This window comes from Salmonella sp. 741265050_HSA, from assembly GCF_046569445.1.
GTDB classification, from domain to species: Bacteria; Pseudomonadota; Gammaproteobacteria; order Enterobacterales; family Enterobacteriaceae; genus Salmonella; species Salmonella enterica.
Window position 1 is genome coordinate 172,893 of record NZ_JBKFSV010000003.1, and the last position, 57,671, is coordinate 230,563.

The window sequence follows — 57,671 nt, forward strand, 5'->3', positions numbered from 1 at the left end:
CTTATTATACGCGTGCTGAAAGAGACCAATGGCGTAGTGGCTGGACCAAAAGGCGCGGCGCAGCGTCTGGGGCTTAAACGAACCACCCTGCTGTCGCGTATGAAGCGATTGGGTATTGATAAAGACGCGTTAGCGTAACGGGTTGCCGGATCTGATCCGGCCTGGAGATGATGCGCGCCGTAGGCCTGGCGCTTCCCCTTCACTTCTTGCGCTGATATTTTTCCGGCAATTCCGGAACGGGGCGCTTATCGTCGATAAGGTGCCGCACGGTCAGGACAGGGTGTCGCCAAAGCATTCGCGGACCTGCCCAACGCATAATCTGCTTCATCTCCTCGCGTTTAGCCGGCTGATAGCAGTGCACCGGGCACTGCTTACAGGCGGGTTTTTCCTCGCCAAATACGCATTTATCAAGACGTTTTTGCGCGTAGGCGAATAGCGCCTCGTAATGCCCCTGCACCGCTGACGCCTGTGGGCACTGGCTTTCATACAGCGCGATCATTTTTTTGATCGTCAGTTTTTCACGAGCGATACGTTTACCAGGCATCGTGCTCTCTCCGAACATTAAGGTGTATTTATTTTACACCTTATCCCTCTTTAGCACTATCACTGCATATCGTCGCCATTTCGCAAATAAGAATTATTTTCATTTATTCATGCCTTGTGCTATATAACATAGCAAAGGCTATATTCGATGATTAATTAACCACATTGTTGCGAGGGATACTATGACGAATCTACATCGTCTGAAAACACTCCTGATTGCCGGTATTGTCGCGATACTCGCGCTATCGCCAGCCTATGCAAAAGAGAAATTTAAAGTCATCACCACGTTTACCGTTATTGCCGACATGGCGAAAAACGTGGCGGGCGACGCAGCGGAAGTCAGCTCGATTACCAAACCCGGCGCTGAAATCCATGAGTATCAGCCAACGCCCGGCGATATTAAACGAGCGCAGGGGGCGCAGCTTATCCTCGCGAATGGTCTGAACCTGGAGCGATGGTTCGCCCGCTTTTATCAGCACCTTTCCGGCGTGCCGGAAGTCGTCGTCTCCACCGGTGTCAAACCGATGGGCATTACCGAAGGCCCGTATAACGGTAAACCGAACCCGCACGCCTGGATGTCGGCAGAAAACGCGCTGATTTATGTCGATAACATTCGCGACGCCCTGGTGAAGTACGATCCGGATAATGCGCAGATCTATAAGCAAAATGCCGAACGCTATAAAGCGAAAATTCGCCAGATGGCCGATCCGTTGCGTGCCGAGCTGGAAAAAATTCCCGCCGATCAGCGCTGGCTGGTCACCAGTGAAGGCGCGTTCTCTTACCTGGCGCGCGATAATGACATGAAAGAGCTTTATCTCTGGCCAATTAACGCCGATCAACAGGGGACGCCAAAACAGGTGCGTAAAGTGATTGATACCATTAAAAAGCACCATATTCCCGCCATCTTTAGCGAGAGTACGGTTTCCGATAAACCCGCCCGCCAGGTCGCGCGTGAATCCGGCGCGCATTATGGCGGCGTGCTGTATGTCGATTCTCTGAGCGCCGCTGACGGCCCTGTGCCAACCTATCTGGATCTGCTGCGCGTCACGACCGAAACCATCGTCAACGGCATTAACGACGGACTGAGGAGTCAACAATGAGTCAATCTGCGATTACCGTTGATCAAGTCACGGTGACGTATCGCAACGGTCATACCGCCCTACGGGACGCCACTTTTCAGGTGCCTGGCGGTTCAATCGCCGCGCTGGTAGGCGTAAATGGTTCCGGTAAGTCTACGTTATTTAAAGCGTTAATGGGCTTTGTGCATCTTGCGCAGGGCGATATCACTATCCTGCAACAGTCAGTCAACAAGGCACTGAAAAAAAACCTCATTGCTTATGTTCCGCAATCAGAAGAAGTGGACTGGTCATTTCCGGTGCTGGTAGAAGATGTGGTGATGATGGGACGCTACGGCCATATGGGCTGGCTACGCCGTCCCACTGCGCATGATCACGCCTGTGTTGACGCCGCGCTGGCGCGGGTAGATATGCAGGAGTATCGTCACAGGCAGATTGGCGAGCTGTCCGGCGGGCAGAAAAAACGTGTGTTTCTTGCCAGGGCCATCGCTCAGGATGGACAGGTAATCCTGCTGGATGAACCTTTTACCGGCGTGGATGTAAAAACCGAAGCGCGAATCATCGATCTACTACGGGAACTGCGCGATGAAGGCCGCACGATGCTGGTCTCAACGCATAATCTCGGCTCCGTCACCGAGTTTTGCGACTATACGGTAATGATTAAAGGAACCGTACTGGCCAGCGGCCCTACCGAAACCACGTTTACCGCCGCGAATCTGGAACAGGCGTTTAGCGGCGTTCTACGTCATATCGCGCTAAGCGGAGGCGAAGAGCACATCATCACCGATGACGAGCGCCCCTTTATTTCCCGGCGCGTGGCCAGCGGAGGAAAATCGTCATGAACTGGCTTGTTGAGCCGTTTGGCTACCAGTATATGCTCAACGCGATGTGGGTCTCCGCGATGGTGGGCGGTCTGTGCGCGTTTCTCTCCTGCTATTTGATGCTCAAAGGCTGGTCGCTCATTGGCGATGCGCTATCTCACTCTATTGTGCCTGGCGTCGCTGGCGCCTGGATGTTAGGGCTGCCCTTCTCGCTCGGCGCGTTTCTTTCCGGCGGACTGGCGGCAGGCAGTATGCTCTTTCTTAACCAACGCTCACGCCTGAAAGAAGACGCGATTATCGGGCTTATTTTCTCCTCTTTTTTTGGCGTCGGCCTTTTTATGGTGTCGCTCAATCCGATGTCGGTGAATATCCAGACGATTATTCTCGGCAACGTGCTGGCGATCGCGCCAGCGGATATTGCGCAACTGGCGATTATCGGCGCAGTCTCGCTGACGATTCTGCTGTTAAAGTGGAAAGATCTGATGGTCGTCTTTTTCGATGAAACCCATGCGCGCTCTATCGGGCTTAATCCGGGTCGACTAAAGCTGTTGTTTTTCACTCTATTGTCCGTCTCTACCGTGGCGGCCCTGCAAACCGTTGGGGCGTTCCTGGTGATCTGTCTCGTCGTCACGCCGGGCGCGACGGCCTGGTTACTCACCGACCGTTTTCCACGTCTGCTCATGATTGCCGTCGTGATTGGCAGCCTGACCAGTTTTCTGGGCGCATGGCTTAGCTACTGGCTGGATGGCGCCACTGGCGGAATTATTGTCGTCATGCAAACCTTACTGTTCATCACGGCCTTTATTTTCGCCCCGAAACACGGTCTGTTAGCCAACCGTCGACGCGCCCGCCTGCAGAAGGAGCCGACATGTTCTTAACAACGTTACTGGAACCCTTTCAGTTTGATTTTATGGTGAACGCCCTTATGGTTTCAGTCATTGTGGCGATTCCCTGCGCCTTGCTGTCCGTGTTTTTAGTGTTAAAAGGCTGGGCGTTAATGGGAGACGCAATGAGTCATGCGGTATTCCCCGGGGTCGTGCTGGCATATATTGTGGGGCTCCCCCTGGCGATTGGCGCTTTCATTGCCGGATTATTTTGCGCTATCGCGACCGGCTATCTGGACGATAACAGCCGCATCAAACGTGATACGGTGATGGGCATCGTCTTTTCCGGGATGTTTGGCGCAGGTCTGGTGCTCTATGTTTCTATTCAATCGGAAGTGCATCTGGATCACATCCTGTTTGGGGATATGCTGGGCGTATCGCTGGGGGATATCGTACAAACGTCAGTTATTGCACTGGGTATTGCGTTAATCATTGGGCTGAAATGGAAAGATCTCCTGCTACACGCTTTTGACCCGCACCAGGCGAAAGCCAGCGGGCTGAATACCACGCTACTGCATTATGGCCTGCTATGTATGATTGCGCTGACTATCGTCGCCACGCTGAAATCGGTGGGTATTATTCTGTCGATTTCATTGCTTATCGCCCCCGGCGCAATTGCCATTTTGCTGACGCGACGCTTTGCGCGCGCGCTGGGATTAGCGGTGAGTCTGTCAGTTATTACCGCTTTTACGGGCGTCTATCTGTCTTTTTATCTTGATAGTGCGCCAGCGCCGACCATCGTGGTATTATTTGCCATCGTGTTTATTGCGGCATTTATTTACGCAACATGGCGCGACAGGCGTAATGAAATCGTACCAGAGGCGCAAGGTTAACACTTTTTGCCTGCTATTCAGGAAACATACGGTCATAATATAGAGTACTTTTATGGCGCTGGAAGGATTTCCTCTGGCAGGCAACCTCATAATTTCATTACGGTTTAAGTAAAGACTTATATTCAGCTATCCTTTTTTTATGAGCGGATATAGAGAGTTTTTTATCGTTTAGCATAACGGCATTGTTATCGAATCGCTCATAAAGCGTTTCATTCTTTTTGTTTACTATACTGCTTCCCTCCGCCGGATTGGCCTGCACATATTCATTTAATCGTTGTACGCCTTGAGTATGTTTGTAAAAACTCACCGGCAGATAGCGGTCTGCTTTATCGGACGGGAGAAAAGGTTCTTCACCACACAGACGTTCACAAATATTATCTTCATGAATTTTTACTAAGTTCATAAATTCAAGCTGAAGTTTTTTGGCGAGCGCCAGGCTAAAAATACCACATTCAGAAGAGCTTCGTTGAATGTCCAGCTCGACCATAGCAAAATAACAATCAGGCAGTTGTTCACGTTCAAGAGCTGCTTTGGTCCTCAACGCCAGTAAAGCAGGTCCAAAAGCGCTACACGCTGCTGGTTCGAACAAAATCACCGATGTCTTTCCGTCCATAACTCTAAAATCGACGACTGAAATATGGATACCTGAACTTCCCATATTTACGAGAAATCGGGCAGATTCAACGCCTTCCATTCTGGTCTCCTTTATAGAGGAAACAAGCTCATGGACTGACATAACAAATTTAAGATTTAACTCTGGATACTTCTTATTGGCCTGTGCAACAAGAAAAGGCATCATTTCGAGATCGGTTTCCTCGTAACTGATATGAATCCAGCTGCCATCTATAATTTCACTTTCCAGACGCTCAACAATACAGGTCAATGCTTCGGTGTTTAGCTCCCCGCTGACGTCAGGCTGAGGCGATAAACTCGCCCCCATATTACGAGCCGTAGGACTTAGCATACTTTTCCCTCCACATGATAGCTCCTGCACCGAAAATATCATCTTTAACTTTTCAGATTCAATATATTGCCCGCAAAAATATGCCTCAATGATTGAGCCAGGCAACCAATCACCTCCAGATGATTATATATAAGAATTACTACTCAAAAAATCTTTTTTATAATAAAAGCTCAACACATGGTCATAAATGATAAAAAATATTTTAATTCATTCCTACCGCAATCGGTAACGCGCAATTATCGTCAAGTACACCAGGGTTATGTGCAAAAGCAGTGCGCTGTAAATGCGCGTCTAGTTTCAGTCCCCGGAACAGCGATAGCGGTGAAGAGTCCATCCCCAAACGATACATAACCTTCTTACGATAAATACTGACGGTTTTTGTTCCCAGACCAAATTTTTTCGCCAGTTCAATTGCCGGATGTCCGGAGGATAATAATATCAGCAGCGCATATTTCGCCTGAGTGACGCCGGGAGGTAGATTCCACCAGGCGTATTGATTGATATTAAACAATACCTCTTCCGGCGTCTCGCCGGCATTAAAAGCATACGTAGTAGCCACGGTTTTCTTTTGTGGCCTGTGGCAGAAACGCAGCCAGGCTTCCGGAAGACGGAGCTTCTCTCGATCCGAGCGGATAGCGCAGGATAGTTCGTCTTTTAAAACATAATCCATAACGCCAAAATATTGCAGCACACAGCGATCGATATAATACAAGCGATCTGCCACTACCAAAACTTTACGGTTCTGCAACCGCGTCTGCAACGCATGAAAAAGATAAACATGCTCATGCGGGTTCAAAGCTAAAATCAGCCCGGCGTCCGGCATATCGGATAGAGAATGCAAAAGTGCGGTTAATGAGTTACACGTTTTAACGCACTTTTCCGGATATTTTTGCTTAAAAATAGACTGAAGGGCATAACAATTAGTCCAGTTAATACCGTATATAATTACATTTCTCATTTATTTATCCTTTTTTGAAAACTGACCACAGCTTCGGTAATAATTTTTCTTCCTGGGCGACTACTGCGCAAGTAGATAACGCCTTCTTACTACAAAGGTAATAAGACCAGATACGTTATTACATGCGCAATGTCGTTACCGAAATGAATTCCTTTTACAAATCTGATAATGATTAAATTTGCTGTTTTACTTTACTGTAATCTCTTAGAGTACAACGATTGCCCGACGCCTGGTGGCCATGTATGTCTGACAATGAACGCTTTCGATTCCCTTTCATTAACTATATATCACTGGTGTAGCGATACTGAAATATACACTACGATTAAAGAAATATTTGGTATCTGTAACGCAAACAGATAGTAACGTTTAAAATAATTTCACAAATCAATGGTTCATCGTACGCATAAAGCTAAGCGGTGTAATCTTAAAATGCCGTTTAAAAATAGCGATAAAATAAGAAGGCGTATCATAGCCACACATCGTCGCGACTTGTGAAATATTTCCAGCCCCCATACGTAATAATTTTATAGCCTGATTCATACGAGCATCCAGGTATATTTTGCTAAAACTCACCTCTTCAGCGGCCAGTTTTCGCTTCAGACTTGATACGCTCATAAACAGCTTTCCTGCCACCTCAGCCTGTGACCATTTGCGGGTGAGATCGCTGATAATAATGTTATAAACTTTCTCTTTTGTCGTAATTTTTATTGCTCGCTCAAGGAAATCAAACCCACCGGGCTTACGTACAAATGCCGATATAAGATACATCAATGAGAAATATGAATAATCATGATCATCAATACTCACATTACTACAAACCCGTGGACATGCCACACCATGCAAAATAGAGTCAAAAGTATCACTCATCCCTGGCAACAAGTCCGCATGGAAAAAATGCTTTGGTTTCGTTTTTAATGATAGCTCTCGATCATTATAGTTTCTTGTACTGTAAAAAACTTTGTAGAATTTTTGCATTAAATCATAGGAAACTTCCAGTGAAGAAAAATCAATATGCCCTTCTATTTCGCTCATACTAAGCGTGATTGTTTGATCTTTTTCCAATAAAAATAAACACGGTGCAGATTGTTCGATGAACGCTCCAAATTCGTTTTCAATTCGCAAACTGCCTTTATTAAGTTTAATCAATAAGCAGTTTGCGACATAATAGTCTCTTACGTCAGCTAATCCATTTATTAATGGAAATTTTTTCGGCGGTTGAAGGTGATTATTGCTAATGGCCTCAACTGATTTATTCATTGAAGGCAATACCATATTTTATCCTGTGTGCTATAAGGAACTTAAAATCGTTATATTCTTATAAACAAATAATTAAAACTCACAGAGATGATTTAAATCCGATTTTCTTATTATTATAGCCAATAATTACATTCCAAAGCGCGTTCATTTCGTCACAAAAAGATACTCTTACAAACTTTATGCACAATTTTGTAATGAAATCTTACAATATTAATATAATCCTTTCAGGATAAAACGCCTGGTAGATATCTTAATAACCCATATGTATCAATAAGATAGATACACTGGCATGGTGCATTTTCTGCATTATTTGCTGATATATACACCATACCTTATCACAAATCGCCAGCAATGGGGGTTCACCAGTCAATTGCCTCTTTGTTTTCCCCGCCAGATAAAATAATCTCCTGCATCCAGGAGGTCATTTGTGACTGTGCATTCATTGTACCAACTAATACCCCGTTTAAAGCCTCATATAAATGGGTGCCCGGTTCAACTTTTGCTAACATGTTTTGTAGCATAGCCGTTTGCTGCTCAAAAGAAACAAAAGCCGAATCACCACTTTTAGGATCTTTGAAGGCATTCATCTCTTGATAAATGCTATCTTTAAGCGTTTCAGAAGAGGCTGACTCAGGGAGCGCCAAAAGTCGTTGGTAGAATGCATCATAAAGATCAACGTCGCCGCCATTGCTTAAAGGCGCGCTATCCACATTATTCAGCATAGCGGCCCTGGCACTCAACGAAACCACACCCGTCGCTTCAGTGTCCGCTGTCGGGACCAAATAAGAAGTCGGAATCGTACCCGGTATCACCTTATAACCTCCATTTTACAATGCTTGCGTTTTTGTCTTCCATTCATCAATAAGTGCGTTAATGGCGTTATCAGAAATCGTCCGGCAGTCTTGTGGAAGTTCATCAAGATGATGCTTAATGACGCCTACTGCCGTTTCAACAAATTGTTCAGGTGAAAATTCTGCGATCTGATCGCCGCAACTCATGATAAAGCGCTGTTCCTGATGATATTTAAGATTAAAAGTGCCAGGCCAGTTCTCCATAAGCAACACCATCAGTTTTTGGTGATCTTTTTTCGCATTAACTGGCAGTGTTAAAAAAAGTTGCCCCTCCGGCTTATCGAAATCCCTCAGCCACTCATCCAGGACGGTTAAAAGCGTTTCGGGATGGTCGACCGCAGCTGAAAATAACTCGCGGGCATAAATCTGTATTTTTTCCATCCACTTCCAGGCCATTGTCTGATTATCAGTAAGATAAGCGGCGACCTGCTGTAACGCGTCTATCATTCCCTGCTCGTAACCTTCCTGATAGGCGTACATCCGCAAGGTCTTTGCCTCTTCTTCCGCCTCTCGCAAAATACGCTTAGCCCGTTGATGCGCCTGCTGTTCTAATCTTTCAATAGAGAAATAACGTTCCAGCGTTTTACGCTTTATCAGTATCCCCTCAACAGGCGAAAGCGGGGACGGAATTGGGATATTTTTGAGCATATTGTAAGGCCAGTAGCAAAATTGACATTTCTACAGCATCCTGCTTCGATGCCTCCTCAATAAATGGAGGAAAAAGCAAAGGAAAACGCTGTGCTAAAGATTCAGGTAAAAATTCATTCAGGGCATTTAACTGTGCATACCCGACGCTAAGTAAAAACCGGTGATTCGGCGCCTTATTGCAGACAGATAAACTTGTTCCCTGATGCATTGCCAAAAATGCTTGCGCCCAATCCGGCAGGCCAAGCAAGGCTCCCTGCCTTGCCAGATCGGCTCTCAGTTTATGGCAACCGAGTAAATACGCTACTTGCGGCAGTCGGCGCCACTGACGCAGCCACAGCTGCGTCAGTGAGTTTTGAATACACTCCTTTTCTCCGTTCTTAAGCCGCCATGCCGCCAGTATTAACTCATTTGCCGCCGCCCTGGCGGCGGGTCTGACAATCATTTCCGGCGCTATCTGCAACCGCTGAGGATGGATATACGATAACGGATCAAAAATGATTCTTTGCCAGATAATGGGTAATGGCTGCCTATTCATTTGACGATTTCGCCTTATCATCAGCCGTTATGCCTTTCTTATTGCGGGCATAATGGTTTTTGTAATACCAGACGCCAAAGCCTGCTGACATCACGGATAACAAAATAATCAACACAATCCAACTGGTTGCAAAAGAATTACGTTTTACTGGTGTGCCGGGAGCCTGTAATTGGGCATCAGAACGTTCTGACAACACAACAGAAATGTTGTCATAATCCACATCGGCAAAACTATTCTTTAAGAAACGCTTGATATCGCTGATCTGATGCGCAAGCGGCGAACCTCGTTCATATACGGCTAATGCCGACAGATGAACAGGTTTTGGCGGACGGCCATTTTCACCAGCATCAATATCATAACTAATATGGACCCTGGCGGAGAGCACGCCCTCCATCGTCTGTAATGACTGTTCCAGTCGCTGTTCAATAGCCGAATATAACCTGGCCTTTTCAGCTCGCGGAGACGATACCAGCGAATCCGCCGGGAACATCTGCGCTATTTCCACCCGTGGCCGGGGAGGAAGCTGATAAGTTTTAATCCAGTACACCGCAGCGGTAAAATCAGGCTCAGCAACGGTAATGCTATAGCCCAATTTTCCGCTATCAATTTTATTCGCCTCTATATTGTGCATTTGCAGAACGGCAATGACCTCATTAGCCTGTTCCTGGTCCAGTCCTTTTAAAAGGTCCTTATCCTTACAGCCGGCAAGGGTCATTACCAGCAGAAAAGTATATAGATATCGACGAATCATGAGCGTAATAGCGTTTCAACAGCCCCGACTCCTTTACGAGTAAGGGTACTGACCATAGAAACATACAGGTTATAATCTGAAATCATCTCTTGCGAAATAGCCAGCTCTTTAGGATCCGTCACCAGATTAGGGTCCTCAATCCTGTTGGTAATCGTCTGTTTATCCACAGCCGTGGCAATCGCCGAACCAGAAAAAGCCTGGAGTAGCCGGTCATCCAGCGAGACAATGTCCGTCTCCATAGACCTGATATTGACCGCCTGCCCTATCACGGCATTCTCAGGGACAATAGTTGCAATCGACATAATCCACCTTATAACTGATTAACGGAAGTTCTGAATAATGGCAGCATCAATATCCTTAAAGACTTTTACCGTGTTCGATTGCGCGTTACGGTACAAGTTATATTCCGAGAGCTTACTCTGATACGCCGCCAGTAGCGCCGGATCGGAGGGTTTTGCTGCTAATTTATCCAGCGCCTCTGTTACCTGCGTTTGTAGATTATCAACGCCTGTATCAAATTTTGCTGAAACTTCATCCAGATAGCCTGACCAAGGTGTTGGCATAATGACTTCCTTATTTGCGTTAAATTAAAGTGGGCTTGGGAAATACCAATGGCCTGGGCTCATTTTGATATAACCTTCCGCCCCGTACTGAAATGAGCGCCCCTTGAGCCAGTCATCTTTTAATTCGATCGCAAACTGCACATAGCGTCCTCCCCATGTGCGGTAATAGCTATCGACAAATTGACGGGCTCTGAGTATTTCTACATCATCGAGCGCCCCCTGAATAACAAACGTTACGCCCCCCTTATGATTCCTGCGGGAATAAGGTAACGCCTGCTGTTTTAGCCCCGCTTCCGCCTGGCCTGCTGCGGTAACATCGTCCATCAACGTGATGTTGACCGAATCCGCGTAGGGCATTAGCGCTCTCAGCTTTTGACTTAACACCTCGAGCTCTTTCTTGCTCATCGTGTTTCGCTGGCGGCTTAGCCAGAAAACGGGTTTACGCGGCTCATCGAAATGAAGCCGATAATAAGCCAGCTGCGGATAATAGGTATCCAGCCAGGTAGAGATACGCTTATTTTCTTCGTTTTCGTTAATCACTCGCGCATTTTTATCATAATCGCCCCTCGCTAAAACCTGACGAGCCCACAGCGTATCTCTTTCATTTTGCGCAGCGACATAGAGCATTTTGTCCCGTCCTGGCAACACCTGAAAGCGCTCCTTCTCCTGCCCCAATAACGAATCGAGCTCTGCGGCCTGCCGCTGCGGCGAGTTAAGTATCCATAACGTCCCCACCGTCCCAATTCCCAATATAAAAAACCCGGCCAGTGCTGCTACAATTCCGTTTTTAAAACGCGGCTCGTTCTTTTTTGCAGACGTTTCTAACTTCTCAGGCTGCTCGGGCACCCACGGCTCGCTTTCCGGGCGAATCAGGATAAGCAATTCACCGACCTGTATTGGCGTATTTAATTGCACCGAACGAGATTCAGAATTTCCTTCTTTCAGCTCATGGAGTATAATTTCGGTCGCATCCGTATCCACCTGGATTTCAAAATTTACTCCGCCATGGTCCAGCGGGATAAAAAAGCTATCGGCAGGTATATCAGGGAGTTGGCCTGAAGCAGTGAGCGCATCACTCTGACCTACCACAAAGAGTGTTCGGCCTGTCAGCAATGGAAACTCACAGCCGTTCAGTGAGCTGTTAAGTAATCGAACTATGTATGGCCCTGGGCTTGTTATTGTCTTCTCTTTTGATGTTTCCATATATACTGTTAGCGATGTCTGTCGTTCTCGATAGCAGCAGATTACCGCACAGGACACAGGGATTCCTGATGAAAATAGAATGAAAAGTGAGAAATAAAATCAATTTATTCTGTATAATGCGTCTCAACACATATTAAAAGAACCATCATCCCCATTGGGGCTTAAACTACTGTAGATAAATTACCCAAATTTGGGTTCTTTTGGTGTAACAATCAGACCATTGCCAACACACGCTAATAAAGAGCATTTACAACTCAGATTTTTTCAGTAGGATACCAGTAAGGAACATTAAAATAACATCAACAAAGGGATAATATGGAAAATGTAACCTTTGTAAGTAATAGTCATCAGCGTCCTGCCGCAGATAACTTACAGAAATTAAAATCACTTTTGACAAATACCCGGCAGCAAATTAAAAGTCAGACTCAGCAGGTTACCATCAAAAATCTTTATGTAAGCAGTTTCACTTTAGTTTGCTTTCGGAGCGGTAAACTGACGATTAGCAATAATCACGATACGATTTACTGTGACGAACCTGGGATGTTGGTGCTCAAAAAAGAGCAGGTAGTTAACGTGACGCTTGAAGAGGTCAATGGCCACATGGATTTCGATATACTCGAGATACCGACGCAACGACTTGGCGCTCTCTATGCACTTATCCCAAACGAGCAGCAAACCAAAATGGCGGTACCCACAGAGAAAGCGCAGAAGATCTTCTATACGCCTGACTTTCCTGCCAGAAGAGAGGTATTTGAACATCTGAGAACGGCGTTCTCCTGTACGAAGGATACAAGCAAAGGTTGCAGTAACTGTAACAACAAAAGTTGTATTGAAAATGAAGAGTTAATTCCTTATTTTCTGCTGTTCCTGCTTACTGCTTTTCTCCGACTCCCGGAGAGTTATGAGATCATCCTTAGCTCGGCTCAGATAACGTTAAAGGAGCGCGTTTACAACATTATATCTTCGTCACCCAGTAGACAGTGGAAGCTTACGGATGTTGCCGATCATATATTTATGAGTACGTCAACGCTCAAACGGAAACTTGCAGAAGAAGGTACCAGCTTTAGCGACATCTACTTATCGGCAAGAATGAATCAGGCAGCAAAACTTTTACGCATAGGCAACCATAATGTTAATGCTGTAGCATTAAAATGTGGTTATGACAGCACGTCCTACTTCATTCAATGTTTCAAAAAATATTTTAAAACTACGCCATCGACATTCATAAAAATGGCGAACCATTAACATTTTTTGTATCTGTCACTCAAGTAAAGATTTTTATTAAAATTGTAATAATTTAAAATTCAGACTGCGCATTAACACGCTCTATCAGGATGGGAGGCTATTCAATATCATTGTTCTGTCCGGAAGACAGCTTATACTGATATCTCTGGTAATTTAAAGTAAGGCTGATTATATAACACGATTTTTGTGAACCTGTCATCGCTATGATGACTGGTAAACCGATATTGCCTTATTCACAGCGTAAGAATCCGTCCACTCCTTCCGGCTTTAACCCTGTGGATTAAGGCCGGCATTTTATTCATATTTATACATCATCCGTTCTCACTGAGAACTATTTGCCTGAACGGTCTACACCGAAACAGTCACGCTTGTTAGCTTTCTGCCAGGCATACCTCTTCTCTTCCTCCTGATATCGATATAATGCCTGGGGGCCAGCCTGAGGATGATACTGCTCATAACCCCCCTGCCTTTTTGACGCTATAGCTGAAGGGAGTAAAGAAAAGACGATATCATTATTTTGCAAAAAAATATAAAAATAAGCGCACCATTAAAAACAGTCTTTCATTTATATTTTGACACCTAAGACAAATTACACTCTTAAACTTTCAACGAATGGTCATTTAGTGGAAATCTTCGAGAAAAATGGTTCTGATGGTGTAATTATCAGACCATTAACCATGAAGATATAATAAGCAGCATTTACACTCAAAAAAAATGCAGTAAGATAGCTACAAAACTAATCTCTATTGCAATGAGGCCAAGTTAAATATGTAAATATTTAGATGCCCGGCGCTGACTCTCTGCACCAGGATATACGACGGCGTCCATTCGATAATCACGGTTAGTTATAACAATATTATTACCAACATGTCAGTTATTTAAAGCACAGGCATAAGCTAAATAATCAAATGTTAAAAATATATAAACCCGAGCCCGTACAATATGAAATTAAGCTCATAATAAAAGCTCAACCTGACCGTTAGTACTAACAGCAGAATTACTGAAACCGTAGATTCTATCCTAACGACTTGTATTAGCTATTATAACTTTTCACCCTGTAAGAGAATACACTATTATCATGCCACATTTTAATCCTGTTCCTGTATCGAATAAAAAATTCGTCTTTGATGATTTCATACTCAACATGGACGGCTCCCTGCTACGCTCAGAAAAGAAAGTCAATATTCCGCCAAAAGAATATGCCGTTCTGGTCATCCTGCTCGAAGCCGCCGGCGAGATTGTGAGTAAAAACACCTTACTGGACCAGGTATGGGGCGACGCGGAAGTTAACGAAGAATCTCTTACCCGCTGTATTTATGCCTTACGACGTATTCTGTCGGAAGATAAAGAGCATCGTTACATTGAAACACTGTACGGACAGGGCTATCGGTTTAATCGTCCGGTCGTAGTGGTGTCTCCGCCAGCGCCGCTACCTACGACTCATACATTGGCGATACTTCCTTTTCAGATGCAGGATCAGGTTCAATCCGAGAGTCTGCATTACTCTATCGTGAAGGGATTATCGCAGTATGCGCCCTTTGGCCTGAGCGTGCTGCCGGTGACCATTACGAAGAACTGCCGTAGTGTTAAGGATATTCTTGAGCTCATGGATCAATTACGCCCCGATTATTATATCTCCGGGCAGATGATACCCGATGGTAATGATAATATTGTACAGATCGAGATAGTTCGGGTTAAAGGTTATCACCTGCTGCACCAGGAAAGCATTAAGTTGATAGAACACCAACCCGCTTCTCTCTTGCAAAACAAAATTGCGAATCTTTTGCTCAGATGTATTCCCGGGCTTCGCTGGGACACAAAGCAGATTAGCGAGCTAAATTCAATTGACAGTACTATGGTTTACTTACGCGGTAAGCATGAGTTAAATCAATATACCCCCTATAGCTTACAGCAAGCGCTTAAATTGCTGACTCAATGCGTTAACATGTCGCCAAACAGCATTGCGCCTTACTGTGCGCTGGCAGAATGCTACCTCAGCATGGCGCAAATGGGGATTTTTGATAAACAAAACGCCATGATCAAAGCTAAAGAACATGCGATTAAGGCGACAGAGCTGGACCACAATAATCCACAAGCTTTAGGATTACTGGGACTAATTAATACGATTCATTCAGAATACATCGTCGGGAGTTTGCTATTCAAACAAGCTAACTTACTTTCGCCCATTTCTGCAGATATTAAATATTATTATGGCTGGAATCTTTTCATGGCTGGTCAGTTGGAGGAGGCCTTACAAACGATTAATGAGTGTTTAAAATTGGATCCAACGCGTGCAGCCGCAGGGATCACTAAGCTGTGGATTACCTATTATCATACCGGTATTGATGATGCTATACGTTTAGGCGATGAATTACGCTCACAACACCTGCAGGATAATCCAATATTATTAAGTATGCAGGTTATGTTTCTTTCGCTTAAAGGTAAACATGAACTGGCACGAAAATTAACTAAAGAAATATCCACGCAGGAAATAACAGGACTTATTGCTGTTAATCTTCTTTATGCTGAATACTGTCAGAATAGCGAACGTGCCTTACCGACGATAAGAGAATTTCTGGAAAGTGAACAGCGGATAGATAATAATCCGGGATTATTACCGTTAGTGCTGGTTGCCCACGGCGAAGCTATTGCCGAGAAAATGTGGAATAAATTTAAAAACGAAGACAATATTTGGTTCAAAAGATGGAAACAGGATCCCCGCTTGATTAAATTACGGTAAAATCTGAGAGAGGAGATATGAATTATTTTTTTATCATCGTAATCTGGTTGCTTAGCATAAATACGGCATGGGCTGATTGCTGGCTTCAGGCTGAAAAAATGTTCAATATTGAATCCGAACTACTTTACGCTATCGCCCAGCAGGAATCGGCGATGAAACCTGGCGCCATTGGTCATAACCGAGATGGTTCAACCGATCTTGGCCTGATGCAAATTAACAGCTTCCATATGAAAAGGCTGAAAAAAATGGGGATTAGTGAAAAACAGTTGTTACAGGACCCCTGCATTTCTGTCATTGTGGGCGCCTCCATTTTATCAGATATGATGAAAATCTACGGTTATAGCTGGGAGGCCGTTGGCGCTTATAATGCCGGGACGTCGCCGAAACGATCGGATATAAGGAAACGTTATGCTAAAAAAATTTGGGAGAATTACAGAAAATTAAAAGGAATGTCAGCAGAAGAGAAAAACAAAAGACTTTCTATCGCGGCAAACAAATAATTATACAGAAATAGCTTACTTTCAGATAGTTCTAAAAGTAAGCTATGTTTTTATCAGCTTGCCGTCGTCATAAGCAACTGGGCTTGCATTGCTTTTAGTTGTACAAACTGTGAGGCGTCTTCCAGCATTCTATTGTTCCGTGAATTCCGGAAATCTGCACGTACCTGCTCCAGATTACTATGAGGATTATCCTTAAGTACAAGGGCCGCCGCCATCGTTCCGGTTCTCCCCACTCCGCCCAGACAATGAATCATCGGTAAATGCTTATCTGATGAACTACGCCCCGGCGCGCCATTTTGGTTACTATTTTTCACCCTATCCGCCAGGTATTCTAACTGATCCGTAGACGGTAACGGCTGGTGATCTGGCCAATTTTTCACATGCAATACCGGGATTGTATACCGCTTTTCCCCGCAGGACAGTTGCATATTGTATTGGTCTATCGCTTCTCCCTGACTGGCTGAGCTCACTTTTTGGCTGTTGGTATGCACCTCGCCAAAGGTGTAGCTCCCTCTGAAATAGGGTGGTAATTGTTTTGCCTGCATCTGATCTTCCGACGTTAACACCACCAGGCATGAGCATTCTTTTTCAAGAAGCATTTTCATATGCGCTTCCAGCGCATCCGGCGTATTTTTTGGGTACGAACCGGCTAATGCCACAGGCTTACCGTCAAAAGTTAACGTATTCACTGGCACAGGCATTCCATCGCTCAGTTTCACCTGGGTTTGCTGATTAATTGGAATGCTGCTGACCGCAAACCGTGCCAGGCCCAGTGTCGGTCCGCTCATCGTCTGTGGCATTGGCGCGCCGGCTTCTATTTTCTCAAGTTCAGCTGTAACATTTTTCAGTTCTTTAGCAATAACGTGAATTTTTTTTACAGCCTGGGTTAATTCATGAGTAGAGGCTTTATCAATCCACCTCTCAACCTCTCCCCCACAGGTTCCCCATTGTGAGAACCGGGCTACACCTACCTGAATATTTGTTAACGTTGTAACATAATCATTAAGTTGTTTAGCCTCTGGAATTTTATTTAAATTCTGTAAATTCGTCATTAATGAACGTAGCGGGCCGTTACCTGAAGCCATCTCCTGGAAGTTTTCTCGCAGGCTATTTCCATCCATTTGTTCCAGTTGCGGTAATGTTCGTTTAAGTCCCTTTAGCGCGATATCGAGTAAAGGTTGCTTACTTTCTGCTCCAATATCGTTATTTTTTTCTGCCACTTTTGTATCGCCGCCTTTTATGACTAAAGCGGCATTCCGGACACCAACATTATCCTTGCTCTTAATAAGGTTTATAAACCCTTCGTCAGCAGCTTTTACACACTCCGTGATCTGCACTGCTAAACGTTGGGTAAGGGGTTTGTTCATATTTATACGGGACATTAACAGTGCGTCATTAACCGCTGTTTCCCCATATTTTTCCGTTAGTGCCTGGAGAAATGTCTGTAAAATCTTTTGATCCTGTACTCTGATATTTTCCGTATGTTTTTGCACCACTTCAGTGTTTTTAAATAACGGCATTTTTCCAAGCCAGGTTAATACTTTTGACGAAAATTTTTCAGGCGCAACATATGCCTTATCAGTATTTTCCTTAGCAATATAAAGTCGGGCATCATTCGACACACCAACTTTTGAAAACGAAGACAACGTTAAATTATTCAATTTTCTCTCCTCATACTTTAGCATATTCCTGCAGTATGTTTTTGAGCGCTTCCTGCTGATTCACAAATGACTCAAGCTGCGATATAATATGGTAAGTATTTGTCAGATCGGTAATTGCATGTATAAGCAACAACGTCTCTGCGGCATCAATGTACGCTAACGTACCTTCATTATTCGCAGCCAGTTCACCATTAATCACCATAATCTGCCGCCAGATAGAATCGCCACAAACAGGCGATAACGGTATAATCATACCGTTCAATAACCAGATATCATCTTTAGCTTCAATAGACGTAAAAATATCGCTATCGAGTAGTAATAAGCACTGATTGTTGTCGTCAAAAGTGAGCGGTAAACCCAATTTCTCACCAATATTAGCGATAATATCCTGGTGTGCTTGCAATTTACTTTCCTCTTGAATTATATCTTTTATAAGATTGCTTCTTCAAATTTAATCTGGTTACACAATGTCTTGATACTTTTTCGCGCCCATCGCCGGGCGCAATATTTCTCTCCTTTAATCCAGTAGAATAGCCATTCACTACGCATCGGAACACATATCAGCAGTTCCTTCGGATCATTTTCAACATGACGTAACTTGCCTTTAATAACAAAACGCGGACTGTCAGCAATATCATCATATATTGCAGCCATACCTGAACCGGGTACTACATGTGTGATGATTTTCATAACAATTAATCTTATTCAATTGTTGTCAAGCGAGAGAAAAATACTACACCCTGGACTCAAGACTTTTTTTAACAACACGGCATATATCCGCAAAGGTCGTCATATCAGGAAGATCGTTTTCATTGCAACTAATGTCAAACTCCTCACTAAGACCAAATACAATATCAATTAAATCCAATGAGTCAGCGTAAAGATCCTCAACCAGATGGGTCTGACCATTGATACTATCAACATCAACGGCAATACAGGAGGTGATCACTTTTTTGACTCTTGCTTCAATATCCATATTCATCGCATCTTTCCCGGTTAATTAACGCTGCATGTGCAAGCCATCAACGGTAGTAATAACCCGATCCACGCCAGGTTTATTCAGGTATGACTCGTAAGCCGGGCCAGCTCGCCAGCTACCGTCTCCGATAAGTCCGTCCAGCACATTACTTAACACATAGTCAGTTTCCCCTTTTAGCCTGGTCAGCCCCGCCTCTCTGGCAAACTGCAGTGCAATCTCAGCCAGTTTTTCTTTTTGTGGATGATGAGTAATGACCTCTTTAAGCGTATCCATTTTCGCTTTCAATTCTGGGTGCTTGTCAATATCGCTACATTGCGCTTTCAACGCTGCACTCTTTATCGTGTCATTGGGTAATATTTCCGCACGCAAGCCGTCAAACGCTCTGCGTACAGGAAACGGTGTGGAGGTATCCGGCTCCAGCGCTTTACGTATCACACCCAAAAACGCCTCACGGGCGTTGAAATGCATTGAATGCATATTCGTAACGCTCGGTACCGTTGAGAGGAAACTATTTTGCTTAAACTTCAAACCAGAAAATGGGCCAGTCTTATCTGTCTGGCTATTATCATTATCGGTCGTACCGGCTTTATTACCTGTAATTACCGTCGAGTCTGATTGTAAGGTATCGATTTTAACATTCTCGACGCCAGCCAGTTGACTGGCAAGCGGCTTCACATTCACAATCTCTGCCGTCTGGCTTTGCTGTTTATTATCATCAACGCCTTGCACCGTGGCCTGTACCGGCTTGCCGATAATGTTCTTGCTGGTTACGCCATCAACTTCATCAAAAGAGGGTGTTTCACCCGTAGTGCCCTTTTCTGACGTGACCACCTTTCCATTTTTACTTTCGGAAGAAGCGTTGGTCACAGCCTCTGCCGTCGCATGAGCCGTGATGTCAATTTTACCTGCGATGCCATGGTCAATTGCCCCTGTGCTGGCGCTGTGTGCCGTCTCCGTTTGATGCGTAGTCGAATCCACACGCGAATGACTATGGCTTACGTTACTGCTGTTAGTCGAATGGTGTGACTCGCCATGGCGTTGGCTGTTATCAATAAATGTTCGGCTATTATCAATCGTCTTCCGGCTATTATCATGGTTGCTATTATCGATATGGCGCTGGCTATTATCGACATGGCTTCGGCTATTGTTAATATGCTTACTGTTATCCACGCTATGGTTACTGCTATCAATATTAATATTGATATTAATACCCGTAGGTTCTGCTTTTTTCCCACCATCAGGTACTGGTCCAGCCGCAGGTTCCGGAATTTTAGGGTCAGGCAGTTTATCTGCAGGAATTTGTGCAAAAACATTACGTAGCAGCAGGGGTATCAACGTTTGCATTTCAAGGTGCCGGGCTTCCCGTCCTACGCTGGTACCCTGCTCTTGCGTTAATTTTTGGTGGCACATATCAAGCGCCTCAACCGCCTTCGCCGCCGCTTTGTCAACAAGGTGCGTAAGATTGCTGCGGGTTAACGGATCTAACGTACAGCCAAAGTTATGTTCAATGCAGCTGGCAATATAGGGCATCACCTCCTGCATAACAAGATTCGTCGATAATTTACTTAATTCACCGCCAGTGTTATTTTTGATGATATCTAACAGCTGCTTTTCCAGGTTTTCCAGCTTCGCTTCCGCTTTCTTTGTTTCTGGCAGCCATGGCCCAAAAGCTGACTTTTCTTTCAGGCCATCTTTTATGATTTGCGCGGTATACTCTGCCCCCACCTTCATCAGTAGCGTCTTCGCCTCAGGAGAATCACTGGTGGCGTTGAGCGCTGAACGAAAGAGCCCGGCAAACTCCATTATCGCTTTCTTACCGGCGACATTATTTGAATTGGTAAAAACTTCTTTTAACGCCTCAGCGTCTTTCCCGCATTTAAACAATGCATCCAGACTCGCCTGTTTGATCAGCGCGGGAAAATCTTCCAGTTGCGGGCCTTTAATTTCCCCTGACAGCGTCGTTGTGGCACTTTCTCTGACTGCGGAAAGATTCGCCGCAAGATTCGTGGCCTGCGTTTTGATCTCGGTCTGCATACCTGGCATTATGACGGGGGGCTGAGTCCTTACACTTGTAACCATTATTAATATCCTCTTCTGTTATCCTTGCAGGAAGCTTTTGGCGGTTTCCAGGCTGCTACTTATCGTACTGCTCAGCACTTTTACCAGGTTGTCGTACAATGAATTGGCATTGCTATATTTTTGCGTCAGCGTCTGTAATGTGGTTTTCATATTTTCTTCCTGCGCTTTAAAACCCGACTGCCAGGCTTGATATTTGGCGTTATCCATTTCGAGTTTTGAGTCTTTTCCCGGCGCGCCTAAACCATCAATATCCTGAACCATTTTTTGTAATGGCGTCAGATCAACGGTGACGACATAACCGGATCCATAAGATTTCAGGCAGCTATTCGGTAAATTCAATTCACTGAGCCACTGTCTCGCTTCCGCTTCAGTGGCTACTTTAACGCCGCTGCCTGACTGCGCTGGAAATAAAACGGTATTACTGTTTATTTGATTATATTTATTGACTAAACTGTTTAAATCATTTTTGAGTGAGGTAACATCTAGCTTAACGGTATTACCGTCCTTACCTGGTAATAACCAGCCTCCCATTTTGGAAAGAATATCACTGAAGGCCTGATAAAAATCGGTATAGACTGCGACAACGTTTTCATAAACGCCCAGATAGCTGTCACCTATCGCCGATATATTTTGGGAAACCATATCCCAAATCTCAGCATCAGAAATGGTTGTTCTCGGCTGCGCCATAGGCGAAGCGCTAAATAAGGCCGACGTCGGCGCAGAAAACGCGCTCCGCAGGTTCTCATTTTGTTCTGCGGATAATGACACGCCAGACTTCGCCAGCGCATTCAGGCTACTGGTCAACTGTTGGCGCGCCAGCGTGCGCTCGTCATTATTCTCTTCAGAGATCGGTGGCGTTGACTGCAGCGTCTGCTGTGCCTGCTGGATTTTAGTAGCCGCCTGCGATAATGAAATGATATCTGTACCGCGATGTTCTGTGGTAGACGGTACCACGGCAGTCTCGACGTGCTCGCTCGCCGAGGGAGTCTGCGGCCGCTCGGCAACGATCCCCGGATGAGGAGAAGCGGAATAATTTTGAATATTAAGCATAATATCCCCAGTTCGCCATCAGGAGCGCGATTAAATCACACCCATGATGGCGTATAGATGACCTTTCAGATTAAGCGCGAATATTGCCTGCGATAGCAGCGAGTGCGGATGCTTTCGACTGGTTAATGCTCTCCATTGTTTTCAGCATTTCCTGAATCAGGCTGGTCGATTTACGTGAACTTTCACGGGCTTCGTCCGATGCGGTGCTTGCAACCCGGTTATTCACCTGGCTAATTTGCTGCTCGGAACGTTCCTGAGTAGCGGCGTACTGCCCGGACGCCCCTGCAATACCACCGACCGTGACCGAGTTCTTCATAATCAGATCGCCCGTCATCTGCATCTTGCGCGCATCGATTCGGGTCATATCCATAGTATTCTGCTCAAGACGAATATCGGATTCGACAGACTCAAGACGTTTCGACAGAATAGCCTGATGTTCAGGGGAGATTTGTTTATTACTGTCTTTAATACCCAGACTTTCCGTGGCGCTGGTTCCGGCATTAGATTTAAGCGTCGCATCATTAAGATTTTTCGTCGCATCAGTGCCGGTTTTCTTCATATTTAACGATTTCAGAGAATCGACGCCTTCAGCACCGAGTTTGACGCTATTCTGCCCGTTCAGCACGTTTTTAATACTGTGGCTTTCAGTGGTCAGTTTATCGATCTTCGCGGCATTATGTTTAAGCGCGCCTCTTTCATTCTGCAGCCCCTTATATTCCAGTTTGGCGCCCACGCCAGTGATCCCCAACTGAAGCGCGCTCTGGGAAATACTACCGGACAACGCATTCATCCCTTCGCGCATCATGGAGCTTGCCGTCGTTTTAGCTGCATCAAAGCTGACTAATGACAACTTACCAGACAGTTTGCTATCAGCCTGGTTCAACGTCAGCATTAACGTATTCGCGGCAGCCAACAGCGCAACGGCACTGGAAGACATTCCGCTAATATCAAAAAACTTTCCGACTTCTGCCTGCTGCTCGCGTAACTGGGTTTGCACAACCTCATTCGCTTTAGTCGTGACATTATTTGCCAGGGCATTCAAATCCTGATTCATGTCGGTATTTTGAATACTGGCTTTTAAAAAGGACGTGATCGTTCCGGGGGTTTGCGTTAATACCCCTGGCGCAGGCGCGCTCAGTGTAGGACTCAACCCCAGGTCACTTACTTTACTGCTGCTAATACCAATACTATTCAGAATATCTTTAGCGCTAACGGATTGCGAAGCTGTCTGTGAACTATTCTCAACAGAATGATTATTTAAATAAGCGGCGGGATTTATTCCCACATTACTAATTAACATATTTTTCTCCCTTTATTTTGGCAGTTTTTATGCGCGACTCTGGCGCAGAATAAAACGCGAAGCATCCGCATTTTGCTGTACCGCAGAAGACATGGCTTTTTGCAGTTCCGCCGTTACCTTCTGGTTTTCACCAAATATTTCTACGGATTGTTTAAGCCACTGCTGAATCTGATCCATGGCAAAACGGGCGAGCATAAAATCAGCAAGCGCCTCGCTGGCATTTTTAATAAATACGCCCTCGGCAACACCACCGGCTGACTGGGCTGCGGTATTCGTGACTTCCATGCCCAACGCCACTTTATTTAGGGTATTACCTACCAGCTCTTTACTTAAGGCATTCGTTTGCAGGCCCATCTTGCTACCCACATTACCCAGACCGCTAGTAATACGTTGCATCCCCTGGGTAAAGAGTTTGCTGCCGTTTTGTGCCAACTGTTTCAGCACGTTAGGCACCAACTTCTTAATCGTTTCGCCCATCATTTTGCTCAGCGCGTTACCCAGTTTCGCCGCCGCGCCTTTCCCGACAACTGCGACCACCACAATGACCGCTACCATGGCAATAGCGGCGACAATCGCACCAACAATGCTGCCGGCCATCTCTGCCGTTTTCTTATCGACGCCTAATCCTTCCAGCGCTTTGGTAATCGCCTTGCCAATCAGCTCCATTAACGGCTTCAGCACATGCTCCATAATCGGGTTCAGCGCCTGCTGAATAAACGACACCCCCGTCGCCGCCTTCACAATTTCATCGGCAACCATTACCGCAAGTCCCACCGCAGCCAGCGCCAGACTCGCCCCACCGGTAAAAACAGCGGCCACAACGCTAACAATGGTTAGCAACGCGCCGAGGACTTTCCCGATACATCCCATAATGCGGTTCGTTTCCTCGGCTTTGCGCGTCTCTTCCTGGAATTCAGCCGATTTCTTTTCCATCTCCGCCTGACGCCCTTCCTGCAAGGCGTTGAAAAGCGCAAGATCGTTTTGCAGGCTTTCTTCCGTATTTTTGCCCACAATCTCAATAAACATGGCCATGAGCATTGTGAGGCGGGCGACATTTGACAGATTATCCTGCTCCCCCTGGGAAACCTGATTCTGAGAGGCGGCATTAGCCGTTCCCTGGAATTTGGTCAGAATGTTATCCGCTTTCTCGGCTTTCGCTTTGGCGTCTGTGCCTGCTTTAACCGTCGCATCCGTGGCCTTATCTAATGCCTCTTTCGCCTCTGTCGCTTCTTTTCCGGCCTGTTCTACCGCGGCTTCAGCTTGTGCATAGCCGGGGTCAGCCGGGTCCAGCGATTGCAATTTATTTTGCGCCTGCGTCAGTTTTTTGGCCGCAGCGTCATAAACACTCTTGGCGGTATCCGTCTTTTTGATGCTGGCTTCATAGAGATCCGTCGCCTCCTGAGCCTCTCCCAGAGCCGTCTGGAATTCTTTCGATACCTGAATCCCCATCTCTTTTTGTGACTCAATCATCGCCTGCCATACCGCCAGACGAGACTCCAGTTGAGACAGCGAAACATCGCCCAGTAGGGTCATTAACTTGCCAAGCAGTAATGTCAATTGCCCTTCGCTGGAGAGTTTTTCCCGGGCGGCGTCCGTAGGCGGCTTCAGACCCACCGTATTAATAGCGCTCTCGCCGGACTTTGTTCCGGCTTTAAGGTCGCCCGCTTTCGTTGCCACCACATCTTTAAAAGCTTTATCCGCCGCTTTTAAAAAGTCCGTGTTCTTACGAACGCCTTCAAAAGCCGCCTCAGCGAGGCGCGGATTTTGGGTATATCCGCTACGGCTAATGCTACTTGCGTCATTTACCATAATTATTCCTTTTCTTGTTCACTGTGCTGCTCTGTCTCCGCCGTTTTTAGCGCCTCCAGATAGACCAACGCTTTTGCCCGCAGAGACTCATCTTCAGTACGTTCATTGACAAGTTCAAAACACTGTCTGGCTTTTGCTGCCTTACGCATTAATAATTGACATTGCCCGGTAAAAAAGACGGGGCGATAATCATTTTTAAGTAACGTAAACGCTACTGCATAAAGGTCACATGCTTTCTGAAATTGTTTTTTCAGTTGGCATACCGCCGCCAGTCCCATGGTGTAATCGGGATTGTAAAAATCATAAATGCATAAGAAACGAAAGAACGTCTCAGCTTCATCCAGTCGTCCCTGGTTATAAAACTCATAAGCATGAGCATATAAACCGTCCATCATATCTTGAGGGATCCCATGAACGTCTTTTAGCGTGGCGCCTTCACTAACGGCATCCCAAATCATTTCCGCAACACGTTCTTCGCTGACATTATTTTGATAATCCATTACTTACTCCTGTTATCTGTCACCGACTTTGTAGAACTTAACGACTGCGTTTATCTGATGCAGTTATTAAACCCTGACGGTGGTTAGTGAACATTCAAAAAACGCCCAATGAATACATCGCTACTGCTTTACGCGGCTCAATGTCGTACTTCATTTTCTTGTGGCTGAATAACGTCTTTGCCCGCGTTTTCTACTTCTTCCAGCCAAACCAGAAGACGTAAAACTTCATCAATTTCTTCCAGACTCACCAGATCATAACGGCGATGGGTTTTGAAAAGACTGCGCGCCAGTTTGATATCGACGATCACAGGTACGCCAACCTTCTCCGCATAGGCGCGGACGGCCAGTGCGCGCTGATTCGTTTCATACACCGAGATCATCGGAATCGGCATCAGTTCGGGTTTAAAATAAATCCCGATCGTAATATGCGTGGGGTTGGCAACAATCAGGCGTGAGTTTTCAATATCGGATTTCACCTGTTCAGACAGAATTTCCATATGAACTTCACGTCTTTTAGATTTAACCTCTGGGTTCCCTTCCTGCTCCTTCATTTCACGCTTCACTTCTTCCTTATCCATTTTCATATCTTTCATGGTCAGGAAATATTCCGCAATAGCATCCAATAATAAGACAATCAATGCGCAAGCAAGGCAAGTTAATACCAACGCGAGAAGAAGCTCACGCCAAATGACGGCAATACCTACAATATTGCCATTTAGCTGAGAAAAGATTTCAACCTTATATTTCTTCCAGCAAATGATGGCGGCCACCACAAAGGATGAGAGATACAGTAGGGTTTTGACCGTATCTTTAACCGTTCGCATACTAAAAAGTTTTTTCGCCCCTTCTACCGGGTTTAACGCCGATAAATTAGGTTTTAATGCTTCTGTCGCCAGCACAAAACCGGCCTGTAATAACGCCGGTAATGCGGAACACACTAAGCAGAGCAGCATAAATGGAATCAGATATTTTAACCCTATCCCAAAAACGGCCAAACTGTAGTCAGCCATGCTCTGATCAAAATTATCCGCAATAATGATCTTAATTATCCCCATAAACTCATTAAATGAGCCATACGACACCAGATAGGCAATTCCTCCCAGCGTCAGGCAGGCGATAATGAGATCTTTACTTTTAAATGACTGGCCTTTTTTAGCGGAGTCTTCCAGCCGTTTTTTAGTCGGTTTTTCTGTTTTATTCGAGGACATGCGTCGCCCCTCGCTCGTAAAACCAACTGCTTAATCCTGTGGCCTGGAAAGAGAGTCGCAGTACATTGTCCGGTAGTACCGGAGAGAAATAAAGCAGCATAATTAAAACGGCAATACCGCTTTTTACCGTCAGTGAAATCGCAAAGGCGTTCATTTGCGGAGCAAAGCGCGACAATAAACCCAGGAATACTTCTGACAGCAACAGCACTAATACCACCGGACTGGCCAGAACCAACGCGTTTTGAGCCACCTGATTAATAAACGTTAATAGCGGCGGTAATGAAGGCGTGCACTCGTTCATCGGATCGCATAGCTGATAGCTTTTATTTAACACGTCAACCATCGTGACCAGACCGCCGTTTTGTAAATAAACGACAGCGGCAAACATATTCAGGAAATTAGCCATTTCCGAGGTATCAATGCCGTTTGCCGGATCGATACTGCTACTTAGCGTTGCCCCTCGCTGGTTATCGATAATACAACCCAGCGCATGCATAACCCAAAAAGGCCATGACAACAGACAGCCCAGCATGACGCCTACCGCCGCTTCTTGCAGAACTAACGGGATCATCGCCACCGATAAAAACGGCGGCGCCTCGTTCAATGCATGCGGCCATACTCCCAATGCCACCAGGATGATAATGGCGTTTCTCGGCGCGCCGCTTAATACCCCGCTATTCAAAAACGGCAGGAAGAAAAAAATCGGCGCCACGCGAGCAAACCCTAGCGCCGCAGACGCAACCAGGTGATGAATTTCAAAGTACAACGCGTAAAACATTTTTTACCCCTTAGCCAACGCCAGGAATATCACCTGACGCCCGTAAGAGAGTAAAACTTCGCCATACCAGCCAGAGAGTAAAAACAAGCACAAACACACGCCAAGTAATTTAATGCCAAAAGGCAGCGTCTGTTCCTGTAATTGCGTTACCGTCTGGAATAACCCTACCAGGAGGCCGATAATCGTTGCGACAATCGTCGGCCACCCTGACAGGATCAAAACAAGATAGAGCGCCTTATTACCTGCAAACACTAAATCATCCATTTAACTATCCCGTCTCGTAATGATGTCATGTTGCAATGTCCATATACTGTAATATCAATCCCTTAGACAGTAAGGTCCAGCCATCAAGCGCGACAAAAAGCACCAGCTTAATAGGTGTAGATATCGTCACCGGACTCATCATCATCATCCCCAGCGCCAGTAGCACGCTGGATACCACCAGGTCGACGACGACAAAGGGCAAATAGAGATAAAAACCAATTTTAAACGCGCTTTTTATTTCGCTCAGCGCATAAGCAGGTAATAACGCAAATATTGATGGTTTTTCAATTTCATCTTTGTCACGCTTTACCGTCTCGGTCTCTTCTCCATACTGACGCTTCAGTTGCGCGTTTTCAAAAAACTGGACTAACTCGCGATCTGAATATTTGATCAGATAATCGCGATAACCATCCAGACCTTCATCAACGTGTTTACTTAATGACGAAATATCATTAAAGGTGACATCTTCGTCCTCAAAATAGACGTAGGCATCATGCATTATGGGCCACATAACAAACATAGAAAGCAGCAATGCGACGCCGTTAAGCGTCATATTTGAAGGTATCTGCTGCAATCCCAGGGCGTTACGCACCATGACAAATACAATAGAAAATTTAACGAAACAGGTTCCTGATGCAATAATAAATGGCAACAGGGTGGAAAATGCCAGTAAGGCAATTAATGAGATATCATTCCCCATTACCAGACTCGCTCAGCCATTCATGGATCTCAACGCCTAAGGTGTCATTCATCTGTACCAGTTCGCCATTACCCAGCAAAACACCATTCGCCATAATTTCAACGTTAAGTTCAGCATTGGTCGGCAGTGATAATAGCTGTTGCTGCCCCATGGCTTCGAGTTCGGCGAGGGTAACGTTCTTACGATACAAAACAAATTCCAGTTTGACGGGCAATTGATTCAAGCCAGGCAGAGTTTCTGCAGTTTCAGTTGTATTATTTTCTTCTTCGATATGTTGAATATCTAACGTTTCCACAATAATTCCCCCTTCAATACGGTTGAAATGACCTAACTTTTTCGCGTAGCAATAAACTTCCGCACGGGAAGTACGAATCAGGAGTACATCTCCGATCCCGATTCGGCCCAGCAACGAACGCTGCGTATCACTGCTACCGATTACAAAGCGCAACGGCCAACGCAGCATTTTCGGCCTGCCGCCCCCGACTGCAGGCAGTTCAGGAAGATGCTCAAACCACAGGCCGCCCCGATCGCTCATAATGTGCAACAATTTCCCTTCCGGCAGCGCGCTTCCCGGCACGGGGTTCTCTACGCATAAACGCCGACAGGACAAATGCGGCACGGGCAACTCAAACGGTCGCTCTGTTGCAGCAAGCCAGGGAACGACCAGGTGCTCAGCACCGGCAGAAACCGCCGCCCCCGCCAGAGCGGGAGAGACATGCTCAAGCCAGTCCCCAGGTTTAATCCAGGCCGACCACCGTTTTTCTGCATCGCTCAACCGAACCCACATTCCCTGTCGCGTCGGATATTCCAGCGTAGCTTCCTGGCCATGGCGCTGGCATTCTGTCGCGGTTTGCGCCAATAGCCATTCGCGACGATCAATCTGTCTCACACGCAATGACATCAGGCGTCATCCTCCTCGCCAGATTGCTGTCTGTGCTGTTGCTGCTGCGGATTTTGTTGATCGTCTCGCGTCAGGTGCCAGCGCTGGGGATTACCGTTTTGCCATTGATCATGCAAACGATGTTCAACCTGCGTATTTGACGGTATTAACGAAAACTCCCCTGCTTGCCGCGCCTGAATATTGACGGAATAGTCATTTCCCCAGCGCTGAAAACGGTAAGTCAGCGAGCTATCCTCTCCTTTCACGCCATCGGCAGTGGGAAAAATAGTCATCATCGGCTTTGATTGCGCCGCTAAAGGCATTTTTTCATCGCCGCCGGTTAATTGGCTAAGATCGGCGATAGTGGTTGGTTGCAGCGGAAGCTGAGAAACATCTTTAACCTTTTTATGATCTTTATCGTCAGGCTTACCGGTATTGGCTGCGGCCATTCGGACAGGTGCGACATCCCGCGCCAGCGGCGCGCCCTCTTTACGAACGCCTTCGCCCGCGATGGCTTTATTATCCCCAGGCAATGCCTTGATATTATCGTCAGAGATTCCCGTGGCGTTATCGGTTACTTCACTAACGGATTCCACAGCTTTTAAATCAGCAGATAATTTTTTACCGCTTACGCTTTCTAACGGCCTATTTTTAGACGATAGCAACGCTGCGGATTTATCTACTTTGGCCTCCGCAGAAATCAAACCGACAGATTTTTCAGCAGTGACTTTCAACAGTTTTTCAGCAATCCTGAGTTCGCCTTTTCCGTTATGATGCAGACCAGAAACGTTGCCATTGTGATGTTCTGATTTCGCTGGCGCGCCATGTCGCCATGCCGCCAGTAATACCGGTAAAGCCGTTTCTTTATGCATTACGAAAGCATCACCATAGTCGCGATCTTTTTTATCACCGGAATATTCTGTCTTATGTTTTTCCACCGCTTTTTTTAATGCTTCTGATAAACCGCCAACCTCATCCTGCTGCGGCAGTAAAATGTTCCCGGATGAACTGACAGCTGACACATCGCCCATTAAATTATCTCCTCTGACTCGGCCTCTTCCTGCTGTATCTCTCGCTGGATATAGTGTCTTTTCTGACGGATTATCCAGCGTTGATAGTTCCCTTCTTTGCGCAACCAATATTTACTTTTTTTCTGAAACTCTTCCCTTTTCTTTTCCAGCTCGCTCCGTTTTTCCTGAATTTGTATAATCTGGAGTTCTAAATCTTTTATCTGCCGGCGAACAATAGACTGCTTACGTAATAACGTATAAATTTCCTCACGACTGAGCTGTCTGTTTTCTGCACGCAGCGTATCTAATAACAATTTCAGACCCGCTATTTGTTCAAGGATCGCCTCCTCCTCGGCCTGCAGCCCGCGGTCCTCATCCTGATAGCGAAGTAATATCGACTCACACTGTGAATGAAATACCGTACAGCGCCGCTGCAATACTTTAATTCTGGTCAGCGAATGCATTCATACCGCTCAACGTGTCATCAAAGGATGAATACTGCGCTACCGGCTGGCATAACCAGGCTTTCAGGCTATCCCGCATCTGCATCGCCCGATCGTTATCGATATTTTCGCCAGGACGATATTCTCCCAAGTCAATGAAAAGCTGGAGCTCTTCCAGACGCGTCATTAATTTACGCACGGCAGATGCCTGTTCAGCATGTGTCGGCGTCGTGACTTGTCCAAAAACGCGGCTTACGCTTTTCAGTACATCGATTGCCGGGTAATGTCCCTGCCCGGCCAGCTTTCTGCTCAGATACAGGTGACCGTCAAGGATAGAGCGAATTTCATCCGCCATCGGGTCCGCCTCTTCCTCGCTTTCCAGCAGTACCGTATAAAAGGCAGTAATGCTTCCCTCGCTGGTCGCCCCGGGGCGTTCCAGCAAGCGGGGCAAATTATCGAATACGGAGGCGGGATAACCTCGACGGGCCGGACGCTCGCCCGACGCCAGTGCCACGTCTCGCAAAGCACGCGCATAACGGGTCATGGAATCGATAAAAAGCACGACCCGTTTTCCCTGGTCGCGAAAATATTCCGCTACGGTTGTCGCCAGTTGCGCCGCATTGCAGCGATCGACCGAGGGGAAATCGGAAGTGGCAAAAACCAGCACGCATTTTTCTTTCTTATGCGAAGCGCGCAACATATCCACGAATTCAGTGACCTCGCGGCCTCGTTCACCGATAAGACCGATAACAAAGACATCCGCCTCCGTTTGCTCGATCAGCATATGCATCAGCATGGTCTTACCGCATCCTGCGGAGGCAAAAATGCCCATTCGCTGGCCTACGCCACAGGTCAATAACCCGTCAATCGCGCGCACACCGGTAATCAGCGGTTCACGGACGCCAACACGCGAAGCGTAAGAAGGCGGTGCGACATCAATAACGCGTTCTTCGCTAATTGGCGCCACTTCAGGGGTAAAACGCTCAACGATTTTCCCCGTCGGATCCAACACCGCGCCTAATACCGAGTATCCCACCCACGCCGATAACGCACGTCCAGTGGGATAAAGCACGACATCGCGGCTCAGCCCCTGGGCATTGCCGATAAGGCTTAGCACGGTGCGTTCCCGCTGTAAGCCAACCACCTGCGCACGTGCAACAACCTGTTTTTGGTGCCAGCCACGGCGTATTTCACACAGTTCGCCAATGGCCACATCGCGCAATTCCGCCTCAATAATTGGGCCGGTTATTTTTTGTGGGTAGGCCAGATATTGCAGTAAACGAGGTGTTTTCATCTCATTAGCGACCGACTAAAAACTTCCAGATAGTTGTAAAACCCATTCAAGGCAGTAGAGAACTTTTCACCGTCAGATAAAAAATCCGGATGCACTAAGGCTTTAAGCGTTAGCTCCCCATTCTGCTCCCCCAGTAGTAATTGCCCGCCGCGGGCAAAATGGCATCCTTCCATTATGGTCATTAAGATTTCATAAGCCCGCTGTTGTAATACCACCATACTGTCAGCACCCAATTGCGCCCAGATCCATACATCATCGTCCTTGACGCTGATACAGATACTTGGCAATGCAAATAAATCCAGAACAATTGTTGAATGGCTATCTATTCCTCCGATGAGTGAAGGATCGCAACCACTTACTTCCAGTGCGGAACGAACTAATTCAGCGATATCCAAATGTTGCATAGATCTTTTCCTTAATTAAGCCCTTATATTGTTTTTATAACATTCACTGACTTGCTATCTGCTATCTCACCGAAAGATAAAACCTCCAGATCCGGAAAACGACCTTCAATCATTTTCTTAATAAATCGACGGACATCGACAGACGTAAGGAGGACAAGATCTTTATGTGCAATCAATAAATCATCCAACTTAAGTGTAATGAGATCCATCAAATTAGCGGAGGCTTCCGGGTCAAGGCTGAGGAAGGTACTGCCAGAGGTCTGACGGATCCCTTTGCGAATAACATCCTCAACTTCAGCAGATACCATTACTGCTCGTAATTCGCCGCCATTGGCGAATTTATGGCAAATATAACGCGCCATTGCTCCACGAATATGCTCCACAAGGTTAATGACATCTTTTTCTCTTGGCGCCCACAATGCGAGCGCTTCCATAATTAATTTCATATTACGCACGGAAACACGTTCGCTTAACAAACGCTGCAAAACTTCAGATATACGTTGTACCGTGGCATGTCTGAGCACTTCTTTAAGTAAATCAGGAAATTTCGCTTCCAGTTGGTCCAGCATATGTTTTGTTTCCTGAATACCGAAATATTCATTGACGTTGCGCGCCAGCGTCACCGCCAGACAGTGGTAAAGCTCATCAAGCGCGTTCCGCAACACATAGCCAAGCTCCCGCAGTTTCTCCCCCTCTTCATGCGTTACCCAGAAATACTGACTGCTACCTTGCTGATGGATTGTTGGATTAATGCCAAAGGAAACAACTTCATCGGAATAATTTACCACTCGCATCAAATCAAAATAGACCGTAAATTGTTCAACACGGATCTCATTAATCAACAATACGATGCTGTTATCGTCCAGGCCCTCGCCATCGCGTAACAATACTTCCGGCAGGCGCACGCCATAATCAATAAAGAACTGACTACGTAGACGCTCCGCAAGTTGAGCTTTTTCCAGATCTTCACGCCGGCTCTTCGGCACAAGTAATATCAACGGTACGGTCTCTGTAGAGACTTTATCGAGATCGCCAATCAGTCCCAACGACGACCCTTCTTTTTCCTCAATACTGAGCGGCTGCTCGCCTTTGCTGGTTTTAGGTTTGGCGGCGCTACGTTTTGCTTCACGGAATTTAAAATAGAAGAGTACGCTTAAAACCACCGATAAAATAACAAATACCGGCAGCGGGAATCCCGGCAGAGTTCCCATTGAAATGGTCAAAATAGCCGTAACAACCAATACAAATGGGTTGTTCAACAGCTGCGTCATGATATTCCGCCCCATGTTATCGCTATCGCCATTTACGCGAGTCACGATAAAACCGGCACTAATCGCAATCAACAATGCGGGGATCTGGGCGACAAGACCATCACCAATGGTCAGCATGGTATAAGTAGACAGAGCGGAGGACAAATCCATACCATGGCGGGTCATCCCCACCGAAATACCGCCAATAAAGTTCACAAAGATAATAATGATGCCGGCAATAGCGTCACCTTTGATAAACTTCATCGCACCGTCAAAAGAACCGTAAAGCTGGCTTTCCCTTTCCAGTACGCTTCGCCGTTCGCGCGCAGCATCCGCATCAATAATACCGGCCTTCAAATCGGCATCAATACTCATCTGTTTACCGGGCATACCATCCAGAGAAAATCGGGCCGCGACTTCCGCGACGCGTTCTGAACCTTTGGTAATAACGATAAACTGAACCACGGTGACAATAGAGAAGACAACAAAACCCACCGCCAGGCTATCGCCAATAACGAATTGCCCGAACGTGGCGATAATTTCACCGGCATCGGCTTCAATCAAGATAAGACGGCTGGTACTGATCGATAATGCCAGACGAAAGAGCGTTGTAATTAACAGTACCGCAGGAAACGTTGAAAAACTGAGGATTCTGTCAATATAGAACGACCCCATAAACACCAATATCGCCAGTACGATATTCAGTGCGATCAGGAAATCAACCAGATAGGTAGGTAATGGAATGACGAACATAGAAATGATCATCACCATTAGTACCAGAATCAGTAATTCAGGTCGTAAACGAGCACTGTTAAGTAGAGAAAGCAGCACTATAGGTATCCTGTTAATATTAAATTAAGACAGCTTTTCAATAGTACGACGCTGTTCTGCCATTTCATGCTTGTAGGCAATATCGGTCATACTACGTAACGCCATTAACAATTCTTCCTGCCAATATTCTTCATAAAAGAGTGAAGAGGGTATGGCTTTACATACTTGATAAAATATCTGCAAAAAGGATGCATGTTCTTTATGACTAAGCAATAACGCATTCAAACCTATAATATCGGCTAACAGCGAATCCACTTCATGTGGCTGTTGCAATAGCGAAAGCATCAGTAGTAGCCACGACGACTCCTCCGCATTAAACGCTTTGGTAAACGAATACGACAACAATGTACTCACAAACAGTAGGTCAGCGGAGCGCAACATTTTGAGTTGCGTCAGGCGTCGTAAAAGCTGGCCAAACTCCAGACGCGAACAGCTGGCGTCATTCGCGTCAATATCGGTTAATAGCGAACCCTCGATAAAATCCAGTACCACTAGTCGACGTTGATAGCCATAACTGGCTATCCAGTCAGAGTAAATCTCCACTTCATGTGATTCACTCTGGATAAATTGCCGATAGCTGGCGCGCAATAAGCCTGGTTTTAACGATAATGTTTTCCCAAAAAGCCGGGCCTTCAACGCACAATTAATCCCTGCCTTGAGGGTCTTCGGATCGGTTTGCTCTTCAACGTGCTTAAGTAACGACTCCAGCTTTTTCCGCACGATCTCTTCCAGGTCTTTACGACGAAGCAATTCGCGTAACACAAGGACTAAATCACTGGGGTCAGGAAATAAGCTACGCGCCTGACGTAAAAAATCTTCTAACGCGCCGCCATGTACGCTAATTAGCTTTAATATTTGCTTCGCCTTCGGTAAAGCCTCATCCTCCAGCACGCGTTCAAAACTGTTAGATAAATTACTGGATTTTTTTTCATAATCGCGACGGTTACGAAATTGCGCCAGCGCCGCTGACATTTCGTCCGTCGACTGGACAAATTTTTGTACTTCCGCCCCTGGAGACGAATCCTCTGCGGCCTGTTGTATTTCCGCCTGTTGCGCATCAGTATGCTGGGTCGCATCCTGATGAGATGCCTGCCGGGACAATATTCTGGAAAATGAAATACCAGAGGTTGAGCCAGGAATCATTTAATTACCTCCTGACCTCTATCCAGATAAACACGAACCCATTTCTGTAACTTATCGTCCCCACTCCAGGCACCGCTTTGCTTCAGAATATTGTTTACCGATTCGCTGGCATCCGGCGTTAACGGGTCGACAATTTCTTTTGGTTCAATCATGAACACACGAACAACATTACTTTTATTCTTACTGGAATAACGGAACAGGCTACCAATAAGCGGTAATTTGCCTAAAAACGGAATACTTTGGACAGTATCGGTATTTGCATCCCGTGTATAACCACCGACCAGCAAACTTTTTCCGTGCGGAACTCTTGCAATAGTGCTAATTAACGTTCGCCCGACTTCGGGTAACGCATCTACGGAGGTGGTAGTATCGGATTGCGGCGTCTTATCGTTGCCATCTTCAATGTCCAGCGACATTTCTATCTGACCATCTGCGGAAAAACGGGGCAGCACTCGGATCATTGTTCCGTATGTTACATGCTCAAGCGCCACATTACGTTCCCCAATCAGCTTGGTGTAAAACGTTCTGTTGTTATCAAAAATAGCGGGAACATTTTCCTGAGTCAGTAATACCGGACGCGAAACCACCGTCGCCTGTTTCTTCTCTTCTAACGCATTGACCGCGGCGATGAATCGACTGCCATCGAGGGTACTTATTGAAGACTGGTTTAATGACACGCCAAGTTTGTCCCCAATAGTAATGCTGCCGCTCCATGAAGTGCCCAAACGCTCCAGATCGCTTTTATTAAGATCGACAATCCACAGGGATAATTCTACGTGACGTTTGGCGACATCCAGCGCTTTAACCAGCATTTCGATAAAATGCACCTGCTCAGCCGTTCCCTTTACTAACAAACTGTTGGTATCCGGATAGGCCACGATTTTAATATTGCCCGCCGCGGCATTTTGCTTTAAAGCTTCCTGCAGACTCATGCCACCGGCATAATTTGCTGCTTTACCTTTTTCTCCATTCGCTGAAAACGCTGGCATCGCCGGGGGTTCGCTACTGACAATATTACCTAAAGGTTGCTCTTCTCCCTGCAACAACCTTTCAATGGCCGTGGCAATACCGGGGATAACCATTTTCTGATCGCGCAGATTGTAGGTACGATCGCCCACGAAGGTATTGTTCAGACGCATCACCCCTATTTTCTGGCGTCCCAGCTCAATACCATCGTTTTGCTTGTCCATCATGGTGGCGGCGTTGACCACCATATCAACATAGACGGGTGGCCCTGAAACATAGAATGTTCCTTTACGGTTATCGCCACGTAGCGGGTAATTTTTGTTATATAAACCTGAGCGTTTTAGAAAATTGTTGAACTCATTGAGTGAGACGTTGCGTAAAGAAACCACGGCATTGCGCATTTCACTGGCGTCATAAATATAGATAGCCTGCCCATCGAAATACCAAATCAGCCCCAGTTGTAGGGAAAGCTTCTCCAGTAATGCGTTAGGATCGTGAAACTCAAAGTTGCCCGTAATTTTTTTTCGTGCCGCCATTTTGCTAACAATGACAGGCTCCTTTAGCTGTAGCGCCATGGCATCGAAAAATGTCCGCAGGCTATCGTCTTTCGCAACAAACCCACTTCCCGTTACAGGTATTTTTTCACTAGAATAACCAGGTGCAACCAGAACAAGCGCGGCACATGCCAGCACTCTGGCCAAAAGAATATGTGTCTTCATTTGTCTGCCAATTGAATAATATTTGATAATTTCCGCGGCGAAACGCCGATCAGCTCTTTGATCTCACTAGAAAAATGTGAAGGCGATGAGTAACCATGATTAACGGCTAATTGGGTGATGTTCTCGTGGCCTTCTACACTATTCAGCAGCGATTGCGCCATACGCCAGTTTCGTAATTCACTCTTCGCTTTTCCGCCCAACGCTCTGCTGCACAAACGACGAAAATGGGTATAAGAAACGCCATAATCTTCTCCCAGCATCCTCATCGTGTTGCCGCTGGTTGACTGAGCGAGTAAATAGCCAACCAACCAGTAACTCTCGCTTTTTCGTAACAGCGCCAGTACCTTATTGAAGGCCGGAGAAGGCGTAATAATTTGCTGCAAAAACCAGTACTCGCAGCGTTTACGATCTTGCCAAATAGCGCGAAACTCAGGACTCAGCAAAACCCATTTATCGGATTCAGCATATGTCGTGTCCACTAATCCTGCGCCATCGATAAAGGCCAGTAATTTGCTGAGTACTTCAATTTTTAACGGTCGAAAAACCACGTCTCCTGATACTGGTGCGACAACAGCCTGCTCGCAAAAAAGCAGCGCGCCTTCCTGAATCAGGCAATTTTCATTGTGTCGGCCTTCAGAAAATGACATATGCAGCTTTTGCGCGGAACACGTCTGTATAAACCATGCTTCCGGGCTGCGGATTTTCCGCTTCTCTCCTTCTTTAAGTACTTCCTGCGTATTTAGCATAGTTGTCAGCACCAGTTAAAAATCATTTTAATATGTAAACAATACCGGGAGCGGGTGGCAAAATCCTGATGCAATCATTATGAAACTGATGCCACCCGCTAATTAAATTGGCCCATTTGCACAGCGCTTGATAATTTAAAATAGAAAATCAGCTCATAGTGTATAAATTCTGGCTTATTATTCTGCAGCAGCAAAAATTCAAATATTGTCATCGGGATGAAGAATTAATTATTTATATCAGGAGTTTTTTTTGCTAGCATTCCTGAAACGCATTCGCCCCCTTATAACTATTGTCAGATAACGTTCTGACGGTTGTGTAAAAACATTGTGCCTCATTCTTCTGTAGTTGGAGTTAATATGAAAAAATTTTATAGCTGTCTTCCTGTCTTTTTACTGATCGGCTGTGCCCAAGTGCCCCTCCCTTCCTCCGTGAGCAAACCTGTACCGCAACCTGGCGCTCAGAAAGAGCAACTGGCCAACGCAAATAGTATTGATGAGTGTCAGTCTCTTCCGTATGTGCCGTCAGACCTTGCGAAGAATAAATCATTATCAAACCAGAACGCTGATAATTCCGCATCAAAAAATAGCGCAATCAGCTCAAGCATTTTTTGCGAAAAATATAAACAAACCAAAGAGCAGGCGCTCACCTTCTTCCAGGAACATCCACAATACATGCGTTCGAAAGAAGATGAAGAGCAACTCATGACCGAATTTAAAAAAGTTCTTCTTGAACCCGGAAGTAAGAATTTAAGCATATATCAGACGTTACTTGCTGCCCATGAAAGACTGCAAGCCTTATAAGGCCATATCACCGTTGGCTGAACTCATCATGATATAATTAAGACCATATTTTGCATTGCCACTTAATATCAATATAATTATTATAGCTATGGTCACTTTTACGGTTGGCCATTTGTCTCTTACGTTGCATTTATCAATCTGCTTTTTGATACAGCAGCACCTCGCTGCTGCTTTTTTTATTTGTGATAAAGAACGGCCTCCCAGACTTGGGAGAATAGCCGAAACTTATACTGACAAACTATCGTCTCGTATATCGCGGTAAACTGACATCCCCCTCTTGCCCCACATGTTGGCATTCTTACGATACCCCATCCACTTTTCGCGGATAACGTTCTTTTTACCTGTGACAGCGTATTGACTACCAGGCTAGTATAGCGGCAGAAACGTCCCGATGTCTGGAATGAATGGCAAACAGTCTATAAGGTGATTGAATGGATACGACAGAAGAACTAAACGGAACCTACTTCTACCACGGACAATCGAACCTGTCAGCAGGTGAACTATTTGATGTAATTTTCCTTGAGCAATTTTGTGATGAACCAGGGATTGGCATTGAGTCAGGTGCTGCTATCCTCGCCGGGCAACCGTGGTTAAAAACCAGAACGAAACCGGGAGAGGCAATCAAAGGGACAAGTGTTATCTCCAGGTATGGGAGAATGCTTTTACGAAATGCACAAACTCCTTTCGGTATTAGAGTTCCTACACCCGTTGGTATAAGAATGCGAAAAACAAATAATCTTGCCGCAGTCATAGCACGATATGTTCCATGGTTAGGTTGGGTTGGTCTTGTGAATTCAATTTACCAGGTATCAAGGAGAACTCAGGCAAAATACAACCTAATAGCACGCCCTAAAGATCGTATACAATGGACATCCTTTTGATGGACACAATTCAGCAAGAGGTGTTAACACTCTTCCGTGAAGAGATTCCCGGATATTTAGACAGCAATTTGAAAGAAATCCCTTTAGAACTTGATTCTGATTTATTTGAAGCTCCAGGCGATGACCTGCATGAAGCTTTGGATAAATTTGAAAAAAAATTTAATGTAGATTTATCACAAGTTAAATGGTCGTGTTATTTTCCTTGGGAGAATACTCCACTGCTTACACGATGGTTTAAATTAAAACGGGAAGATGTAGAACGAACTCGTAAACCTTTAACAATCAGAATGTTTTCTGAATCAGCGAAAGCTGGGAAATGGATTTATGATTAATGAAAAATATGTCGAATTAATCAGGAGTTAATTACTATGAATTTTGTTATTTGGCGCAGTATCATTAAACGATCAACCCCTTTCCTTGTTGCTGTCGTTTAAAACGCTTTATGCTACTTTATCTGCATCTGGTAGGTTATGACAACATGAGGCTTTGTTGAATAATTCAGAATCGGCCAACGATAAGGATACAGGACTCCCACCGGAGCACTCGTTATACGAGCCTGACGCTGGTCGGCATTGCCAACAACGTCATCCAGTTCAGCGCCTTGAGCATCGCCATCGCTTCACCCACCTGCGCGTCATAGTTCCGCAGACTCAGATAGCCGCCCAGCAAGGTTTTAATACGGAACATCGCTGTTTCCACTACTGAACGACGGTGATAGCCCACTTTCTTTTCCAGACCTCATTGCTGCCGCTCCGATGTTGATTCGCCACCGCGTGGTTACGCTCATGGTACTTGCCCGGCCAGTATCGCGCACCGCTTCGTGGCGGGATTAGCGGCCTGATTTTTTTCCTCAATAACACATCATGGCAATAGCGCGTGTCATAAGCGCCGTCAGCCGAGGCTTCCCTGATTTTACGGTGAGTCTGGCTAATCAGCCCCGGCAGTGCCTGCGTATCCGTCGTGCCGCTGAGTGGGAAAGTATGCCTTTGCAATTAATCAGGAAAGTGTTGCGCGAGAAATCGTGCATCTTTCAAGCACATCGTCTACTTTAATTAACCGATTCATAAAATATATATTCTCTGTTCATTTCTAGCTTGTAGGCTATTTTAATAACTGTGTATTTTAAACAATAAAATTTAATATTACCCTATTTCTTTGTTATAATACCAGCCTCCAAAATTGTGCTATAGGAACATCATGGAATTAATCCGTTATGCTGACATCAACAGCGATCTCTATCGCCACATTTGGGTCGTTGGTGATATTCATGGATGTTACTCCTTATTGTTAACCAGACTGGCTCAATTAAATTTCTCTCCTGATACCGATCTCTTGATCTCCACTGGAGATAACATTGATCGAGGAAAAGAAAACCTTGAAACACTGAGACTGTTAAATACCTCATGGTTTATTTCTGTAGTGGGTAATCATGAAGCTATGGCGCTTGACGCTTTTGAAACACAGGATGGCAATTTCTGGTATGTAAACGGTGGTTACTGGTACGACTCGGTCACCGAAAAAGACAGGCAAGAAGCCACTGAGCTATTACTAACTTTTAAGTAGCGTCCTCACATCATAGAGGTTGAAACGTCCTCAAAGAAGTACGTGATTGCCCATGCCGATTATCCAGATGACAGCTACGATTATGGGAAGCAAGTTGATATTGATAGCGTTCTATGGTCACGCGATCGTCTGCTTGGTTCGTTACAGGGGAATATCCATCCAATACGCGGTGCGGATACTTTCATCTTCGGCCATATGATTGTTGACTACACAACAACATTCGCCAATCAAATCTACATTGACACCGGTTCTTTCTGTTCAGGCAATCTGTCTTTTTTTAAAATAAAGTAATCTGGAAATAGAATTATATAATATCAACCCTCCCTGCATTATGGGCAATGATATAGCCTTCAATAAATACCATTGCCCATTCGTAATAGCGTCTAAATTTCGCGTTTTTCTGCCCATTTCAGCATTAAGATCGCAGGCCAAAAAAACGAAGCCGTAATCCGACGCAGGTAGTTACTCGATCGCCTGAGAAGAGTAAAGATCGCACATCTCAAGATACCTATCGGAAGAAAGCGCAATAACCGTGGTGGCGAAATGGATCGGCTTGCCTTCATGCAACACAATCTTGATTACAGTCTCGAGTTTGGAAGCATCCGCTCCCCTCTTAATTTTGTTGGGATTTCTCTTGGTTGCGAGCATGGTCTGAACTAATTGCCTGGTTACTTGCCTTGTTTCGTCAATATTTGGAAAATCGAACACATTTCCAACTTTTACTTTCAAGACAGAACTTGGCTTCCTACCCTCACTGACATTACGATCTGACGAGGCTACTCTTCGCTGGATTACGTAGGTTTTTTTCGTCAAACTGGCTTTTACCCCGAAACCAGCAGGAGCTTCTCTGTGGTCATCGAAAACAATGTAGAATTTTTGAGCTGGGTTAGCTTCGAAAACGATTTTTCCAGAGCGACTGAGTGCAGGCTTAACATTGATACTTAACTTGTTGATAATGAAAGGCTGGCTGAGAGTTGTTTTCAAAGTATCACCCCTGTTGTAGTCCAGGAATGATGAGAATGTAACCTGTCACATTTTAGGCTACAGGTGAGCTACAAATTTATGGGTTTATGTGAGTTTATAAGGGTTTTCCCCGGGGCCACATGAGCACTTGAAAGAATAAAAAACGAGTAAAATCAATATGCAAGAGTCTATCGACAAGGATCTCTCCAACCACACCCCGATGATGCAGCAGTATCTCAAGCTGAAAGCCCAGCATCCGGAGATCCTGCTCTTTTATCGTATGGGAGACTTTTACGAGCTGTTTTATGACGACGCAAAGCGTGCGTCGCAGTTGCTCGATATTTCGCTGACCAAACGCGGCGCATCGGCTGGCGAACCTATCCCTATGGCGGGAATCCCGCACCACGCCGTAGAAAACTACCTCGCGAAACTGGTCAATCAGGGCGAATCCGTCGCTATTTGCGAACAGATTGGCGATCCGGCCACCAGCAAAGGTCCCGTTGAACGTAAGGTCGTGCGTATCGTTACGCCTGGCACCATCAGCGATGAAGCCCTGTTACAGGAGCGTCAGGATAACCTGCTGGCGGCTATCTGGCAGGATGGTAAAGGCTACGGTTACGCCACGCTGGATATCAGCTCCGGCCGCTTTCGTCTGAGCGAACCCGCCGACCGTGAAACGATGGCCGCAGAGCTGCAGCGCACCAATCCCGCCGAACTGTTGTATGCCGAAGATTTTGCTGAAATGGCGTTAATAGAGGGACGCCGGGGTCTGCGCCGTCGCCCGTTGTGGGAGTTTGAGATTGATACCGCCCGCCAGCAGTTAAATCTGCAATTCGGTACGCGGGATCTGGTCGGTTTCGGCGTCGAAAATGCCTCGCGTGGATTATGTGCGGCAGGCTGCCTGTTACAGTACGTAAAAGATACCCAGCGCACCTCCCTGCCGCATATTCGTTCCATTACGATGGAACGCCAGCAGGACAGCATCATTATGGATGCCGCGACCCGCCGCAATCTGGAAATTACCCAGAACCTGGCCGGTGGTGTCGAAAATACCCTCGCCGCGGTGCTTGACTGTACCGTGACGCCAATGGGTAGCCGAATGCTTAAACGCTGGCTGCATATGCCGGTACGAAATACCGGCATATTGCGTGAACGCCAGCAGACCATCGGCGCCTTGCAGGACACCGTCAGCGAACTGCAACCGGTGCTGCGTCAGGTCGGCGATCTGGAGCGTATCCTTGCGCGTCTGGCGCTGCGCACCGCGCGTCCGCGCGATCTCGCCCGAATGCGTCACGCCTTCCAGCAGCTGCCGGAATTGCACGCTCAGCTTGAAACCGTTGACAGCGCGCCGGTACAGGCGTTGCGTAAAAAAATGGGCGATTTCGCCGAGCTGCGCGACCTCCTGGAACGCGCCATTATTGACGCGCCGCCGGTACTGGTCCGCGACGGCGGCGTTATTGCGCCCGGCTACCATGAAGAGCTGGATGAATGGCGCGCGCTGGCGGACGGCGCCACCGATTATCTCGATCGTCTGGAAATTCGCGAACGTGAGCGTACCGGGCTGGATACGCTGAAAGTCGGCTATAACGCGGTACATGGTTATTACATTCAGATTAGCCGTGGTCAAAGCCATCTGGCGCCCATCAATTATGTGCGTCGCCAGACGCTGAAAAATGCCGAACGCTACATTATTCCTGAGCTTAAAGAGTACGAAGATAAAGTTCTGACCTCGAAAGGCAAAGCGCTGGCGCTGGAAAAACAGCTATATGACGAATTGTTTGATCTGCTGTTGCCGCATCTGGCCGATTTACAGCAGAGCGCCAACGCGCTGGCGGAGCTGGATGTGCTGGTTAACCTGGCCGAACGCGCCTGGACGCTGAATTACACCTGCCCGACATTTACCGATAAACCCGGTATCCGTATTACCGAAGGTCGCCACCCGGTGGTTGAACAGGTACTGAATGAGCCGTTTATCGCTAACCCGCTCAACCTGTCGCCGCAGCGCCGGATGTTGATCATTACCGGCCCCAATATGGGCGGTAAAAGTACCTATATGCGACAAACGGCATTGATCGCCCTGCTGGCCTATATCGGCAGTTACGTTCCGGCGCAAAACGTGGAAATCGGCCCCATCGACCGTATTTTTACCCGCGTCGGCGCAGCGGATGACCTGGCCTCCGGGCGTTCGACCTTTATGGTGGAGATGACCGAAACCGCGAACATTCTGCATAATGCCACGGAAAACAGTCTGGTATTGATGGATGAAATCGGGCGCGGTACCTCCACGTATGACGGGCTGTCGTTGGCCTGGGCCTGCGCGGAGAATCTCGCGAATAAGATTAAAGCGTTAACGCTGTTCGCTACCCACTACTTCGAGCTGACCCAATTACCGGAGAAAATGGAAGGCGTGGCGAACGTCCACCTGGATGCGCTGGAACACGGCGATACTATCGCGTTTATGCACAGCGTGCAGGACGGCGCGGCAAGTAAGAGCTATGGCCTGGCGGTCGCGGCGCTTGCGGGCGTCCCTAAAGAAGTCATCAAACGCGCGCGCCAAAAACTCCGCGAGCTGGAAAGCATCTCGCCCAATGCGGCGGCAACGCAGGTGGACGGCACGCAAATGTCGTTGCTTGCCGCCCCGGAGGAGACATCGCCTGCCGTTGAAGCGCTGGAGAATCTCGATCCGGACTCCCTGACGCCACGCCAGGCGCTGGAGTGGATCTATCGGCTGAAAAGTCTGGTGTAAACGTGTCAGACCCGATAGCGCCGCGCTATCGGGTCTGCGCGCAGGAACAGGCTTTTCAGGCTGTGACTGTTGTTTCGTGTAAATGACGCCAGACTATCCGTCCTCTTTCGCTTTTTAAAATGACCGTCGACCAGCGTACCGTCTCAGCCTGGCCCGGCAGTTGCTGGCGCTCACGATAACGCAGCGCGGCGCCTTCCGGCCACTCCGCCACAAGGTCAATGTGCTCAACCACGATAACCAGCCCCGGGCGACACGCGCACTGCGCCTGGAAAAAAGCGCCCAGCGCCGGATAATCCAGACAAATACCTCCTGGCGTTATCATCGTAAAATCAACAGCAAAACGCGCTATCAACGCCTCCAGGCTACTCACCCCCTTACTAAGCCAGTTCTCAATCGCCGCATGGGCATGAATAATTTCTTCTTTATATGGATTCATGATCTTTCCTTTTTCAGGCACAGAAGCGCCTGTCTATTGTTTAGACAGACAGCGTAAATAAGGGGCAGCAGGGTGATACCGGCGGCGGCAATAAAGGTCCAGCGATAAGCAACCTCAAGCGACATAACGCGCTGGAGCGCGTTTAACAGCAGCGTCAACAGCGTCGCGCCAAGGAAAAAGCTAAGCTGACGATTAAGATTCCATAGCGCGCTGGCGTCAGGCATGTCCCGGCGAGCAATAGTCAGGAAAGCGCCACTCTGCGCGGTACTGCTGCACAAACTGCCGCCAGCGCCCATTAAGGCGAATATCATCATCAGTACACGGTGCGATGTCGCAGGCGTAACGTTAGTTAAAAGCAGTATCCCTGCGGCCTGAAGAAGACAGCCGACGATAATCAGCGGACGCGGCCCAAGCCGATTGAAGTAACGTCCGGTAAGCATAATGGCGACAAATGAAGCGATCGACCAGGGGATCATCAGCGACCCCGCCGCCGCAGGCGATAGCTGCGCGACGTTCTGTAGATAAAACATCCCGACCACGCTGATACCAATGAACATACCCGGTACGCACAGATAGACGATCATGGCAAAACGCAGCAGCCTGTCCGTCAACAACGGCAAATGGAGTAATCTTGCTGACGCCATTGTCGTCGACGCGGCGTTCAGCCAACGATAAGCGAGCAATAAGGTGAGAACGGCCACCGGCAGCGTGGCAAAGAATATCCAGCGCCAGCCGCACGTTTCCACCAGCAACCCGCCAATCGCAGGCGAACATGCCGGCGCCAGTAGCGCCACCATCATGACAACCGATGACACGCCAGCGCGTTCATGCGGTTTAAACTGTTGCCAGGTTAACGCCTGACCAACCGGGATCAATAAGCCACCGCCCGCCCCCTGCACAATACGCCAGAAAACAAGGCTGTGTAAGGAATCGGCAAAACCTGCGGCAGCGGCGGCAACGCTAAACAGAATGAGCGAAAATATGATCAGCCGTCGTGCGCCGAGATAACGCGAAAGAAACGCGCTAAACGGAACGATCAGCGTTAATCCTGCGATATAACCGTTACTCACCCATGCCAGCGCCGATATGGACGTATGCAGATCCACGGACATCGCAGGAAAAGCCACGCTGGCAATAAACAGATTAATCAGATCAAGAAAGAAGCCGAGCAGGTAAACCACTGCCACTTTACTGCGATACGTCATTATGCATCCTCCGTCAGAGGCGCTAATGTAGCCGTCCGGAGAAAGCCAGATAAGTCCGCGCTTCAACGATATACTGTCAAAATAATTTTGACAGTAAAGGAGCTCGCCATGCTCAATTTGCAGCGTATGTCGCTGTTTATCGCCGTGGTAGATAGCGGCAGCTTCACGGCGGCCGCGGCCGCATCGGGCCAAACAAAAGCGGTAGTGAGTTTTAATATTCGGCAGCTTGAAAAAGAGCTTGGCGTAACGTTACTGCTACGTTCCACCCGACGATTGACGCTCACAGACGCCGGCGTCCTCTTTTACCAAAAAGGCGTGAATTTACTCAACGCAGCGAAAAATTTGCAGGATGAAGTGCGTGCCAGCCATAGTGGGCTGGGCGGCGAGTTACGTATTACCACTACGCCCGAGTTTGGCGAACAGGTGGTCATTCCGGTACTGGCGCAGTTTAGTCAGCGCCATCCCGATCTCCGTATTCGGCATATGTCCTCATCACATCATGCCGATTTAATTGCCGAGCGCTTTGATGTGGCGATTCGGCTTGGCTCGCTGGCGGACTCCCGCTATCGCGCCGCGCTGATATCCCGCTTTACCATTCTGCCGGTCGCCGCGCCGCAGTGGCTCGCCCGCCACCCCGTGTCGTCACTGGAGTCGTTGGCCCAGGCGGAATGGATTATTCATGAGCGATTACCTACGCCGCTACGGTGGACAGTAACGAATAATCATGGCCAACACTCACGCCTGGAGATAAGCAAAGCCGGCAAAATTTCTGTCGACAGCGCGCGCTCGCTGATGGCCTTCGCTCTCGCGGGAAGCGGCGTCGCATTACTGCCGCAATGGTTAGTCAACACCGCACTGGAGGATGGAACGTTAATTCACCTGTTACCCGACTATCATTTTCCCCGTCAGGGCATTTATGCCGTTTATCCGGACGCCCGCCATGTATCGACAAAAGTACGCGCATTTATTGATTTTTTACGTTCGCAATGGGATTGCGGGGAGCACGCCCCATCATTGTAGCCAGCCCGGGAGCATTGCGCTCCCGGACGGATAATACCGTCTTAATCCTTAACTACCAGCTTGTCTTTGATCCCCTGCGCCTGCCAACGCACCCACAGCATAATTGCCGCCAGAACGACAATCGGCAGTAACGGATCGAGCCAACTGCCGCCGGAACCGAACAGCAGGTTAATCAGCGCCACGCCGGTGCCGCCAATCGCCCAGGCAATGGTCGTCGGTACAGACCAAACCACCATCTGCTGTTTGACATCAGAGACGCCCATCATGCGGTTAACCACCCAGAACAGGCTATCGTTGAAGTAGCCGAAGAACAGCGACCCCATCGTTGCGGCCTGAGCGGCAAGCAACATATTGATGCCGGGGATCTGCGCCAGGATCGGCGCGGAAATCGAGGCGGCAGTGATCATCGCCACCGTCCCCGATCCCTGAATCAGGCGTACCAGCGTCGCCACGATAAACGGGATCAGGATCGGCGAGATCGGCAGGTTGGCAACCTGCTCCGCCAGCTGTTGCCCCGCGCCGCTGTCGCGCAGGATCGCGCCCAACGCGCCGCCAGCGCCCGTGACCAGTAAGATAATCCCGGCGCTTTGCAAGCCCTCTTCCAGACGCTCTGCGGTGGTATGTTTATCCATGCGCGGCACCAGCGTATACACCGCCAGCAGAACGCTGATGGCCAACGCGATCACTGGACTTCCCACAAAGTTGATTGCCTGTACCACCGGATGCGTCGCCAGGCCGGACCATCCTTCTACAGTGGCGAGGGTGGAACAGATAGCCTTCAGGAAGATCAGCACGATCGGCACCACAATAGGCAGCAGAGAGAGCGTCAGGCTCGGCAGATCCTTTTGCTCTTTCTCTTTATTGTACTGCTCCAGCGCGGCATTGACTTCATCGGCGTTCAGCGTACGCGGCACGAAATCAGGGTAGCGTTTATCCAGCCACTGCGCATAGAACACAATGCCGATCACACAGGGCACCGCCAGCGCCATCCCGGTCAATAACATTGCGCCGATGTCGACGTTAAAAATCCCGGCTACCCCCAGCGGGCCTGGCGTCGGAGGTACCGTATGGTGAGTGACCACCAGCCCGCCCGCCAGCGCGACGCCCAGCGTCAGTAGCGAACGCTTACCGCTTTTCGCCAGCGCTTTCGCCACCGGATAAAGAATGACAAAAGCGGAATCGACGAAAATGGGGATGCTGACAATATAACCCGTGATCGCCAGCGCCCACTCTTCACGACGTTTCCCCAGCCATTTGATAAAGCTCCAGGCGATACGCTCCGCCGCGCCGGAAACCTCCAGCAAGCGCCCCATCATTACGCCGAGACCAATCACCAGGCCAATGCTGCCCAGCGTCGTACCGAATCCGCTGGTGATGACAGAGAGCGTTTTATCAATGCCCATTCCCCCCAACAGACCGGCGATACAGGCCGCCGCCAGCATCGCGATCAGCGCATGAACACGGGTGCGTAACACCAGCCATACCAGCACGAAAACGGCAACGATCAGGCCGATAATTGGGGTCGGTAAACTTGTCATGACCTCCCCTCCATATCATCTTGTCGAAAGCGTTCAATAATGTCATCGAAGCGTTTATCGGCGACAAAACCTAACGCCAGCGCACGCTGGTTATCGATACGTCCCGGCCAGGAGGCGACAATTTTCTCGACGCCTTCGTCGCGCTGATGCGTAACCCGATCGCGCGCCGCCTGACCGCCCGCCTGACGCAACGTTTCCAGCATCTCGCCCACGGTTACGCTGATCCCCGGTAAGTTGATGCTGCTCGCCTCGCCAGGCGCGGGTAACGTTGCGGCCAGCGACAGGTTATGGATCACCGTCGCCGGGCTGGAAATCCACAGCCGCAAACTTTCCGACACCGGGCAGACAGTCGTCTCGCCCTGCAACGGTTCACGAATAATCGCGCTGACAAAAGAAGAGGCGGCGCGGTTTGGTTTACCCGGGCGAACACAGATCGTCGGCAAACGCAGCGCCAGCCCATCCACATAGCCTTTGCGGGTATAGTCGTTGACCAACAGTTCACAGGCGGCCTTCTGCGCGCCATAAGACGAGCGCGGCGTGAGTGCGGTGGTATCGGTGACGCATTCCGGCAGCGTACCGCCATAAACGGCAAGCGAGCTGGAGAAGACAAAACGAATTTTCTGCGGTTGCCGACGACACGCCTCAAGTAACTGGCGGGTAAGATCCAGGTTAACTTTCCATCCCAGATCGAAATCGTCTTCCGCATGACTGCTGACAATCGCAGCGAGATGATAAACAACAGAGGTATTAGCGGTAATCACATTCTCCAGCACACCCGGCTGGGTTAAGTCAGCTTCCAGGCAGCGTAAACGAGGGGAATCTGATAACCGTGCAGGCATTTTTAAATCAACAAGAAGCAGTTCGTTAAACGCCAGCGATGAGTTTAATAAGGCGCTTGCGAGTTTCTGGCCTAAAAAGCCGCCCCCGCCGGTAATGATAATCTGCATCCGGATGTCCTCTTTATTGTTGTGTAGGGTAGTTCAGGGTTAGCGCCAGGCGTTAAACCAGCCAAGCCCGTCCTGAGTGGTATTCCGTGGTTGGTATTCGCAGCCTATCCAGCCGCGATAACCTACGTCATCGAACAGCCGGAACAGCCACGGGTAGTTGATCTCGCCATCATCCGGTTCATGTCTGTCCGGTAGCGAGGCGATTTGTACATGGGCATAGCGGCCCGCGTACTCGCGAATCAGGTGACTCAAATTGCCATCCACTTTTTGTGCGTGGAAAGTGTCGAGCTGGATGAACACATTCGGGCGGTCAACCTCTTCTGCGATGCCCAGCGCCTGATATTGGCTGGAAAAGAGGTAGCCGGGTTTAACGCCAGGACTCAGCGCTTCGATCAAAATACGTTTATCGTGGGCGGCAAACCGGTCGGCGGCATAACGCAAATTATCGATAAACGTGGCGCGATAACGTGCGCCATCAGCGCCATCCGGCACTACGCCCGCCATGATGTGAACCTGCTCACATTCCAGCGCCAGAGCGTATTCCAGAGCCAGATCAATATCGGCGCGCGCGTCGTGTTCGCGCCCCGGTAGCGCGGCACGTCCCCACTCGCCCGCCGCGGTATCACCCGCCGAAGTATTAAACAGCGCCAGCGTCAGATCATGACGCGATAGCTGGGCTTTAATCTCGCTGGCGGCAAAGCCGTAGGGGAACAGAAACTCAACGGCCTGAAAACCGGCTTCGGCAGCAGCGGCAAAACGCTCGATAAACGGCACTTCGGTAAACATCATCGACAAATTGGCGGCAAAACGCGGCATCGGGTTATCTCCTTAACTGCGCAATTTCTTCGGTGGTTAAATAACGAATCGGGCGTTCGCCAAGGATAAAAATCAGCTTTGCCGTCTCTTCCAGCTCCTCGGTATTATTAGCGGCTTCCTGCAAATTCTCCCCGCACACGACCGGCCCATGATTAGCCAGTAAAAAGGCCTGATGCCGGGCCGCCAGCGCAGCCAAATCGCGGGCAATTCGGTCATCCCCCGGGCGATAGTAGGGAACCAGCGGAATGTCGCCCATCCGCATCACCACATAGGGGGTAAACGGGCGAATCACATTTTGCGGGTCCAGTCCTTCGAGACAGGAAAGCGCCGTTGACCAGGTGCTGTGCAGATGAACCACGGCCTTGCAGCAAGGGTTATTGCGATACAACGCCAGATGAAAACGCACCTCTTTAGACGGTTTATCGCCGCTGAGCCATTCGCCTTGCGGGTCCACTTTGGATAGCCGCTGCGGGTCGAGATTACCCAGACACGAACCGGTGGGCGTCGCCAGAATATTGCCGTCCGGCAGTAACAGCGAGAGGTTGCCTGCCGAGCCGGTGGCATAGCCGCGCTGGAAAAACGAGGCGGCTATCCTGACCATCTCTTCTCGCAAAGCGTGCTCTTCTTTTGCCAGTATCGTCATACCTGAAACTCCCTTTGAGCGCGGATGAAAAAGGATTCATCGCCAAAATTACCTGACTTTAGCGCCAGCGAGACTGGCGCATGGAGCGCGTTGACCCACGGCACGCCGGGTGAAATGCACGGTCCGATGTGAAAACCGGTAATACCGAGGCTTTGCGTCACCACGCCCGAGGTTTCGCCGCCCGCCACGATAAACCGGGTGATACCGCCTTCCGCTAAGCGAGCGGCCAGCAGGGAAAAGAGCGCCTCTACCGCATGGCTGGCTTCGGTAGCGCCATATTGCTGCTGGATGGCGGCCAGCGCCTGCGTGGAGGCGGTGGCGCTAATCATTGGCGCCAGTTCGCTGTCCTGACTGAGCACCCACTGCGCCAGCGCTTCAGCGTAGGCCTCGCGCGTCTCGGATGACAGGCAGCGCGCCACGTCAACGTCGCGTGTGGGAGCATGTTGTCGATAGAAGGCCACCTGCTGATTCGTCATTTGCGAACAGGAACCGGAAAGCACCACCGCGCGACCGCTCAGCGGATAGCCTGCGGAACGGGCCTGAGAAACGCCGTGCTTCGCCCACTGACGCGCCAGCCCCACTGCCAACCCGGAACCGCCAGTCACCAGCGGGGCATCACGCAAAACCTCGCCCTGGATTTCCAGGTGCCGCTCATTGAGCGCGTCAAGTACCGCGTAGCGATATCCTTCCTGCTGTAAACGCGACAGCGCCGCACGGGTCGCGGCAACGCCTTCATCAAGCGTCTGAGCCGGAATAACGCCGCAGCGCCCTTGCGCCTGCGCTTCCATCAGACGCGGCAGGTAGCTGTCGGTCATCGGATTGATAGGGTGGTGGCGCATACCGGACTCCGCCAGCAAGTGGTTCATGACAAACAGATAGCCCTGATAAACCGTGCGTCCGTTAACCGGCAGCGCGGGAGAAATCACGGTAAATGAGGTATCCAGCGCCACCATCAGCGCATCGGTGACCGGGCCGATATTGCCTTCGGCGGTACTATCGAAAGTCGAGCAATATTTGAAATAGACTTGCTGGCAGCCCTGTTTTTTCAGCCATACCAGCGCCGCCAGCGATTGTTTTATCGCCTCTTGCGCCGGGCATGAGCGGGTTTTCAGGCTGATAACCACCGCGTCGCACCCTTCCGGTTGCGTCCCGGTTGGGACATCATTGATCTGCACTGTCGGCATTCCGTTTTCGACCAGAAAACTGGCGATGTCAGTCGCGCCGGTAAAATCATCGGCAATGACGCCAATTTTTAACATGACGGCTCCTCAGGCATGACGCCAGGCAGAGTAATCCCCGAGAAAATTTTGATCACAGCGCTGTCATCCTCTTTGCCATAACCGGCGTTACTGGCGCTGGTGAACATATTTAACGCCGTAGAGGCCAGCGGTAAGGGGAAGCGCAGCGCTTTCGCCGTGTCGGCAACCAGCCCCAAATCTTTGACAAAAATGTCGACGGCCGAACGCGGGGTATAGTCGCCGTCAACGACATGCTGCATACGGTTTTCAAACATCCAGGAGTTGCCGGCGGCATGGGTCACGACGTCATACATCACGTCCAGAGGAATACCGGCCCGCGCGGCCAGCGCCATCGCTTCGGCCGCCGCCGCAATATGCACTCCAGCCAGCAGTTGATGAATGATTTTGACGGTTGAGCCTGCGCCCGGCGTATCGCTGATGCGATAAACGTTGCTGGCAACGGCGTCCAGCACAGGCTTCAGGCGGGTAAACGCCGCCTCGCTCCCGGAGGCCATCACCGTCATTTCGCCCTGCGCCGCTTTTACCGCGCCGCCGGAAACCGGCGCATCCAGCATGTTAAGATTCAATGCCGTCAACGCCGCGGCGATCTCTTGCGCGTCGGCGCTTGAGATCGTGGACGAAACCATCACCGCGCTTCCGGGTTTCATCAGATGGGCGACGCCATCCTCACCGAATAACACCTGTCTGACCTGGGCGGCATTGACGACCAGAATGACTAACGCATCCACGACGCCGGCGAACTCCCTGGCGCTGGCGGCAGCCCCACAAGCCCCTTCAGCGAGAAGATTCGCGCACGCTTGCGGGTTAAGATCGGCCCCCCATGTGGAAAGCCCGGCGCGCAGGCATGAACGCGCAGCGCCCATTCCCATTGAGCCAAGCCCCACAATGCCGACATGAAAATCAGTTCCTGTTGTCATTATCACTCCATGTTAATTTACGTGATATTATGTTTTGTTATGTGAATATAGGCGTTTTTGTAAACAATTGCGGTGAGTTGTTTCACAAAAAATAACAAAATGTGTTATTTTTTGTGAAGGCAATCCTCATAGAACTTCACACGCTGTGACGAGAAATCGCGTAAAATCGCGACAGGACTAAAGAAAGGAGCAGACGTTGATACCTACTGAGCGTCGACAAATCATTCTTGATATGGTGGCGGAGAAAGGCATCGTCAGTATCGCTGAACTGACCGAGCGCATGCATGTATCCCACATGACTATCCGCCGTGATTTACAAAAACTGGAGCAGCAAGGCGCGGTAATCCAGGTCTCTGGCGGCGTGCAATCATCGACTCGCGTGGCGCACGAACCCTCGCATCAGATCAAAACCGAACTGGCGACGCCGCAGAAAGCGGCGATTGGCAAACTGGCCGCCAGCCTGGTACAGCCAGAAAGCTGTATCTACCTTGATGCAGGTACTACCACGCTGGCAATCGCCAGGCAGCTGGTTACGATGAATAAACTTACGGTGGTGACGAATGATTTCGTTATCGCCGATTACCTGATGGACAATAGCGATTGCACAATTATTCACACTGGCGGGGCGGTATGCCGGGAAAACCGGTCGTGCGTCGGTGAAGCCGCGGCGACGCTTTTGCGCGGGCTGATGATTGACCAGGCCTTTATTTCCGCCTCTTCCTGGAGCGTGCGCGGTATTTCAACGCCGGCAGAAGATAAAGTCACGGTGAAACGGGCCGTCGCCAGCGCCAGCCGCCAAAAAATTCTGGTGTGCGACGCGACCAAATACGGCCAGGTCGCGACGTGGCTGGCGTTACCGCTGGCGGAATTCAACCAAATCGTCACCGATGACGGCCTGCCGGAAAGCGCAATTCGGGCGCTGGCTAAAGTGGATATCTCACTGCTGATGGCCAAACAATAGCGAAGCGGCGCAAGCCGCTTACGTCATCATCTTGCGTACCAGTTGCGTAAACTGTTCGCGTTCTTCAGCGCTCAGTCGCCCCAAAAATTCATCGTCAACGCGATCCCCCAGTGGTATCGCGGCGGCGAGCAACGTTTGGCCCTGAACGGTGAGATAGACAAAACGCCGACGTTTATCCAGCGGATCGTTTTCTCGCTTTACCAGCCCACGATTTTCCATCCGGCTTAACATCTCCGCCAGCGTCGCTTTAGTGCTGACCGCCGCTTCGGTCAGATCGACCTGTTCAATACCCGGATGTTCAGCAATAACGCGCATCACCGCATATTGAGGTTTGGTGAGCTCCGGTAGTTCATGCTGCCAGCGTGCGGTATGTTGCTGAAAAAGTTGGCGTAACAGATGAAACGCGGTGTTTCGTAACTCCATGAGCGCTCCGGATAAATTAACTTTTTCTATCATAACGACTTATGCACGGTTTTTTAATGACGAATGCTTTAGCTAAACGTGCGCAGGCGTCGGGAGCGATCTTGTCGCAAAGGCCGTGTGGGCGTATTTTGATCAAAATGTTCGTATACGAACGATATTTGAGGTAAGAAATGAGATTGATTGTGGGGATGACCGGTGCGACCGGCGCGCCGCTTGGCGTCGAGTTACTCCAGGCATTGCGGGCGATACCTGATGTTGAAACGCATCTGGTAATGTCAAAGTGGGCGAAAACCACTATTGAACTGGAGACGCCCTACACGCCCGCGGAGGTAGCCGCCCTGGCAGATTATTGTCATAGCCCGGCCGATCAGGCGGCGACCATTTCCTCCGGCTCATTTCGTACCGACGGCATGATTATTATCCCCTGCAGTATGAAAACACTGGCGGGGGTTCGCGCCGGCTATGCCGAGGGGCTGGTGGGACGCGCTGCCGATGTCGTGTTGAAAGAGGGTCGCAAGCTGGTGCTTGTGCCGCGGGAAATGCCGCTCAGCACGATTCATCTGGAAAACATGCTTGCGCTTTCTCGTATGGGGGTGGCGATAGTGCCGCCCATGCCCGCGTTCTACAACCTGCCGCAAACCGTTGACGATATTATCCAGCATATCGTAGCGCGCGTTCTCGACCAGTTTGGTCTGGAGCATACGCGCGCGCGCCGCTGGCAAGGACTGCGACAGGCAGCAAATTTTTCACAGGAGAATGGATAATGGCATTTGATGATTTGCGCAGTTTTTTACATGCGCTGGATCAGCAGGGACAACTGCTGAAAATCAGCGAGGAAGTGAATGCGGAGCCGGATCTCGCCGCCGCTGCCAACGCAACGGGACGCATCGGCGATGGCGCGCCCGCGCTGTGGTTTGACAATATTCGTGGTTTTACCGACGCCCGCGTGGCGATGAATACCATCGGTTCCTGGCAGAACCATGCCATCTCACTGGGTTTGCCGCCTAACACGCCGGTTAAAAAACAGATCGATGAATTTATTCGCCGCTGGGACAATTTTCCGGTAGCGCCGGAACGACGGGCGAATCCGGGCTGGGCGGAAAATACCGTCGACGGCGACGCGATCAACCTGTTTGATATCCTGCCGCTGTTTCGTCTGAACGACGGCGACGGCGGATTCTATCTGGATAAAGCCTGTGTGGTATCACGCGATCCGCTCGATCCCGATAACTTCGGCAAACAGAATGTCGGCATCTACCGTATGGAAGTTAAAGGCAAGCGTAAGCTGGGTCTGCAACCAGTGCCGATGCATGATATCGCATTGCACCTGCACAAAGCTGAAGAGCGCGGGGAAGATCTGCCGATTGCGATCACGCTGGGTAACGATCCGATCATTACCCTGATGGGCGCAACGCCGCTGAAATACGATCAGTCAGAGTATGAAATGGCAGGCGCGCTGCGTGAAAGCCCCTATCCTATCGCCACCGCGCCGCTGACCGGTTTTGATGTGCCGTGGGGATCTGAAGTCATTCTTGAAGGGGTCATCGAAAGCCGTAAACGTGAAATTGAAGGACCGTTCGGCGAATTTACCGGCCACTATTCCGGCGGTCGCAACATGACCGTGGTGCGTATCGATAAGGTCTCTTACCGCAGCAAACCCATTTTTGAATCGCTCTATTTGGGTATGCCGTGGACAGAAATCGACTACCTGATGGGGCCGGCGACCTGCGTGCCACTGTATCAACAGCTGAAAGCCGAATTTCCGGAAGTGCAGGCGGTAAACGCCATGTACACCCACGGCCTGCTGGCCATCATCTCGACCAAAAAACGCTACGGCGGCTTTGCCCGCGCGGTGGGCCTGCGAGCGATGACGACGCCGCACGGTCTGGGATATGTGAAGATGGTGATCATGGTCGATGAAGATGTCGATCCATTCAATCTGCCACAGGTGATGTGGGCGTTGTCGTCGAAAGTGAATCCGGCAGGCGATCTGGTACAGCTACCGAATATGTCCGTCCTGGAACTGGATCCGGGCTCAAGCCCGGCGGGGATTACCGACAAGCTGATCATTGACGCCACCACGCCGGTTGCGCCAGATAACCGTGGTCACTATAGCCAGCCGGTTGTTGATTTACCGGAAACTAAAGCCTGGGCTGAAAAGCTGAC

59 protein-coding genes and 3 pseudogenes (2 of these 62 cut by a window edge) are annotated in these 57,671 nt (G+C 48.4%); 18 read left to right on the forward strand and 44 right to left on the reverse strand.

Annotated features, from left to right (window positions below; translation table 11 throughout):
• On the forward strand, positions 1-138 hold the end of the coding sequence (gene flhA / locus ACLD4F_RS09145; RefSeq protein WP_000122681.1) for a formate hydrogenlyase transcriptional activator FlhA. The gene continues 1,941 nt to the left of window position 1, outside the view; the window shows 138 of its 2,079 coding nt (coding positions 1,942-2,079); its start codon lies off the left edge, out of view; its stop codon occupies positions 136-138.
• Positions 139-199: 61 nt separating this feature from the next.
• Here flhA and ACLD4F_RS09150 read toward each other — a convergent pair whose 3' ends face one another.
• Positions 200-544 (reverse strand): nitrous oxide-stimulated promoter family protein, encoded by a 345-nt coding sequence (locus ACLD4F_RS09150; protein ID WP_001117944.1) that lies wholly within the window; start codon positions 542-544, stop codon positions 200-202.
• 181 nt (positions 545-725) lie between these two features.
• On the opposite strand from ACLD4F_RS09150, the gene sitA reads away from it, so the two are divergent.
• The 4 genes from sitA to sitD are packed head-to-tail and all read left to right on the forward strand — an operon-like array spanning position 726 to position 4,157.
• Complete coding sequence (gene sitA, locus ACLD4F_RS09155) at positions 726-1,643, forward strand: iron/manganese ABC transporter substrate-binding protein SitA (RefSeq protein WP_000182930.1); 918 nt, start codon at positions 726-728, stop codon at positions 1,641-1,643.
• Positions 1,640-2,461: an iron/manganese ABC transporter ATP-binding protein SitB gene (sitB, locus tag ACLD4F_RS09160; RefSeq protein WP_000083153.1), complete on the forward strand. Its 822-nt coding sequence runs from the start codon at positions 1,640-1,642 to the stop codon at positions 2,459-2,461. The genes sitA and sitB overlap by 4 nt, the downstream gene beginning before the upstream one ends.
• Positions 2,458-3,318, forward strand: coding sequence for an iron/manganese ABC transporter permease subunit SitC (gene sitC, locus ACLD4F_RS09165; RefSeq protein WP_001104336.1), 861 nt, complete (start codon positions 2,458-2,460; stop codon positions 3,316-3,318). The genes sitB and sitC overlap by 4 nt, the downstream gene beginning before the upstream one ends.
• The gene (sitD, locus tag ACLD4F_RS09170; RefSeq protein WP_079943979.1) at positions 3,309-4,157 is read left to right on the forward strand and encodes an iron/manganese ABC transporter permease subunit SitD; all 849 of its coding nucleotides are present in this window, start codon (positions 3,309-3,311) and stop codon (positions 4,155-4,157) included. The genes sitC and sitD overlap by 10 nt, the downstream gene beginning before the upstream one ends.
• 97 nt (positions 4,158-4,254) lie before the next feature.
• On the opposite strand, the gene avrA is transcribed toward sitD, so the two are convergent.
• From avrA to prgH, 10 genes are all read right to left on the reverse strand, one after another.
• Entirely contained in the window at positions 4,255-5,163 is a 909-nt protein-coding gene (gene avrA / locus ACLD4F_RS09175) for a type III secretion system YopJ family effector AvrA (RefSeq protein ID WP_079944013.1), read from the reverse strand.
• 160 nt (positions 5,164-5,323) lie between these two features.
• The gene (sprB, locus tag ACLD4F_RS09180; protein ID WP_079943978.1) at positions 5,324-6,079 is read right to left on the reverse strand and encodes a transcriptional regulator SprB; all 756 of its coding nucleotides are present in this window, start codon (positions 6,077-6,079) and stop codon (positions 5,324-5,326) included.
• Positions 6,080-6,463: 384 nt separating this feature from the next.
• The gene (hilC, locus tag ACLD4F_RS09185) at positions 6,464-7,351 is read right to left on the reverse strand and encodes an invasion transcriptional regulator HilC (RefSeq protein WP_079943977.1); all 888 of its coding nucleotides are present in this window, start codon (positions 7,349-7,351) and stop codon (positions 6,464-6,466) included.
• Positions 7,352-7,695: 344 nt separating this feature from the next.
• Complete coding sequence (locus ACLD4F_RS09190) at positions 7,696-8,148, reverse strand: type III secretion system effector protein OrgC (RefSeq protein ID WP_000612177.1); 453 nt, start codon at positions 8,146-8,148, stop codon at positions 7,696-7,698.
• A gap of 15 nt (positions 8,149-8,163) precedes the next feature.
• The gene (orgB, locus tag ACLD4F_RS09195) at positions 8,164-8,835 is read right to left on the reverse strand and encodes a type III secretion system linker protein OrgB (RefSeq protein WP_000916655.1); all 672 of its coding nucleotides are present in this window, start codon (positions 8,833-8,835) and stop codon (positions 8,164-8,166) included.
• Positions 8,792-9,391: an oxygen-regulated invasion protein OrgA gene (gene orgA, locus ACLD4F_RS09200; RefSeq protein ID WP_001591231.1), complete on the reverse strand. Its 600-nt coding sequence runs from the start codon at positions 9,389-9,391 to the stop codon at positions 8,792-8,794. The genes orgB and orgA overlap by 44 nt, the downstream gene beginning before the upstream one ends.
• Positions 9,363-10,121 (reverse strand): type III secretion system inner membrane ring lipoprotein PrgK, encoded by a 759-nt coding sequence (prgK, locus tag ACLD4F_RS09205; RefSeq protein ID WP_000621238.1) that lies wholly within the window; start codon positions 10,119-10,121, stop codon positions 9,363-9,365. The genes orgA and prgK overlap by 29 nt, the downstream gene beginning before the upstream one ends.
• Positions 10,118-10,423, reverse strand: a complete 306-nt coding sequence (prgJ, locus tag ACLD4F_RS09210) for a type III secretion system inner rod protein PrgJ (protein WP_000020431.1) — start codon at positions 10,421-10,423, stop codon at positions 10,118-10,120. The genes prgK and prgJ overlap by 4 nt, the downstream gene beginning before the upstream one ends.
• 18 nt (positions 10,424-10,441) lie before the next feature.
• A complete protein-coding gene (prgI, locus tag ACLD4F_RS09215; RefSeq protein ID WP_001143113.1) occupies positions 10,442-10,684 on the reverse strand; it encodes a type III secretion system needle filament protein PrgI in 243 nt (80 codons plus the stop codon).
• Positions 10,685-10,708: 24 nt separating this feature from the next.
• Entirely contained in the window at positions 10,709-11,887 is a 1,179-nt protein-coding gene (prgH, locus tag ACLD4F_RS09220; RefSeq protein ID WP_000450196.1) for a type III secretion system inner membrane ring protein PrgH, read from the reverse strand.
• Between the two features lie 315 nt (positions 11,888-12,202).
• Between prgH and hilD the strand changes: the two genes are divergently transcribed.
• From hilD to iagB, 3 genes are all read left to right on the forward strand, one after another.
• Complete coding sequence (gene hilD / locus ACLD4F_RS09225) at positions 12,203-13,132, forward strand: transcriptional regulator HilD (RefSeq protein ID WP_079943976.1); 930 nt, start codon at positions 12,203-12,205, stop codon at positions 13,130-13,132.
• Between the two features lie 1,078 nt (positions 13,133-14,210).
• A complete protein-coding gene (hilA, locus tag ACLD4F_RS09230) occupies positions 14,211-15,872 on the forward strand; it encodes a transcriptional regulator HilA (protein WP_001728894.1) in 1,662 nt (553 codons plus the stop codon).
• Positions 15,873-15,889: 17 nt separating this feature from the next.
• On the forward strand, positions 15,890-16,372 hold the full coding sequence (gene iagB / locus ACLD4F_RS09235) for an SPI-1 type III secretion system invasion protein IagB (protein WP_023227557.1): 483 nt from the start codon (positions 15,890-15,892) through the stop codon (positions 16,370-16,372).
• A gap of 53 nt (positions 16,373-16,425) precedes the next feature.
• Here iagB and sptP read toward each other — a convergent pair whose 3' ends face one another.
• The 22 genes from sptP to invF form a co-directional block, all read right to left on the reverse strand.
• The gene (gene sptP, locus ACLD4F_RS09240; RefSeq protein ID WP_411010800.1) at positions 16,426-18,057 is read right to left on the reverse strand and encodes an SPI-1 type III secretion system effector GTPase-activating protein SptP; all 1,632 of its coding nucleotides are present in this window, start codon (positions 18,055-18,057) and stop codon (positions 16,426-16,428) included.
• Positions 18,044-18,436 (reverse strand): chaperone SicP, encoded by a 393-nt coding sequence (gene sicP / locus ACLD4F_RS09245; RefSeq protein WP_001147852.1) that lies wholly within the window; start codon positions 18,434-18,436, stop codon positions 18,044-18,046. The genes sptP and sicP overlap by 14 nt, the downstream gene beginning before the upstream one ends.
• Positions 18,437-18,462: 26 nt before the next feature.
• Entirely contained in the window at positions 18,463-18,723 is a 261-nt protein-coding gene (locus ACLD4F_RS09250) for a hypothetical protein (RefSeq protein ID WP_000692251.1), read from the reverse strand.
• A gap of 43 nt (positions 18,724-18,766) precedes the next feature.
• The gene (locus tag ACLD4F_RS09255) at positions 18,767-19,015 is read right to left on the reverse strand and encodes an acyl carrier protein (RefSeq protein WP_001055579.1); all 249 of its coding nucleotides are present in this window, start codon (positions 19,013-19,015) and stop codon (positions 18,767-18,769) included.
• Positions 19,016-19,033: 18 nt separating this feature from the next.
• Entirely contained in the window at positions 19,034-21,091 is a 2,058-nt protein-coding gene (gene sipA / locus ACLD4F_RS09260) for an SPI-1 type III secretion system effector SipA (protein WP_079965491.1), read from the reverse strand.
• Positions 21,092-21,109: 18 nt separating this feature from the next.
• Entirely contained in the window at positions 21,110-22,141 is a 1,032-nt protein-coding gene (gene sipD, locus ACLD4F_RS09265) for an SPI-1 type III secretion system needle tip complex protein SipD (RefSeq protein ID WP_000932249.1), read from the reverse strand.
• 70 nt (positions 22,142-22,211) lie between these two features.
• Positions 22,212-23,441, reverse strand: coding sequence for an SPI-1 type III secretion system needle tip complex protein SipC (sipC, locus tag ACLD4F_RS09270; protein ID WP_000909019.1), 1,230 nt, complete (start codon positions 23,439-23,441; stop codon positions 22,212-22,214).
• A 27-nt stretch (positions 23,442-23,468) separates the two neighbouring features.
• On the reverse strand, positions 23,469-25,250 hold the full coding sequence (gene sipB, locus ACLD4F_RS09275; RefSeq protein WP_000245782.1) for an SPI-1 type III secretion system needle tip complex protein SipB: 1,782 nt from the start codon (positions 25,248-25,250) through the stop codon (positions 23,469-23,471).
• Positions 25,251-25,252: 2 nt separating this feature from the next.
• Positions 25,253-25,750, reverse strand: coding sequence for a SycD/LcrH family type III secretion system chaperone SicA (gene sicA / locus ACLD4F_RS09280; RefSeq protein WP_000386309.1), 498 nt, complete (start codon positions 25,748-25,750; stop codon positions 25,253-25,255).
• Between the two features lie 137 nt (positions 25,751-25,887).
• On the reverse strand, positions 25,888-26,958 hold the full coding sequence (spaS, locus tag ACLD4F_RS09285; protein WP_000097719.1) for an SPI-1 type III secretion system export apparatus protein SpaS: 1,071 nt from the start codon (positions 26,956-26,958) through the stop codon (positions 25,888-25,890).
• Positions 26,945-27,736 (reverse strand): SPI-1 type III secretion system export apparatus protein SpaR, encoded by a 792-nt coding sequence (gene spaR / locus ACLD4F_RS09290; RefSeq protein ID WP_000498965.1) that lies wholly within the window; start codon positions 27,734-27,736, stop codon positions 26,945-26,947. Before spaR ends, spaS begins: the two co-directional genes overlap by 14 nt.
• Before the next feature lie 3 nt (positions 27,737-27,739).
• Entirely contained in the window at positions 27,740-28,000 is a 261-nt protein-coding gene (gene spaQ / locus ACLD4F_RS09295; RefSeq protein ID WP_000342503.1) for an SPI-1 type III secretion system export apparatus protein SpaQ, read from the reverse strand.
• 25 nt (positions 28,001-28,025) lie between these two features.
• Complete coding sequence (gene spaP / locus ACLD4F_RS09300) at positions 28,026-28,700, reverse strand: SPI-1 type III secretion system export apparatus protein SpaP (RefSeq protein WP_000526016.1); 675 nt, start codon at positions 28,698-28,700, stop codon at positions 28,026-28,028.
• Positions 28,690-29,601 carry an SPI-1 type III secretion system protein SpaO gene (spaO, locus tag ACLD4F_RS09305; protein WP_175268183.1) on the reverse strand — a complete coding sequence of 304 codons (912 nt, stop codon included), beginning with the start codon at positions 29,599-29,601 and terminating at the stop codon, positions 28,690-28,692. The genes spaP and spaO overlap by 11 nt, the downstream gene beginning before the upstream one ends.
• Complete coding sequence (gene spaN / locus ACLD4F_RS09310; protein WP_058331191.1) at positions 29,601-30,611, reverse strand: SPI-1 type III secretion system protein SpaN; 1,011 nt, start codon at positions 30,609-30,611, stop codon at positions 29,601-29,603. The genes spaO and spaN overlap by 1 nt, the downstream gene beginning before the upstream one ends.
• A complete protein-coding gene (spaM, locus tag ACLD4F_RS09315) occupies positions 30,611-31,054 on the reverse strand; it encodes an SPI-1 type III secretion system protein SpaM (protein WP_000555884.1) in 444 nt (147 codons plus the stop codon). The genes spaN and spaM overlap by 1 nt, the downstream gene beginning before the upstream one ends.
• A complete protein-coding gene (gene invC / locus ACLD4F_RS09320) occupies positions 31,032-32,327 on the reverse strand; it encodes a SctN family type III secretion system ATPase InvC (protein ID WP_000856766.1) in 1,296 nt (431 codons plus the stop codon). Before invC ends, spaM begins: the two co-directional genes overlap by 23 nt.
• Positions 32,324-32,731 carry an SPI-1 type III secretion system chaperone SpaK gene (gene spaK / locus ACLD4F_RS09325; RefSeq protein WP_001164066.1) on the reverse strand — a complete coding sequence of 136 codons (408 nt, stop codon included), beginning with the start codon at positions 32,729-32,731 and terminating at the stop codon, positions 32,324-32,326. Before spaK ends, invC begins: the two co-directional genes overlap by 4 nt.
• A 23-nt stretch (positions 32,732-32,754) precedes the next feature.
• Positions 32,755-34,812, reverse strand: a complete 2,058-nt coding sequence (invA, locus tag ACLD4F_RS09330; protein ID WP_000927219.1) for a type III secretion system export apparatus protein InvA — start codon at positions 34,810-34,812, stop codon at positions 32,755-32,757.
• A 24-nt stretch (positions 34,813-34,836) separates the two neighbouring features.
• Positions 34,837-35,955 (reverse strand): type III secretion system gatekeeper InvE, encoded by a 1,119-nt coding sequence (gene invE, locus ACLD4F_RS09335; protein ID WP_000612166.1) that lies wholly within the window; start codon positions 35,953-35,955, stop codon positions 34,837-34,839.
• Positions 35,952-37,640: a type III secretion system outer membrane ring protein InvG gene (gene invG, locus ACLD4F_RS09340; RefSeq protein ID WP_000848102.1), complete on the reverse strand. Its 1,689-nt coding sequence runs from the start codon at positions 37,638-37,640 to the stop codon at positions 35,952-35,954. The genes invE and invG overlap by 4 nt, the downstream gene beginning before the upstream one ends.
• Complete coding sequence (invF, locus tag ACLD4F_RS09345; RefSeq protein WP_001747511.1) at positions 37,637-38,287, reverse strand: type III secretion system transcriptional activator InvF; 651 nt, start codon at positions 38,285-38,287, stop codon at positions 37,637-37,639. Before invF ends, invG begins: the two co-directional genes overlap by 4 nt.
• A 456-nt stretch (positions 38,288-38,743) precedes the next feature.
• Between invF and invH the strand changes: the two genes are divergently transcribed.
• The 4 genes and pseudogenes from invH to ACLD4F_RS09365 all read left to right on the forward strand — a co-directional run.
• Positions 38,744-39,187: an SPI-1 type III secretion system invasion lipoprotein InvH gene (invH, locus tag ACLD4F_RS09350; RefSeq protein WP_023136972.1), complete on the forward strand. Its 444-nt coding sequence runs from the start codon at positions 38,744-38,746 to the stop codon at positions 39,185-39,187.
• Between the two features lie 431 nt (positions 39,188-39,618).
• Positions 39,619-40,068, forward strand: coding sequence for an STM2901 family protein (locus ACLD4F_RS09355; RefSeq protein ID WP_000381614.1), 450 nt, complete (start codon positions 39,619-39,621; stop codon positions 40,066-40,068).
• Positions 40,053-40,400, forward strand: coding sequence for a DUF1493 family protein (locus tag ACLD4F_RS09360; RefSeq protein WP_078057608.1), 348 nt, complete (start codon positions 40,053-40,055; stop codon positions 40,398-40,400). The genes ACLD4F_RS09355 and ACLD4F_RS09360 overlap by 16 nt, the downstream gene beginning before the upstream one ends.
• Before the next feature lie 49 nt (positions 40,401-40,449).
• Positions 40,450-40,542, forward strand: a pseudogene (locus ACLD4F_RS09365) (GNAT family N-acetyltransferase); the annotation flags it as partial.
• 72 nt (positions 40,543-40,614) lie between these two features.
• Here ACLD4F_RS09365 and ACLD4F_RS09370 read toward each other — a convergent pair.
• Positions 40,615-41,039, reverse strand: a pseudogene (locus ACLD4F_RS09370) (transposase); the annotation flags it as partial.
• Between the two features lie 226 nt (positions 41,040-41,265).
• On the opposite strand from ACLD4F_RS09370, the pseudogene pphB reads away from it, so the two are divergent.
• A pseudogene (gene pphB / locus ACLD4F_RS09375) lies at positions 41,266-41,922 on the forward strand (protein-serine/threonine phosphatase).
• Positions 41,923-42,093: 171 nt separating this feature from the next.
• Here the strand turns inward: pphB and ACLD4F_RS09380 are convergent.
• Positions 42,094-42,615, reverse strand: coding sequence for a cytoplasmic protein (locus tag ACLD4F_RS09380; RefSeq protein WP_411010801.1), 522 nt, complete (start codon positions 42,613-42,615; stop codon positions 42,094-42,096).
• Between the two features lie 157 nt (positions 42,616-42,772).
• Here ACLD4F_RS09380 and mutS point away from each other — a divergent pair, with 157 nt between their 5' ends.
• Entirely contained in the window at positions 42,773-45,340 is a 2,568-nt protein-coding gene (gene mutS / locus ACLD4F_RS09385) for a DNA mismatch repair protein MutS (RefSeq protein WP_350387572.1), read from the forward strand.
• Between the two features lie 55 nt (positions 45,341-45,395).
• Here the strand turns inward: mutS and ACLD4F_RS09390 are convergent, their stop codons facing one another.
• Positions 45,396-45,776: a DUF4440 domain-containing protein gene (locus ACLD4F_RS09390; protein WP_172496294.1), complete on the reverse strand. Its 381-nt coding sequence runs from the start codon at positions 45,774-45,776 to the stop codon at positions 45,396-45,398.
• Positions 45,773-46,981 (reverse strand): MFS transporter, encoded by a 1,209-nt coding sequence (locus tag ACLD4F_RS09395; RefSeq protein WP_411010802.1) that lies wholly within the window; start codon positions 46,979-46,981, stop codon positions 45,773-45,775. The genes ACLD4F_RS09390 and ACLD4F_RS09395 overlap by 4 nt, the downstream gene beginning before the upstream one ends.
• Positions 46,982-47,068: 87 nt before the next feature.
• Between ACLD4F_RS09395 and ACLD4F_RS09400 the strand changes: the two genes are divergently transcribed.
• Positions 47,069-48,001: a LysR family transcriptional regulator gene (locus tag ACLD4F_RS09400; protein WP_072102872.1), complete on the forward strand. Its 933-nt coding sequence runs from the start codon at positions 47,069-47,071 to the stop codon at positions 47,999-48,001.
• 41 nt (positions 48,002-48,042) lie between these two features.
• Here the strand turns inward: ACLD4F_RS09400 and ACLD4F_RS09405 are convergent, their stop codons facing one another.
• From ACLD4F_RS09405 to ltnD, 6 genes are read right to left on the reverse strand one after another with little or no spacing between them, the layout of a single operon-like run.
• Positions 48,043-49,539, reverse strand: a complete 1,497-nt coding sequence (locus ACLD4F_RS09405; RefSeq protein ID WP_000202725.1) for a GntP family permease — start codon at positions 49,537-49,539, stop codon at positions 48,043-48,045.
• Positions 49,536-50,486: a D-erythronate dehydrogenase gene (gene denD, locus ACLD4F_RS09410; protein WP_001165731.1), complete on the reverse strand. Its 951-nt coding sequence runs from the start codon at positions 50,484-50,486 to the stop codon at positions 49,536-49,538. Before denD ends, ACLD4F_RS09405 begins: the two co-directional genes overlap by 4 nt.
• Positions 50,487-50,525: 39 nt before the next feature.
• A complete protein-coding gene (locus ACLD4F_RS09415) occupies positions 50,526-51,302 on the reverse strand; it encodes an HPr family phosphocarrier protein (RefSeq protein WP_001136899.1) in 777 nt (258 codons plus the stop codon).
• Positions 51,303-51,306: 4 nt separating this feature from the next.
• Positions 51,307-51,945, reverse strand: a complete 639-nt coding sequence (locus ACLD4F_RS09420; RefSeq protein WP_000153636.1) for an aldolase — start codon at positions 51,943-51,945, stop codon at positions 51,307-51,309.
• On the reverse strand, positions 51,942-53,204 hold the full coding sequence (gene otnK, locus ACLD4F_RS09425; RefSeq protein WP_094882222.1) for a 3-oxo-tetronate kinase: 1,263 nt from the start codon (positions 53,202-53,204) through the stop codon (positions 51,942-51,944). The genes ACLD4F_RS09420 and otnK overlap by 4 nt, the downstream gene beginning before the upstream one ends.
• Positions 53,198-54,121: an L-threonate dehydrogenase gene (ltnD, locus tag ACLD4F_RS09430; RefSeq protein ID WP_000206957.1), complete on the reverse strand. Its 924-nt coding sequence runs from the start codon at positions 54,119-54,121 to the stop codon at positions 53,198-53,200. The genes otnK and ltnD overlap by 7 nt, the downstream gene beginning before the upstream one ends.
• 196 nt (positions 54,122-54,317) lie before the next feature.
• Between ltnD and ygbI the strand changes: the two genes are divergently transcribed.
• Positions 54,318-55,082, forward strand: coding sequence for a DNA-binding transcriptional repressor YgbI (gene ygbI / locus ACLD4F_RS09435; RefSeq protein WP_000613179.1), 765 nt, complete (start codon positions 54,318-54,320; stop codon positions 55,080-55,082).
• A gap of 18 nt (positions 55,083-55,100) precedes the next feature.
• Here the strand turns inward: ygbI and ACLD4F_RS09440 are convergent, their stop codons facing one another.
• On the reverse strand, positions 55,101-55,505 hold the full coding sequence (locus tag ACLD4F_RS09440; protein WP_000423338.1) for a MarR family winged helix-turn-helix transcriptional regulator: 405 nt from the start codon (positions 55,503-55,505) through the stop codon (positions 55,101-55,103).
• A 170-nt stretch (positions 55,506-55,675) separates the two neighbouring features.
• Between ACLD4F_RS09440 and ACLD4F_RS09445 the strand changes: the two genes are divergently transcribed.
• The gene (locus ACLD4F_RS09445; protein ID WP_001237180.1) at positions 55,676-56,269 is read left to right on the forward strand and encodes a non-oxidative hydroxyarylic acid decarboxylases subunit B; all 594 of its coding nucleotides are present in this window, start codon (positions 55,676-55,678) and stop codon (positions 56,267-56,269) included.
• Positions 56,269-57,671, forward strand: partial view of a non-oxidative hydroxyarylic acid decarboxylases subunit C gene (locus ACLD4F_RS09450; protein WP_000863168.1) — the 5' portion only. 25 nt of this gene lie beyond the right edge of the window; 1,403 of the gene's 1,428 nt are visible here — the first part of the coding sequence; the start codon lies at positions 56,269-56,271; the stop codon falls past the right edge of the window. The genes ACLD4F_RS09445 and ACLD4F_RS09450 overlap by 1 nt, the downstream gene beginning before the upstream one ends.

Bases quoted from the DNA above. Each gene is read 5' to 3' on its own strand.
- spaQ (WP_000342503.1), bottom strand. From the start codon at position 28,000: ATGGATGATTTAGTGTTTGCAGGTAATAAGGCGCTCTATCTTGTTTTG.
- mutS (WP_350387572.1), top strand. From the start codon at position 42,773: ATGCAAGAGTCTATCGACAAGGATCTCTCCAACCACACCCCGATGATG.
- spaN (WP_058331191.1), bottom strand. From the start codon at position 30,611: ATGGGCGATGTGTCAGCTGTCAGTTCATCCGGGAACATTTTACTGCCG.
- orgB (WP_000916655.1), bottom strand. From the start codon at position 8,835: ATGCTCAAAAATATCCCAATTCCGTCCCCGCTTTCGCCTGTTGAGGGG.
- denD (WP_001165731.1), bottom strand. From the start codon at position 50,486: ATGCAGATTATCATTACCGGCGGGGGCGGCTTTTTAGGCCAGAAACTC.
- sptP (WP_411010800.1), bottom strand. From the start codon at position 18,057: ATGCTAAAGTATGAGGAGAGAAAATTGAATAATTTAACGTTGTCTTCG.
- sitD (WP_079943979.1), top strand. From the start codon at position 3,309: ATGTTCTTAACAACGTTACTGGAACCCTTTCAGTTTGATTTTATGGTG.
- otnK (WP_094882222.1), bottom strand. From the start codon at position 53,204: ATGTTAAAAATTGGCGTCATTGCCGATGATTTTACCGGCGCGACTGAC.
- ACLD4F_RS09390 (WP_172496294.1), bottom strand. From the start codon at position 45,776: ATGAATCCATATAAAGAAGAAATTATTCATGCCCATGCGGCGATTGAG.
- prgK (WP_000621238.1), bottom strand. From the start codon at position 10,121: ATGATTCGTCGATATCTATATACTTTTCTGCTGGTAATGACCCTTGCC.
- prgI (WP_001143113.1), bottom strand. From the start codon at position 10,684: ATGCCAACACCTTGGTCAGGCTATCTGGATGAAGTTTCAGCAAAATTT.
- prgJ (WP_000020431.1), bottom strand. From the start codon at position 10,423: ATGTCGATTGCAACTATTGTCCCTGAGAATGCCGTGATAGGGCAGGCG.
- ACLD4F_RS09445 (WP_001237180.1), top strand. From the start codon at position 55,676: ATGAGATTGATTGTGGGGATGACCGGTGCGACCGGCGCGCCGCTTGGC.
- hilC (WP_079943977.1), bottom strand. From the start codon at position 7,351: ATGGTATTGCCTTCAATGAATAAATCAGTTGAGGCCATTAGCAATAAT.
- sitC (WP_001104336.1), top strand. From the start codon at position 2,458: ATGAACTGGCTTGTTGAGCCGTTTGGCTACCAGTATATGCTCAACGCG.
- orgA (WP_001591231.1), bottom strand. From the start codon at position 9,391: ATGATAAGGCGAAATCGTCAAATGAATAGGCAGCCATTACCCATTATC.
- invH (WP_023136972.1), top strand. From the start codon at position 38,744: ATGAAAAAATTTTATAGCTGTCTTCCTGTCTTTTTACTGATCGGCTGT.
- sprB (WP_079943978.1), bottom strand. From the start codon at position 6,079: ATGAGAAATGTAATTATATACGGTATTAACTGGACTAATTGTTATGCC.
- invG (WP_000848102.1), bottom strand. From the start codon at position 37,640: ATGAAGACACATATTCTTTTGGCCAGAGTGCTGGCATGTGCCGCGCTT.
- hilA (WP_001728894.1), top strand. From the start codon at position 14,211: ATGCCACATTTTAATCCTGTTCCTGTATCGAATAAAAAATTCGTCTTT.
- invC (WP_000856766.1), bottom strand. From the start codon at position 32,327: ATGAAAACACCTCGTTTACTGCAATATCTGGCCTACCCACAAAAAATA.
- ACLD4F_RS09415 (WP_001136899.1), bottom strand. From the start codon at position 51,302: ATGCCGCGTTTTGCCGCCAATTTGTCGATGATGTTTACCGAAGTGCCG.
- spaK (WP_001164066.1), bottom strand. From the start codon at position 32,731: ATGCAACATTTGGATATCGCTGAATTAGTTCGTTCCGCACTGGAAGTA.
- spaS (WP_000097719.1), bottom strand. From the start codon at position 26,958: ATGTCCTCGAATAAAACAGAAAAACCGACTAAAAAACGGCTGGAAGAC.
- spaO (WP_175268183.1), bottom strand. From the start codon at position 29,601: ATGTCATTGCGTGTGAGACAGATTGATCGTCGCGAATGGCTATTGGCG.
- ltnD (WP_000206957.1), bottom strand. From the start codon at position 54,121: ATGACAACAGGAACTGATTTTCATGTCGGCATTGTGGGGCTTGGCTCA.
- ACLD4F_RS09250 (WP_000692251.1), bottom strand. From the start codon at position 18,723: ATGAAAATCATCACACATGTAGTACCCGGTTCAGGTATGGCTGCAATA.
- invF (WP_001747511.1), bottom strand. From the start codon at position 38,287: ATGTCATTTTCTGAAGGCCGACACAATGAAAATTGCCTGATTCAGGAA.
- sitA (WP_000182930.1), top strand. From the start codon at position 726: ATGACGAATCTACATCGTCTGAAAACACTCCTGATTGCCGGTATTGTC.
- iagB (WP_023227557.1), top strand. From the start codon at position 15,890: ATGAATTATTTTTTTATCATCGTAATCTGGTTGCTTAGCATAAATACG.
- ACLD4F_RS09420 (WP_000153636.1), bottom strand. From the start codon at position 51,945: ATGACGATACTGGCAAAAGAAGAGCACGCTTTGCGAGAAGAGATGGTC.
- sipC (WP_000909019.1), bottom strand. From the start codon at position 23,441: ATGTTAATTAGTAATGTGGGAATAAATCCCGCCGCTTATTTAAATAAT.
- hilD (WP_079943976.1), top strand. From the start codon at position 12,203: ATGGAAAATGTAACCTTTGTAAGTAATAGTCATCAGCGTCCTGCCGCA.
- sipB (WP_000245782.1), bottom strand. From the start codon at position 25,250: ATGGTAAATGACGCAAGTAGCATTAGCCGTAGCGGATATACCCAAAAT.
- invE (WP_000612166.1), bottom strand. From the start codon at position 35,955: ATGATTCCTGGCTCAACCTCTGGTATTTCATTTTCCAGAATATTGTCC.
- spaR (WP_000498965.1), bottom strand. From the start codon at position 27,736: ATGTTTTACGCGTTGTACTTTGAAATTCATCACCTGGTTGCGTCTGCG.
- ACLD4F_RS09150 (WP_001117944.1), bottom strand. From the start codon at position 544: ATGCCTGGTAAACGTATCGCTCGTGAAAAACTGACGATCAAAAAAATG.
- prgH (WP_000450196.1), bottom strand. From the start codon at position 11,887: ATGGAAACATCAAAAGAGAAGACAATAACAAGCCCAGGGCCATACATA.
- sipD (WP_000932249.1), bottom strand. From the start codon at position 22,141: ATGCTTAATATTCAAAATTATTCCGCTTCTCCTCATCCGGGGATCGTT.
- ACLD4F_RS09255 (WP_001055579.1), bottom strand. From the start codon at position 19,015: ATGAATATGGATATTGAAGCAAGAGTCAAAAAAGTGATCACCTCCTGT.
- spaM (WP_000555884.1), bottom strand. From the start codon at position 31,054: ATGCATTCGCTGACCAGAATTAAAGTATTGCAGCGGCGCTGTACGGTA.
- spaP (WP_000526016.1), bottom strand. From the start codon at position 28,700: ATGGGGAATGATATCTCATTAATTGCCTTACTGGCATTTTCCACCCTG.
- sipA (WP_079965491.1), bottom strand. From the start codon at position 21,091: ATGGTTACAAGTGTAAGGACTCAGCCCCCCGTCATAATGCCAGGTATG.
- ACLD4F_RS09395 (WP_411010802.1), bottom strand. From the start codon at position 46,981: ATGACGTATCGCAGTAAAGTGGCAGTGGTTTACCTGCTCGGCTTCTTT.
- avrA (WP_079944013.1), bottom strand. From the start codon at position 5,163: ATGATATTTTCGGTGCAGGAGCTATCATGTGGAGGGAAAAGTATGCTA.
- sicA (WP_000386309.1), bottom strand. From the start codon at position 25,750: ATGGATTATCAAAATAATGTCAGCGAAGAACGTGTTGCGGAAATGATT.
- ACLD4F_RS09440 (WP_000423338.1), bottom strand. From the start codon at position 55,505: ATGGAGTTACGAAACACCGCGTTTCATCTGTTACGCCAACTTTTTCAG.
- ACLD4F_RS09360 (WP_078057608.1), top strand. From the start codon at position 40,053: ATGGACATCCTTTTGATGGACACAATTCAGCAAGAGGTGTTAACACTC.
- sitB (WP_000083153.1), top strand. From the start codon at position 1,640: ATGAGTCAATCTGCGATTACCGTTGATCAAGTCACGGTGACGTATCGC.
- ACLD4F_RS09355 (WP_000381614.1), top strand. From the start codon at position 39,619: ATGGATACGACAGAAGAACTAAACGGAACCTACTTCTACCACGGACAA.
- ACLD4F_RS09405 (WP_000202725.1), bottom strand. From the start codon at position 49,539: ATGACAAGTTTACCGACCCCAATTATCGGCCTGATCGTTGCCGTTTTC.